The sequence below is a fragment of the Streptomyces krungchingensis genome (assembly GCF_054729265.1).
In genome coordinates this window covers 2,856,212-2,913,882 of sequence record NZ_JBPUKY010000001.1, presented here as the reverse complement: position 1 = coordinate 2,913,882, position 57,671 = coordinate 2,856,212, and the positions used below count along the sequence as shown (strand labels likewise).

Sequence of the window (57,671 nt, the reverse complement as noted above, 5' to 3'; positions counted from 1 at the left end):
AACGTAGTGAATGTCGAAAGGCCGCGGGGCGAAAGCCCTCCAAGGCCCGAAGACAAACCCCCGTCGACAGGGAATCGGACACGAAAGAGTCTGATAGAGTCGGAACCGCCGGAAAGGGAAACGCGAAAGCGGGAACCTGGAAAGCGCCGAGGAAATCGGATCGGAAAGATCTGATAGAGTCGGAAACGCAAGACCGAAGGGAAACTGCCCGGAGGAAAGCCTGAGAGAGTCTCTCGGGTGAGTACAAAGGAAGCGTCCGTTCCTTGAGAACTCAACAGCGTGCCAAAAATCAACGCCAGATATGTTGATACCCCGTCTCCAGCTCATTCGGCTGGGGCGAGGTTCCTTTGAAAAAGTCCTGCCGGGCACTGCCTGGCAGGCGCACAGCGAGGACGCTGTGAACCGAGGGGATCATTCCTCTCCTTGGTTCCGCTCTCGTGGTGTTCGACCGGATTACCGGTAAACATTCACGGAGAGTTTGATCCTGGCTCAGGACGAACGCTGGCGGCGTGCTTAACACATGCAAGTCGAACGATGAAGCCCTTCGGGGTGGATTAGTGGCGAACGGGTGAGTAACACGTGGGCAATCTGCCCTTCACTCTGGGACAAGCCCTGGAAACGGGGTCTAATACCGGATACGACCTGCCGAGGCATCTCGGCGGGTGGAAAGCTCCGGCGGTGAAGGATGAGCCCGCGGCCTATCAGCTTGTTGGTGAGGTAGTGGCTCACCAAGGCGACGACGGGTAGCCGGCCTGAGAGGGCGACCGGCCACACTGGGACTGAGACACGGCCCAGACTCCTACGGGAGGCAGCAGTGGGGAATATTGCACAATGGGCGAAAGCCTGATGCAGCGACGCCGCGTGAGGGATGACGGCCTTCGGGTTGTAAACCTCTTTCAGCAGGGAAGAAGCGAAAGTGACGGTACCTGCAGAAGAAGCGCCGGCTAACTACGTGCCAGCAGCCGCGGTAATACGTAGGGCGCAAGCGTTGTCCGGAATTATTGGGCGTAAAGAGCTCGTAGGCGGCTTGTCGCGTCGGTTGTGAAAGCCCGGGGCTTAACCCCGGGTCTGCAGTCGATACGGGCAGGCTAGAGTGTGGTAGGGGAGATCGGAATTCCTGGTGTAGCGGTGAAATGCGCAGATATCAGGAGGAACACCGGTGGCGAAGGCGGATCTCTGGGCCATTACTGACGCTGAGGAGCGAAAGCGTGGGGAGCGAACAGGATTAGATACCCTGGTAGTCCACGCCGTAAACGGTGGGCACTAGGTGTTGGCGACATTCCACGTCGTCGGTGCCGCAGCTAACGCATTAAGTGCCCCGCCTGGGGAGTACGGCCGCAAGGCTAAAACTCAAAGGAATTGACGGGGGCCCGCACAAGCAGCGGAGCATGTGGCTTAATTCGACGCAACGCGAAGAACCTTACCAAGGCTTGACATACGCCGGAAAACCCTGGAGACAGGGTCCCCCTTGTGGTCGGTGTACAGGTGGTGCATGGCTGTCGTCAGCTCGTGTCGTGAGATGTTGGGTTAAGTCCCGCAACGAGCGCAACCCTTGTTCTGTGTTGCCAGCATGCCCTTCGGGGTGATGGGGACTCACAGGAGACTGCCGGGGTCAACTCGGAGGAAGGTGGGGACGACGTCAAGTCATCATGCCCCTTATGTCTTGGGCTGCACACGTGCTACAATGGCAGGTACAAAGAGCTGCGAAGCCGCGAGGCGGAGCGAATCTCAAAAAGCCTGTCTCAGTTCGGATTGGGGTCTGCAACTCGACCCCATGAAGTCGGAGTTGCTAGTAATCGCAGATCAGCATTGCTGCGGTGAATACGTTCCCGGGCCTTGTACACACCGCCCGTCACGTCACGAAAGTCGGTAACACCCGAAGCCGGTGGCCCAACCCCTTGTGGGAGGGAGCTGTCGAAGGTGGGACTGGCGATTGGGACGAAGTCGTAACAAGGTAGCCGTACCGGAAGGTGCGGCTGGATCACCTCCTTTCTAAGGAGCACTTCTTACCGAGTCCTTCGGGACGAGGTCAGAGGCCAGTACATCGGCGAACGTCCGATGCTGGTTGCTCATGGGTGGAACGTTGATTATTCGGCCGGTTTCTCGGGTCGGAGGCTTGCAAGTACTGCTCTTAGGAGCGTGGAAAGCATGATCTCCGGACGGTTCCGGCCGGGCACGTTGTTGGGTGTCTGAGGGTACGGCCGTATGGCTACCTTCAGTGCCGGCCCCAGTGCACTCACTGGTTTCCAGTGGGGTGATGGGTGGTTGGTCGTTGTTTGAGAACTGCACAGTGGACGCGAGCATCTGTGGCCAAGTTTTTAAGGGCGCACGGTGGATGCCTTGGCACCAGGAACCGATGAAGGACGTGGGAGGCCACGATAGTCCCCGGGGAGTCGTCAACCAGGCTTTGATCCGGGGGTTTCCGAATGGGGAAACCCGGCAGTCGTCATGGGCTGTCACCCGCTGCTGAACACATAGGCAGTGTGGAGGGAACGCGGGGAAGTGAAACATCTCAGTACCCGCAGGAAGAGAAAACAACCGTGATTCCGGGAGTAGTGGCGAGCGAAACCGGATGAGGCCAAACCTCAAGCGTGTGAGACCCGGCAGGGGTTGCGCTTGGGGGGTTGTGGGATCTCTCTTCTGTCGTCTGCCGGCGACAGGACGAGTCAGAAACCGTTGATGTAGGCGAAGGACATGCGAAAGGTCCGGCGTAGAGGGTAAGACCCCCGTAGTCGAAACGTCAGCGGCTCGTTTGAGAGACACCCAAGTAGCACGGGGCCCGAGAAATCCCGTGTGAATCTGGCGGGACCACCCGCTAAGCCTAAATATTCCCTGGTGACCGATAGCGGATAGTACCGTGAGGGAATGGTGAAAAGTACCGCGGGAGCGGAGTGAAATAGTACCTGAAACCGTGTGCCTACAAGCCGTGGGAGCGTCGGATGGAAGCTTGCTTCCATCTCGTGACTGCGTGCCTTTTGAAGAATGAGCCTGCGAGTTTGCGGTGTGTTGCGAGGTTAACCCGTGTGGGGAAGCCGTAGCGAAAGCGAGTCCGAATAGGGCGATTTAGTAGCGCGCTCAAGACCCGAAGCGGAGTGATCTAGCCATGGGCAGGTTGAAGCGGCTGTAAGAGGTCGTGGAGGACCGAACCCACCAGGGTTGAAAACCTGGGGGATGACCTGTGGTTAGGGGTGAAAGGCCAATCAAACTCCGTGATAGCTGGTTCTCCCCGAAATGCATTTAGGTGCAGCGTCGTGTGTTTCTTGCCGGAGGTAGAGCACTGGATAGGCGATGGGCCCTACCGGGTTACTGACCTTAGCCAAACTCCGAATGCCGGTAAGTGAGAGCGCGGCAGTGAGACTGTGGGGGATAAGCTCCATGGTCGAGAGGGAAACAGCCCAGAGCATCGACTAAGGCCCCTAAGCGTACGCTAAGTGGGAAAGGATGTGGAGTCGCACAGACAACCAGGAGGTTGGCTTAGAAGCAGCCACCCTTGAAAGAGTGCGTAATAGCTCACTGGTCTAGTGATTCCGCGCCGACAATGTAGCGGGGCTCAAGCGTACCGCCGAAGTCGTGTCATTGCAGCAAGAGGGCCAACGCCCGCTGTGATGGGTAGGGGAGCGTCGTGTGCCGGGTGAAGCCGCGCCGGAAGGCAGTGGTGGACGGTTCACGAGTGAGAATGCAGGCATGAGTAGCGATACACACGTGAGAAACGTGTGCGCCGATTGACTAAGGGTTCCTGGGTCAAGCTGATCTGCCCAGGGTAAGTCGGGACCTAAGGCGAGGCCGACAGGCGTAGTCGATGGATAACCGGTTGATATTCCGGTACCCGCTGTGAAGCGTCAAACATCGAACCAGGCGATGCTAAGTCCGTGAAGCCGCCCCGGAGCCTTCGGGCAAAGGGGAGTGGTGGAGCCGACGGACCAGATCTGTAGTAGGTGAGTGATGGGGTGACGCAGGAAGGTAGTCCATCCCGGGCGGTGGTTGTCCCGGGGTAAGGGTGTAGGCCGTGCGATAGGTAAATCCGTCGCACTTGTGGCTGAGACCTGATGCCGAGCCGATTGTGGTGAAGTGGATGATCCTATGCTGTCGAGAAAAGCCTCTAGCGAGTTTCATGGCGGCCCGTACCCTAAACCGACTCAGGTGGTCAGGTAGAGAATACCGAGGCGTTCGGGTGAACTATGGTTAAGGAACTCGGCAAAATGCCCCCGTAACTTCGGGAGAAGGGGGGCCATGTCTGGTGATGAGTCTTGCACTCTGAGCTGGGTGTGGCCGCAGAGACCAGCGAGAAGCGACTGTTTACTAAAAACACAGGTCCGTGCGAAGCCGTAAGGCGATGTATACGGACTGACGCCTGCCCGGTGCTGGAACGTTAAGGGGACCGGTTAGTCACTCTTCGGGGTGGCGAAGCTGAGAACTTAAGCGCCAGTAAACGGCGGTGGTAACTATAACCATCCTAAGGTAGCGAAATTCCTTGTCGGGTAAGTTCCGACCTGCACGAATGGCGTAACGACTTCTCGACTGTCTCAACCATAGGCCCGGTGAAATTGCACTACGAGTAAAGATGCTCGTTTCGCGCAGCAGGACGGAAAGACCCCGGGACCTTTACTACAGTTTGATATTGGTGTTCGGTTCGGCTTGTGTAGGATAGGTGGGAGACTTTGAAGCGGCAGCGCCAGCTGTTGTGGAGTCGTCGTTGAAATACCACTCTGGTCGTGCTGGATGTCTAACCTGGGTCCGTGATCCGGATCAGGGACAGTGTCTGATGGGTAGTTTAACTGGGGCGGTTGCCTCCCAAAGGGTAACGGAGGCGCCCAAAGGTTCCCTCAGCCTGGTTGGCAATCAGGTGTTGAGTGTAAGTGCACAAGGGAGCTTGACTGTGAGACCGACGGGTCGAGCAGGGACGAAAGTCGGGACTAGTGATCCGGCGGTGGCTTGTGGAAGCGCCGTCGCTCAACGGATAAAAGGTACCCCGGGGATAACAGGCTGATCTTCCCCAAGAGTCCATATCGACGGGATGGTTTGGCACCTCGATGTCGGCTCGTCGCATCCTGGGGCTGGAGTCGGTCCCAAGGGTTGGGCTGTTCGCCCATTAAAGCGGTACGCGAGCTGGGTTTAGAACGTCGTGAGACAGTTCGGTCCCTATCCGCTGTGCGCGTAGGAGTCTTGAGAAGGGCTGTCCCTAGTACGAGAGGACCGGGACGGACGAACCTCTGGTGTGCCAGTTGTCCTGCCAAGGGCATGGCTGGTTGGCTACGTTCGGGAGGGATAACCGCTGAAAGCATCTAAGCGGGAAGCCTGCTTCGAGATGAGGACTCCCACCCACTTGATGGGGTAAGGCTCCCAGTAGACGACTGGGTTGATAGGCCAGATCTGGAAGCGCCGTAAGGCGTGGAGGTGACTGGTACTAATAGGCCGAGGGCTTGTCCTCAGTTGCTCGCGTCCACTGTGTTGTTCCCAGACAACGAACGGTTGTGCTGGCTGAACAGTTCCACTTGATCAATTGAAAAGTGTGCTAGTTCGCTGCCCGTTCAAGACCCTGTTTTTCGCAGGGTGTCTGAAAGGGTTTCGGTGGTCATAGCGTGAGGGAAACGCCCGGTTACATTCCGAACCCGGAAGCTAAGCCTTTCAGCGCCGATGGTACTGCAGGGGGGACCCTGTGGGAGAGTAGGACGCCGCCGAACAATTTTTGGAGGACCTCTGGTCCCAGCGACTCGCTGGGACCAGAGGTCCTTTTTTGTTTTTCCGAAGCGCGCCGGGTACCCGACTGCGCGAGAATGACTTGCGGTACCGAAGACAGGAGTCACCATGTCCCCCAACTCTCCCGATGAGCGTCCGGAGCGCGACCAGCGCCGCCGGGACAGTGGTGACCGCGGCGGCTACCGTGGCGGCCCGCGCCGCGACAACGACCGTGGCGGCTACGGCCGGCGCGATGACCGACGCGATGACCGTCGAGGCGACGACCGCGGCGGATACCGTCGCGAGGACAGCCGTGACAGCGGTGGCTTCCGTCGCGACGACCGGCGTGACGACCGTCGCGACGGCGACCGCGGCGGACGCCCGCCGTACCGTCGTGACGACCGGCCCGGTGCGCCTCGCCGCGACGACCGGGACCGTGACCGTGGTTTCCGCAGGGACGGGGACCGTCCGGCGTACCGCCGTGACGACCGGCCCGGTGGTCCGCGCCGCGACGACGACCGTGGCGGCTACGGCCGCCGTGACGACCGCCGGGACAGCGGTGACCGCGGTGACCGCGGTGGCTTCCGTCGCGACGACAGCCGTGGTGGCGACTTCCGTCGCGACGACCGGCGTGACGAGCGCCCGGCCCACCGCCGCGACGACCGGCGCGACGACCGCAGGGACGACCGCCGCGGCGACGACCGCGGTGGCTTCCGTCGCGACGACCGTCGTGACAGCGGAGACCGCGGAGATCGCGGTGGCTTCCGTCGGGACGACCGTGACCGTGGTTTCCGCAGGGACGGGGACCGTCCGGCGTACCGCCGTGACGACCGGCCCGGTGGCCCGCGCCGCGACGACGACCGTGGCGGCTACGGCCGCCGTGACGACCGCCGGGACAGCGGTGACCGCGGTGACCGCGGTGGCTTCCGTCGCGACGACAGCCGTGGTGGCGACTTCCGTCGCGACGACCGGCGTGACGAGCGCCCGGCCTACCGCCGCGACGACCGTCGTGACAGCGGTGACCGCGGTGGCTTCCGCCGTGACGACAGCCGTGGTGGCGACTTCCGTCGCGACGACCGGCGTGACGAGCGCCCGGCCTACCGCCGCGACGACCGCAGGGACGACCGGCGTGACGACCGGCGTGACGACCGCCGCGGCGACGACCGCGGTGGCTTCCGTCGCGACGACCGTGGCCGAGACGACCGTGGACGCGGTGGCCCGCGCCGGGACGACCGGGGCGGACGCCCCGGAGGCTTCCGCGGTCGCGACGACCGCAGGGGCGGCGACGACCGGCGCGGCGGTGGCGGCCGCTACCGCGAGGAGCGGGACCGCGACCGCGAGCCGATCAAGCGGCTCCCGATCCCTGACGACGTCACGGGCCACGAGATCGACAAGGACGTGCAGCAGGAGCTCCAGAGCCTGCCGAAGGGCCTTGCCGAGGACGTCTCGCGCAACCTGGTGATGGTCGCCCGGCTCATCGACGAGGACCCCGAGGGCGCGTACGCGTACTCGAGGATCGCGCTGCGGCTGGCCTCGCGCGTCGCCGCCGTCCGTGAGGCGGCCGGCTTCGCGGCGTACGCCAACCAGAAGTTCAGCGAGGCGCTCGCCGAGTTCCGCGCCGCGCGGCGGATGACCGGCAGCGTGGAGCTGTGGCCCGTCATGGCGGACTGCGAGCGCGGCCTCGGACGGCCCGAGAAGGCGCTGGACATGGCCGGCGCCCCCGAGGTGCAGAAGCTGGACAAGGCCGGTCAGGTCGAGATGCGGCTCGTTGCGGCCGGTGCGCGCCGCGACATGGACCAGCTGGACGCCGCGATCGTGACCCTCCAGAGCCCGGAACTGGCTTCGAACTCCGTGCAACCGTGGACGGCGCGCCTGCGCTACGCGTACGCCGACGCGCTCCTCGCCGCCGGCCGCGAGGACGAGGCCCGTGAGTGGTTCGCGAAGGCCGTCGAGTCCGACAAGGACGGCAGCACCGACGCCTCCGACCGGCTCGCCGAGCTCGACGGTGTCGAGTTCGTCGACGTGCTCGTCGAGGACGAGGACGAGGACGCGGACGTGGCCGAGACGGTCGCGCCGCAGCCGGAGGCCGAGGCCGAGGAGACGGCCGGGACCGTTGCCGAAGCCGACGCCGACCTCGACGCCGACTTCGAGGACGAGGACCAGCTCGACGAGGACGAGGACGAGGACGAGGACGACGCCGACGACGAGGCCGAGTCCGCCCTCGACGCGCAGCCGGAGGCCGGCAGCGACGCGGCGGACCGCGACGCTGCGGACTCCGACGGCGGCGAGGCCCCGCGCGGCTGACACCCTGCCCCGCCCCGCGAGAGCGGGGCGGACGGCGCACGACACGCACGGGCGGCGGGACTCCGGAAGGAGTCCCGCCGCCCGTCGGCGTTTCCGCGTGGGTTCAGCGGGCCAGTGCCCGCAGCACCAGCCCCGAGGCCGGTTTCGGCCCGAACGACGTCGACTTGCGGGGCATCTTGACCCCCTGGCGCGCGAGGTCGCGTACGACCTCCTCGCGGACCGGATGCATCAGCACGGCCGTCCCGCCGTCGCGTTCCGCCTTCTCGACCGTGGCGGTCGTGTCGTGGATGTATGCGATGTGCGCGGGCGAGTCCTCCGGGATGGCCCAGATGTGGTCGAGGAGCGTGGCGTGCAGGACGGTCGCGTCGAGGGTGCGCCACGCCTCGGGGCGGTCGGCCGGGATCGTCCGGGCGAGGAGGGCCGGGTCCGGGCGGTCGAGCAGGTGGAAGGCGCCGTCGCCCGCCAGGAGGAAGGCGTTCCCGTCGCCGGCGGCCACCGCCAGGGCCTTCAGCGCCTCGGGGAGGGGCGCGTCGAGGCGGCGTACGCGGAAGGAGTCCCCGAGCGCGGCCAGGGCGTCGGGCACGGGCAGCTGGTGCAGCAGACGGTGAATGGCGCGGACGCGCAGCGGATAGCGCGCCGTGTCCACCAGCAGGACGAGGCCGAAGTCCCAGGGGCTGGGCGAGGGGTGCTCGGCGCGCAGCCGCAGGTAGGTGGCCCAGCGGTGGTGGCCGTCGGCGATGAGCGCCTGGTGGTGGCCGAGATCCGTCTGGATCTCGGCCAGTTCGGCCGGGTCGGTGACCGCCCACAGCCGGTGGCCGATGCCGTCCTCGGTGACGGTCGCGAGGAGCGGCGGGAGTTCGGCCGTCCGCTCGATGACCGCGGCCGTGCCCACGCGGGAACCGTTGCCCCGGTAGGTCAGGAGCAGCGGTTCGAGATTGGCGGAGGTGGCGCGCATCAGGTCCGCGCGGTCCGCGACGACGTGCGGCATGACGTCCTCGTGCGGGAGGACGACCCCCTCCGAGGGCTCGGAGAGGCGCAGGGCGCCGATGACACCGCGTTGCAGATGGTCGCCGTCGCGCTGTTCGTAGACGTACAGGCCCGGATCGGAGTCGGTCGTCAGTACGCCCTCGGACAGCCAGCGGCCGAGGGTCTCGGCCGCCTGCCGGTTGCGGGCTTCGGGGGTGACGTCCTGGGGGAGGATCAGCCGGACGATGTTGTGGGGGTCGGCGGACTCGAGTTCGATCAGCCCGTCGGGCCGCACGATGACGTCGTACGGCGGGGACGTCACGGCGGCCAGGCTGCCGACCCGGTCGGGGTCGTAGCGCAGGCCCCGGAACGGGGTCAGTTCGAGGCCGCTGCGCGCCGGTGTTTCCTCCGCGGGACCTGCATAGTTCATTGGGGCATCGTAAGTGCGTCGGTGGCATGAGCGATGATCGGGGGAAAGTGGTCGAACGAGGAGCGATACGCAATGAGCCAGACCGTCCGGACCCGTCCCAAGGGCAGTGACCAGGCATTGAGCGAGGCGTACGACACCGCTCTGCTCGATTTGGACGGAGTGGTCTATGCGGGTGGCGGCGCGATCGCTCACGCCGTGGAATCGCTCGGTACGGCCCGCTCCGGAGGCATGCATCTCGCGTACGTCACGAACAACGCGCTCAGGACGCCGGACGCGGTGGCCGCGCATCTGACCGAGCTCGGGACGCGGACCGACGCCGCCGACGTGATCACCTCGGCGCAAGCCGTGGCACGGCTCATCAGCGAGCAGGTGCCCGCCGGTGCGCGCGTGCTGGTCATCGGCGGTGACGGCCTGCGGGTCGCGCTGCGCGAACGCGGGCTGGAGCCGGTGGAGTCCGCCGACGACGACCCGGCGGCGGTCGTCCAGGGATACGGCGGGCCGGACCTGCCCTGGGGCCGCTTCGCGGAGGCGTGCTACGCCATCGCGCGCGGTGTGCCGTGGTTCGCGTCCAACACCGATCTGACGATCCCGAGCGCGCGAGGCATCGCCCCCGGTAACGGCGCGGCGGTCGAGGTGGTCCGTATCGCCACCGGTGCCGAGCCGCAGGTGGCGGGCAAGCCGCTGCCCCCGATGCACCGCGAGACGATCCTGCGGACCGGGGCGGAGCGCCCGCTGGTGGTCGGGGACCGGCTGGACACGGACATCGAGGGCGCGTTCAACGGCGAGGTGGACTCGCTGCTCGTCCTGACCGGCGTGACGGACGGCGCACAGCTCCTCGCGGCGCCGCCGCAGCACCGGCCGACGTACGTGGACGCGGATCTGCGCGGTCTGCTCACCGGCCAGCCCGAGGTCGTCGAGGCGGGCGAGGGCTTCCGCTGCGGCGGCTGGACGGCGACGGCCCGCCGGTCGAGCGGCTCCCCGGGGCAGGCGCAGCCGGGCGACGCGGGGAGGCTGGAGCTGGAGGGCGACGGCGAGCCCATCGACGGGCTGCGGGCGCTGTGCGCCGCGGCGTGGACGGCGGCCGGCGAGGGCACCTGCGCGCTGGACGGCGGGAAGGCGCTGGCCCGACTGGGGCTCTGAGCAGCCGGCCCGGCCGGGGCTCTGAGCAGGCGTCGCCCCGACGGGTGCTGACGGGGGATCGAGACGCAATGGGAGGGTAGGCTAACCTAACCTCGTGTTGGTCGACAGTCCTCCCGAACAGCGCGCGGAGCCCGCCCCCGCGCCCCCAACCCGCCGGACGATACGTGCCTTTGGGCTCCTCGCCTCCGCCGGGATCCTGGTGCTCGTCGCCCTGGCGAGCATCGCGGTCGGTGCAAAAGCGCTGCCGCTGGACCAGGTCTGGCACGGCCTGTTCCACGACTCGGGGACGTACGCCGACGTCGTGGTGCGTGACCGGATGTCCCGTACCGTGCTCGGCCTGCTCGTCGGTGCCGCGCTGGGGCTGTCGGGTGCCGTCCTCCAGGCGCTCACCCGCAACCCCCTGGCGGACCCCGGACTGCTGGGCATCAACGCGGGCGCGTCCGCGGCGGTGGTCACCGCGATCACGTACTTCGGGGTCACGAGCCTGAGTGGCTACGTCTGGTTCGCCTTCTTCGGCGCGGCGGCCGTCGGAGCGCTGGTCTGGTTCCTCGGCGGCAGCCGCGGCGCGACCCCGGTGCGGCTCGCGCTCGCGGGCACGGCCATCAGCGCCGCGCTCTACGGCTATCTCCAGGCCGTGATGATCATGGATGACGCCGCGCTCGGCAAGATGCGCTTCTGGACGGTGGGATCGCTCGCCTCGGCCACCGATTCGACCATCAAGCAGGTGCTGCCGTTCCTGGTGGTCGGCACGGTCGTCGCGCTGGCCCTCGCCCGGCCGCTGAACGCGGTCGCGATGGGGGACGACACGGCCCGCGCGCTCGGCGCCGACCTGAACCGGACCCGTGCCCTGTCCATGGCCGCCGCCACCGTGCTGTGCGGCGCCGCGACCGCCGCCTGCGGGCCGATCGTGTTCGTCGGGCTGATGGTCCCGCACGTCGTACGGTCCTTCACCGGCCCCGACCTGCGCTGGATCCTGCCGTACGCCACCGTCCTTTCGCCCGTGCTGCTGCTCGGCGCCGACGTCGTCGGACGGCTGGTCGCCCGGCCGGCGGAGCTCCAGGTCGGCATCGTCACCGCCGTCCTGGGCGGCCCGGTCTTCATCTTTCTCGTACGGCGACGGAGGACGGCACAGCTGTGAAGAACACCGGCAACCCGGCCTGCGTGCAGAACACCGCGAACGACACCGGCACTCCGGCCCCCGCGGACGAGAGCGGCGCCGCGGCACCGGGCATCCGGGGTGTCCGCGCCGTCCGCGCACGCGGCGGCCTCTCCGTCCGGTTCGACGTCCGGGCGTTCACCGTCGTCGTCCTGCTGCTGGTGGCCGCACTCGGTGCGAGCGTGGTGCTGATCGGCACCGGCGACTTCCCGATCCCGGCCGCGGACGTGCTCAGGACGCTGTTCGGCGACGGAGACCCCGGCCAGGAGTTCATCGTCAACGACCTGCGCCTGCCGCGCGTGATCGTCGGCCTGCTCGTCGGAGCCTCCCTCGGCCTCGGCGGAGCGCTCTTCCAGTCCATCTCCCGCAACCCGCTGGGCAGCCCGGACGTGCTCGGCCTCGGCCAGGGCTCGACGGCCGGCGCCCTCATCATGATCGTGCTCTTCTCGGGGAGCGCGGACCAGGTCGCGGTCGGGGCGCTCGTCGGCGGACTCGTCACCGGCCTCGCCATCTACCTGCTCGCCTGGAAGCGGGGCGTGCACGGCTACCGGCTGGTCCTGGTCGGCATCGGCGTCTCCGCGATCGTCACCGCCGTCAACGGCTATCTGCTGACCAAGGCGGACATCGTCGACGCGGCCCGCGCGGTCGTCTGGATGACGGGTTCCCTCAACGGCCGTGACTGGGAGCAGGTGTGGCCCCTGCTCGTCCTGTGCGCGGTCCTCGTCCCGCTCGTCCTGGCCAACGCCCGCGGGCTGCGCATGATGGAGATGGGCGACGACGTCTCGAACGCGCTCGGAGTGCGCGTCGAGCGGACACGGCTGCTGCTGATGCTCGCCGCCGTGCTGCTCACCGCCGGCGCGACCGCCGCCGCCGGCCCCGTCGGCTTCGTGGCACTCACCGCGCCGCAGCTCGCGCGGCGGCTGACCCGCTCGCCCGGACCCAACCTGGTGCCGTCGATGTGCATGGGCGCGACGCTGCTGATCATCGCGGACTGGGCCTCGCAGCGGGCCTTCGGCGCGGACCAGCTGCCCGTCGGCGTGGTCACCGGCGTACTCGGCGGCGTGTACCTGCTGTGGCTCCTGGTCACCGAGCGCAAGGCGGGACGCATATGAGCACCAGCGGACCGGACATGAACAACCAGAGGAGCACTGTGAACCGCCTGTCCGCCGACGACGTCACCCTCGGCTACGACCAGCGCGTCATCGCGGAGAAGCTGTCGGTGGAGATCCCCGACAACTCCTTCACCGTCATCGTCGGCCCGAACGCCTGCGGGAAGTCGACGCTCCTGCGCGCCCTGTCGCGGATGCTGAAGCCCACCCGCGGCCGGGTGCTCCTCGACGGCCAGGTCATCCAGTCGATGCCCGCCAAGAAGGTGGCCCGCACGCTCGGGCTGCTGCCGCAGTCGTCGATCGCCCCCGACGGGATCACGGTCGGCGACCTGGTCGGCCGGGGCCGTTACCCGCACCAGGGACTGCTGCGGCAGTGGTCGGCGGAGGACGAGCGGGTGGTTCAGGAGTCCATGGCGTCGACCGGTGTCGCCGAACTCGCGGACCGCTACGTCGACGAGCTCTCCGGCGGCCAGCGCCAGCGCGTGTGGATCGCGATGGCGCTCGCCCAGCAGACCCCTCTGCTGCTCCTGGACGAGCCGACGACGTACCTCGACATCCAGCACCAGATCGACGTGCTCGACCTGTGCGCGCAGCTCCACGAGGAGCAGGGCCGCACCCTCGTCGCGGTCCTGCACGACCTCAATCACGCGGCCCGGTACGCCACCCACCTCATCGCCTTGCGCGGCGGCGAGGTCATCGCCGAGGGCGCGCCGAACGACATCGTGACGGCCGAGCTGGTCGAGCAGGTCTTCGGACTGCGCTGCCAGATCATCGACGACCCGGAGACGGGGACTCCGCTGGTGGTGCCGGCGGCCCGCAGGGCACGGCGGGCGACCGTGGCCGCCGCGGCCGCCGAAGGGGCCTGAGAGAAGGGGTTCCGGGCGCGTACGGGCCGCGACGGCCACGGACGGGACGGGCCGCGACGACCATGGGCCCGCACGCGCCGCGGCGGCTAGAGGAGGGAGCGGAGCCGGAACAGGTCCCGCAGGCCGGCTTCCAGCCGTACCCGGCCCGAACCCCAGGCCTTCGCGAAGTTCAGCTCGCCGTTCACCATCGACACCAGGTCGTCGCCGCTCATCGTGAGCCTTATCTGGGCTCGCTCGCGCGGCGCGCCGGGCAGCGTGTCCAGGACCTCGATCCGGCCGTCCTTGAGGCGGCCCACGAAGGTGATGTCGAGGTCGGTGATACGGCAGCTGAGCGAGCGGTTCAGGGCCGCCGCGCTGCGTACGTCCCCCTCGGCACCCGCCAGGTTGTCAGAGAGCTTGTCGAGTGCGGTGCGGCACTCCTCAATCGTCGCCATCGCGATCGACGTTACCGCAGCGCTTCGCGGTAGCGTCGGGGCATGAGCGAGTCAGTTCCCGAGGCCGGGGCCCCGGCGCAGCCGGCGGCCGTGGAGCCCGCGCCGCAGGTGACGGCGCCCGAGAGCGGGCCGTCCGGCGTGCCCTCCCGGACGGCCGGACCCGAGGGCGAGGAGGCGCGGGACACCGTCCCCGACGTCGAACCCGCGTACGATCCCGCCGCCCCGGCCCCGCTGGACGTCCCGCGCACCCCGACCGGCAACGCCGACGTGGACGCCCAGCTGGACCGGCTGACCGACGCCGACCACCTCGCCACGGACGGACATGTCGAGGTGTACGAGGATGTACACCGGGGGCTGCGCGACGCGCTCACCGCGCTCGACGCCCGCCCGGGACCTCCGGCGCCCCCGACGACGTATGGCACTAGGAGCTGAACCGAACGTGGCAGGAGTGGCACGCCGCCGCCTCGACGCCGAGCTGGTCCGCCGGAAGCTCGCACGCTCGCGCGAGCACGCCGGCCAGCTGATCGCCGCGGGAAGGGTCACCGTCGGCAAGACACTCGCGACCAAGCCCGCCACTCAGGTGGAGACGGCGGCCGCGATCGTGGTCACCCAGGACGACAGCGACCCCGACTACGTCTCGCGCGGCGGGCACAAGCTCGCCGGCGCCCTGGAGGCGTTCGTACCGCAGGGGCTGAAGGTCGGGGGACGGCGGGCGCTGGACGCCGGCGCGTCCACCGGAGGCTTCACCGACGTCCTGCTGCGCGCGGGCGCCGCCCATGTCGTCGCCGTGGACGTGGGATACGGACAACTCGCCTGGTCGCTGCAGAGCGATGAACGCGTCACCGTCAAGGACCGTACGAACGTACGCGAGTTGACGTTGGAGGCGATCGATGGGGAGCCCGTGGACCTTGTTGTCGGGGATCTGTCCTTCATCCCGCTCGGACTGGTGCTGCCCGCCCTGGTGCGGTGCGCGGCGCCGGACGCCGACCTGGTGATGATGGTCAAGCCGCAGTTCGAGGTGGGGAAGGAACGGCTGGGGAGCGGCGGTGTCGTCCGCAGCCCCGAGCTGCGCGCCGAGGCCGTGCGCGGGGTGGCCGGACGAGCCCGGGAGCTGGGGCTCGGAGTGAAGGGTGTGACCGCCAGCCCACTGCCCGGACCCTCGGGCAATGTCGAGTACTTTCTGTGGCTGCGTGCCGGGGCACCCGAACTCGACCCGGCCGACGTTGACCGTGCAGTGGCGGAGGGGCCGCGTTGACACAGACCCGAGCTCGTACTGTTTTCCTGCTGGCCCACACGGGGAGGCCGGCGGCCATCCGCAGCGCCGAGCTGGTCGTCCAGGGGCTGCTGCGCTCCGGAATCGGCGTACGGGTCCTGGAGGCGGAGGCGGCCGACCTGCCGCTGCCCGACGAGGTGGAGCTGATCGGGGAGGCGACGCCGCAGTGTCTCGACGGCTGCGAGCTGCTCATCGTCCTCGGGGGTGACGGCACGCTGCTGCGCGGCGCGGAGTTCGCCCGGGCCTCCGGAGTGCCCATGCTCGGGGTCAACCTCGGCCGCGTCGGCTTCCTCGCGGAGGCCGAGCGGGACGACCTCGACAAGGTCGTCGACCGTGTCGTCACCAAGGCGTACGAGGTCGAGGAGCGCATGACCGTCGACGTCGTCGTGCACCGCAACGGCGACATCGTGCACACGGACTGGGCGCTCAACGAGGCCGCCGTGCAGAAGGTGTCCGCCGAGAAGCTCCTCGAAGTCGTCCTGGAGATCGACGGGCGGCCCGTGACCGGCTTCGGCTGCGACGGCATCGTCTGCGCGACCCCGACCGGCTCCACGGCCTACGCCTTCTCCGCGGGCGGGCCCGTCGTGTGGCCGGAGGTGGAGGCGCTGCTCATGGTGCCCATCAGCGCGCACGCGCTGTTCGCCAAGCCCCTCGTCACCTCGCCGGACTCCGTGCTGGCCGTGGAGGTGCTGCCGCACGTCCCGCCGGGTGTCCTGTGGTGCGACGGCCGGCGGACCGTGGAGCTGCCGCCCGGGGCCCGTGTGGAGGTCCGGCGGGGCGCCGTGCCGGTACGGCTCGCACGGCTGCACCACGCGTCCTTCACCGACCGGCTCGTGGCGAAGTTCGCGCTGCCGGTCTCGGGGTGGCGCGGAGCCCCGCACTAGGCGCGCGGAGGGCCTGCCTGACGCGTGCGGCAGGCCCTCCGTCCGTGCGACGGGCCGCTCGGAAACCCACTCCCGCGGGTGACAAGGGCGTCTTTGCGGTCCCTTGTCACCTGCGTCTTCGCTCCGGCGGGGCGGGGCCCGTCGCACACACGGGCTCCGACCTCGTAAGGTCGTGTCCGTGTTGGAGGAGATGCGGATACGGTCGCTCGGAGTCATCGACGACGCCGTCGTCGAGCTGTCGCCCGGCTTCACCGCCGTGACCGGTGAGACCGGTGCGGGCAAGACGATGGTGGTCACCAGCCTCGGGCTGCTGCTGGGCGGGCGCGCGGACCCTGCCCTCGTACGGATCGGCGCGAAGAACGCGGTCGTGGAGGGGCGGATCGCCGTACCCGCCGGCGGGACCGCCCTCGTACGGGCCGAGGAGGCCGGGGCGGAGCTCGACGACGGAGCCCTGCTCATCAGCCGTACCGTTTCCGCGGAGGGACGTTCACGGGCGCACCTCGGCGGACGCTCGGTACCGGTGGGCGTCCTCGCGGAGCTCGCCGACGAGCTCGTGGCCGTGCACGGCCAGACCGACCAGCAGGGGCTGCTCAAGCTGTCCCGGCAGCGGCAGGCGCTCGACCGGTACGCCGGGGACGCCGTCGCGGTGCCGCTCGCCAAGTACGCGGGCGCCTACCGGCGGCTGCGGGCCGTCTCGGTGGAACTGGAAGAGATCACCACGCGAGCGCGCGAGCGGGCCCAGGAGGCCGACATGCTCCGCTTCGGACTCGACGAGATCGCGGGTGTCGAGCCGCGGGCCGGCGAGGACGTCGAGCTGGCCGCCGAGGCCGAGCGGCTCGGCCACGCCGAGGCGCTGGCCTCGGCCGCCACCGCCGCGCACGCCGCGCTGGCGGGCAATCCCGAGGACCCCGAGGGAATCGACGCCACCACGCTCGTCGCGGGCGCCCACCGGGCGCTGGAGGCCGTGCGGTCCCACGACTCCGCGCTCGCCGCCCTCTCCGGGCGCATCGGCGAGATCGGGATCCTGCTCGGCGACGTCGCGGGCGAACTGGCCGGATACGCCGACGACCTCGACGCCGACCCGCTGCGGCTCGCCGCGGTCGAGGAGCGCCGCGCCGCGCTCACCCAGCTGACCCGGAAGTACGGCGAGGACATCGCCGCCGTACTCGCCTGGGCCGAACAGGGCGCCGCGCGGCTCACCGAACTCGACGGCGACGACGAGCGGATCGACGAACTGACCGCCGAACGGGACGCGTTGCGCACCGAACTGGGCGGACTCGCACAGGCCTTGACCGACGCCCGTACGGAGGCGGCCGCACGGTTCGCCGCCGCCGTCACCGCCGAACTGGCCTCGCTCGCCATGCCGCACGCGCGCGTGTCCTTCGACATCCGGCAGACGGACGACCCGGACGGAGTGGAGCTCGGCGGGCGCACCGTCGCGTACGGGCCCGCGGGCGTCGACGAGGTCGAGCTGCTGCTCGCCCCCCACCCCGGTGCGCCACCGAGGCCCATCGCCAAGGGTGCGTCGGGCGGTGAGCTCTCGCGCGTCATGCTCGCCGTCGAGGTGGTCTTCGCGGGCACGGACCCGGTCCCGACCTATCTGTTCGACGAGGTCGACGCCGGCGTCGGCGGCAAGGCCGCCGTGGAGATCGGGCGACGGCTCGCCAAGCTCGCCAGGACCGCCCAGGTCGTGGTCGTGACGCACTTGCCGCAGGTCGCGGCGTTCGCCGACCGGCAGCTGCTCGTCGAGAAGACCAACGACGGGTCGGTCACCCGGTCCGGGGTGAAGGTCCTGGAGGGCGAGGAGCGGATCCGTGAACTGTCCCGGATGCTCGCCGGTCAGGAGGACTCGGAGACGGCGCGGGCCCACGCGGAGGAGCTGCTCGCGACGGCACGCGCCGACGGCTGAGGGCTTCGTCCGGATCGGCCCGGGTCCGCGACGCCCGGCACGGCACCTCGCCGTGCCGCAGCCCGCGGGCGTACGCCGTCGGACCTTTCGCCGCCGCGGGTCTCCCCGCGGCGGGCCCGCCCGCCCGTGCCGCCGTCGGTTCGGCCGGGCCGTACGCGGGACTTCGGGCGCGTTGGGGGGTGCGGCGGCGTGAACATGTTGTCGCGCGCCTCACGGAGGGGTCGGCGCACCCCGCCAACCCCTCCCACATGCAGGGGACTTCTCACCCGTGTGAGTGATCGGCCTCGGCGAGTCGCCCCGTCCGCCGCGCCCCGTACCGGCGACGGTCCCGGAACACCCGTACGGCCTGGCATCCTTGGCGGAGTACGCGACGTCCGCGAAGCACGCGGAGCACGCTGTGCGTCACACTCCCGCACGAACCTTCTGTACGTTTCTTCGTGTCCGTCCGACGCCGAACCAGGAGCCCCGGCCGCGTGACCCACGTGAGCAGCCACCCGCCGCACGGCCCGTCCGCCCTGCGCACCGTGCAGGTGCTCGGCGGCGGGAGCGCGGGCAGCAGCGCGCACGTGCGGTCGCTCGCCGCGGGCCTGGTGGCCCGAGGGGTGCGCGTCACGGTGTGCGCTCCCGCCGAGGCCGACCAGGCGTACGGCTTCACGCACGTGGGCGCTCAGCACGTGCCCGTGCCGCGCAGCGGCGACCCCGCCTCCGTGGCCGCGCTGCGGGCGGCGTGCGCGGACGCCGACCTGGTCCACGCGCACGGACTGCACGCCGCGCTGCGGGCGACGCTGGCCCTCAGCGGACTGCGTGTACCGCTCGTCGTCACCTGGCACACGCGCGCGCACGCCGAGGGAGCCCGGGCCCATCTGCTGCGGCTGCTGGAGCGGAGGGTCGCCCGGGCGGCCGCAGTGGTGCTGGGCACCTCCTCCGATCTGGTGGACCGGGCGCGCAGAAGGGGCGCGCGCGACGCACGGCTCGCCGCCGTCGCCCTGCCCGCACCCCGCACCTCAGCGGAGCCGCAGGACCCCGACCTCTCGCCGCTCAAGGTGCGGGCCGAACTCGGCGCCACCGAACGCCCGTTGCTCATGGCCGTCGGCTCGCTCGACCGGCATCGCGGCTACGACGTCCTGCTGGACGCGGCACGCTCCTGGCGGCGCCTCGATCCCGTGCCGCTCCTCGTCATCGCCGGCGAGGGACCGCTGCGGACGGTGCTCCAGCGGCGGATCGAGGACGAAGAACTGCCCGCCCGCCTGATCGGACGGCGTGGTGACGTCGCGGACCTCCTGTCGGCCGCCGATCTCGCACTGCTGCCCAGCAGTTGGGAGGCGCGCTCGGTGCTCGCGCAGGAGGCCCTGCACGCGGGCGTACCGCTCGTCGCCACCGCGGTCGGCGGCATCCCCGAACTCGTGGGCGACGCCGCCGAACTCGTCCCGTACGGCGACGCGGACGCGCTCGCCGACGCCGTGGTGCGCCTGCTCGGCGACCCCGCACACCGCCAACTCATGAAGGAACGAGGCACCCGGCAGGCCGCCGGCTGGCCGACCGAGGACGAGACGGTGGCCCAAGTGCTCAGCGTCTACGACGAATTGACGCAGGCTCAGCCTCTCGCCTGAGTCCCCGCGCCCAGGCCCTGCTACGGGACGTGGCGGCGGGCCCGCAGCGCCAGGCTCAACGCCATGACCGTCTGCGGGTCGTCCAGGTCCGTGCCGAGCAACTCGCCGATCCTGGCGAGGCGGTTGTAGAGGGTCTGCCGGTTCAGATGCAGCTCGCGGGCGGTCTCCGCCTTGCGGCCCGCGTGCGCCAAGTAGGTCTCCAGAGTGGGCAGCAGAGGCGGCTTGGAGCGATTGTCGTGGTCGCGCAGCGGGCCGATCGCGCGGTCCACGAAGGCCGCCAGGTCCGGATGGTCGCGCAGCCGCCACAGCAGCAGGTCGATGTCCAGACGGCGCGCGTCGTACCAGGGGCGGTCCGACAGGCCCTGCGCCGCCGTCGCCGTCTCCGCGGCGTGCCGCAGACCGGCCGAGGCGGCGGCCCAGCCGCCCGCGACGCCGACGACCACCACCGGCGGCTGTGCACCGGGCCGTTGCATGCCCGCGCGTTCCACACCGGCCCGCAGCGCCGCGGCGACCCGGTCCGCCACCGCCGGACGCTCGGACTCCGAGCGCAGGCCCACGAGCAGCGGCACGCGGCCCTCGACGGGGCGCACGCCGAGCAGCAGGGGGACTCCGACCGAGGCCAGCTCCTCGGCGACCGCGCGCGCCAGGACCGCCCAACCGCCGCCGGGGGAGGGGCCGTCGGCGAGACGCATCACGACCGGAAGGAGCGGTCCGGCACCGGGCTTGAAGCCGAGCACCCTGGCCTGCGCGGGCGCGTCCTCGGCCGCGATACGGCCCTCGGCGAGATCGGTGAGGAAGTCGCCGCGCCCGCGCGCCGCGAGCTCCTCCTCCTGGCGGGCCTGCATCAGTACGACGGCCAGGATGCCGGCGGCCCGCTCCGCCGCGATCCGGTGCACCGGAGCGACGGGGTTGCTGACCGGCAGCAGGACGAGACGTGCCCGCACCGAGCCCGAGCCGGGGCCGCCCCCGGGCACGTCCACGAGAGTCGTACCGGCGGGCGGCTCCTCCTTGTGCTGGCCGCGCAGACCCTCCCACACCTGGAGCGGGTCGGCGCCGGCGGACCTCGCCCCGGCGGCGTAGAGCAGCTGTCCGTCCGCCGTCTCCAGGAACACCGGGTCGCCGCTGAAGTCCGCCAGGATGTCCAGGACTTGGGGCACACCGCCGCCGCCGAGGAGCGCCTCCGTGCAGCGCCGGTGCACCTCCTCGGCCTGCTGGAGCAGCGCGTAGTGACCGTTGACGATCTCGGTGTGCACCTCCTCCGTGACCGTCACGAACGGCACTTCGCGGTGCAGCTGCACCAGCGGGAGACCGGCGGCCCGTGCCGTGTCGACGAGTGCGGAGGGCAGCCGGGTGAAGCGTGGCCCCAGCTCCACGACGAGCGCGGCGATACCGCGCTCGGCGAGGGTGCGGACGAAGGCGCGCTGGTCCGCGGGGCGGGTGCCGAGCCCGTATCCCGTCGTCAGGAGCAGCTCGCCGCCCTTGAGCAGCGAGGCGATGTTCGGGACCTCGCCCGCGTGCACCCAGCGCACGGTGCGCTGCAGGCGGTCGGCTCCGGCGAGGATCTCCGGCAGCCCGCTGCGCAGTCCGGGCAGCTCGAGGGCCCGCTGCACGGTGATTCCGGCGCCCTGGGTGTCGTAACGGCTGTCCATACGGCGGACGCTACCCGTGGATGCGTTCCGGGGGCATCTTCCGGGGTTCCGGGAAAGCTCCCGGGACCGGCCTCGGCAGGCGCCGCGGGACCGGTCGGAGAGTGCCGGGCCCGGTGCCGGCCGCCGCGCTCACTCCGGCACGGGCCTGATGTTGTGGTTGAAACGGAAGACGTTGTCGGGGTCCCACGAGGCCTTCACCGCGGCCAGACGTCTGAGGTTCTCGGCGCCCAGACCGGCCACGATCCGGTCCGCGCCCTCGTCGCCGATGAAGTTGAGGTAGACGGCGCCGGTGCTCCAGCGCCGTACGCTCTCCCGCACCTCCCTGACCCAGTCGATGCACCGTTCGTCGTCGGCGGGGTCCTCCCAGACGCCGAAGGGATGCACCACCCAGGGCGCGTCCCGGTACGGCACCGGGTAGTCGGCGGGCCCGGTGGTGATCGCGCCGCCCTGCGGGAACAGCACGTGCTGGGTTCCCGTGGGCACGGGCACCCTCTCGCCGAGGGAGTGGAAGACGTCGAGCATGGCGTCGGGGGCCGCCGCCATGTACTCCGCGGACCAGTAGTTGCGCATGTCGGGAGGGTCGTCGAACATCGTCTGGAACTCCGCGTACGGCATGGCCGTCACGATCTCCGCCTCGTGCGGCAGCGCCAGCAGCGGCTGGGCGACCTTGCGCAGATCCTCCTCGCCGCCCGTGTAGGTCACCACGGCGGCGAGCAGCCGCGTGCCCACCAGGTGGGCGGGGATGAAGTCCTCCGGGGGACCGGTCAGGTAGAGGATGCCGCCGCCGGCCTCCTGCGGGCCGGTCGTGATGAGCTCGCGGTAGGTGCGCAGCACGTCGGGCCCGTGCTCGGGGAGGAAGATCACCAGGGCGAAGGAGAACTCGGGCAGCTCGTGCAGGTGCAGGGTGATCGCGGTGGCGACACCGAAGTTCCCGCCGCCGCCGTGCAGCGCCCAGAACAGTTCCGGGTTCTCTTCGTGGCTCGCGCGGACGGCCGTACCGTCCGCGGTGACGAGCTCGACGCCGAGCAGATTGTCGATGGCGAGGCCGAACGCCCGGTCCAGCCAGCCGGTGCCGCCGCCCAGCACGAAGCCGCCGACACCGGTCGTGGAGGCGCGGCCCCCGGTGGTCGCCATGTGGTGGGGCTGGGTGGCGGTGTCCATGTGCCTCATCGTGGCGCCGCCCTGGATGCGTACGCTCGCCGATCCGGGGTGCACCGTGACCTCGTGCATCCGCCGCAGGTCGATCACCAGGGCGGCGTCGCCGAGGGCCATCCCCGCCACGCTGTGCCCGCCGCCGCGGACCGCGACCGCCAGGTCCAGGTCCCGTGCGAAGCGGACCGAGCGGATCACATCGGCCTCGTTCTCGCACTGGGCGATCACGGCGGGCCGCCGGTCGATCATCGCGTTGAAGACGACCCGGGCTTCGTCGTAGCCCAGGTCGTCCGGGGCGAGGACCTCGCCGCTCAGATCCGTGCGGAGCGCGGCGAGCGCCGCGCCCGCCTTCGAAAGGGGAGCCATCGCAGCCGCCCCCTTTCCGGCAGGGGACAGGACTGCTTCAAGCCTAGGCGGGCACGGCGGATCCCTCCTGTTCGGCGGGGTGCGCCGGGTCAGCCGCCGTACGCTCCCGAAGCCGTCAGACGCAGTGCCGTGTCGATCAGGGGGACGTGGCTGAACGCCTGCGGGAAGTTCCCCACCTGGCGCTGCAGGTTCGGGTCCCACTCCTCGGCGAGCAGCCCGAGGTCGTTGCGCAGGGCCAGCAGGCGCTCGAACAGCTTGCGGGCCTCGTCGACCCGGCCGATCATCGCGAGGTCGTCGGCCATCCAGAACGAGCAGGCGAGGAAGGCTCCCTCGTCGCCCTCCAGACCGTCCACGCCCGCGTCCTCACCGGCGGTCGGGTAGCGCAGGATGAACCCGTCCGCGGTGGACAGCTCGCGCTGGATCGCCTCGATCGTGCCGATCACCCGCTTGTCGTCCGGCGGCAGGAAGCCCATCTGCGGAATCAGCAGCAGCGAGGCGTCCAGTTCCTTGGAGCCGTACGACTGCGTGAACGTGTTGCGCTCCTTGTCGTAGCCCTTCTCGCACACGTCCCGGTGGATGTCGTCGCGCAGTTCGCGCCACTTCTCCAGCGGACCGTCCGCGTCACCGGACTCGATGAGCTTGATGGTGCGGTCGACGGCGACCCAGGCCATCACCTTGGAGTGCACGAAGTGCCGGCGCGGACCCCGCACCTCCCAGATGCCCTCGTCGGGCTGGTCCCAGTGGTCCTCCAGGTAGCGGATCAGCTTCAACTGGAGCAGCGAGGCGTAGTCGTTGCGGGACAGGCCCGTCATGTGGGCCAGGTGCAGGGCCTCGGTGACCTCGCCGTACACGTCGAGCTGGAGCTGGTGCGCGGCGCCGTTGCCCACGCGGACCGGCATCGAGTTCTCGTACCCGGGGAGCCAGTCGAGCTCCGCCTCACCCAACTCCCGCTCGCCCGCGATGCCGTACATGATCTGCAGGTTCTCCGGGTCGCCCGCGACGGCGCGCAGCAGCCATTCGCGCCAGGCGCGCGCCTCCTCGCGGTAGCCGGTGCGCAGCAGCGAGGAGAGGGTGATCGCCGCGTCGCGCAGCCACGTGTACCGGTAGTCCCAGTTGCGTACGCCGCCGATCTCCTCCGGGAGCGAGGTCGTCGGGGCGGCGACGATTCCGCCCGTCGGCGCGTACGTCAGGGCCTTCAGCGTGATCAGCGAGCGGACCACGGCCTCGCGGTAGGGCCCGTGGTACGTGCACTGCTCGACCCAGTCGCGCCAGAACTCCTCGGTGGCCACCAGGGACTGCTCCGGCTCGGGCAGCGCGGGCGGCTCCTTGTGCGAGGGCTCCCACGAGATGGTGAACGCGATCCGGTCGCCCGGCGCCACGGTGAAGTCGGCGTACGTGGTCAGCGCCTTGCCGTAGGTCTCGCAGGCCGTGTCGAACCACACGGAGTCGGGTCCTGCGACGGCGACGGTGCGTCCCTCGTGCTTGTGCACCCAGGGGACCACTCGCCCGTACGAGAAACGCATCCGCAGCGCGGAACGCATCGGCACCCGGCCGGTGACGCCCTCGACGATCCGGATCAGCTGCGGCGCGCCGTCACGCGGGGGCATGAAATCGGTCACCCGGACCGTGCCCCGCGGGGTGTCCCACTCGGATTCGAGGATCAGCGAGTCGCCGCGGTACCTGCGCCGTGCCGCCGTCGGCGGTTCGGCGTCGGACGCGTGCGCCGGGCCGAGCCGCCAGAACCCGTGTTCCTCCGTGCCGAGCAGCCCCGCGAAGATGGCATGCGAGTCGAAGCGGGGCAGGCACAGCCAGTCGACTGTGCCGTCCCGGCAGACCAGCGCGGCTGTCTGCATGTCTCCGATGAGTGCGTAGTCCTCGATGCGCCCGGCCACGTGCATCTCCAGTCGAACGGCCACGTCGCCCCCCGTCAGGGGCGGTCGCTCTTGCGGTCAGGGGAACGTATGTAACGGTCAGAGGGAACGTTTGCAATGCGAAGCGTCTGTTGTTGCGGAACGTCGGTGTTGCGCCGCTGCGGAACGTCAATTGTCGGTGCGATTGTCGTTGCGAAACGAACTGACGAGCTCTCTTTGTTCCGGGATACGGGCGGGGATGGTGCCGTGTGCCGGCCGGGCTCGGCAGCGAGTGTCCGAGCAGGATACGACGCACCTGGAAGATCCGCGTGCCGCTCACGGCAACCCGGGTGGGCCGATCGAGTGAGGGCTGTGCGGGCTCTGTGCCCAGGTGTGCGCGGAGCGTGGCCGGAAGCGGTCCTGTTCTGTCGCTGATACCCTGGTAGCCCGTGGACCGGTGGGCAAGAAACCCCCGAACCGCAGCGACGGCACCTCCGGAAATCTCCGGACCCCACGCCGGCACGCACCCCAGACCGCGACCACGGGAGCCCCCCTTTGGCCATGCCGCCCAAATCCACGACGACCAAGCACATCTTCGTCACCGGGGGTGTCGCCTCCTCCCTCGGCAAGGGCCTCACCGCCTCCAGCCTGGGCGCGCTGCTCAAGGCGCGGGGCCTTCGGGTCACCATGCAGAAGCTCGACCCGTACCTGAACGTCGACCCCGGCACCATGAACCCGTTCCAGCACGGCGAGGTGTTCGTCACCAACGACGGCGCCGAGACCGACCTGGACATCGGTCACTACGAGCGCTTCCTCGACGTGGACCTGGACGGCTCGGCCAACGTCACCACCGGTCAGGTGTACTCGACGGTGATCGCCAAGGAGCGACGCGGCGAGTACTTGGGCGACACCGTGCAGGTCATCCCGCACATCACCAACGAGATCAAGCACCGCATCCGGCGCATGGCGACCGACGACGTCGACGTCGTCATCACCGAGGTCGGCGGCACGGTCGGCGACATCGAGTCCCTGCCGTTCCTGGAGACGGTCCGCCAGGTCCGTCACGAGGTCGGCCGCGACAACGTCTTCGTCGTGCACATCTCGCTCCTTCCCTACATCGGCCCGTCCGGGGAGCTGAAGACGAAGCCGACGCAGCACTCGGTTGCGGCGCTGCGCAACATCGGTATCCAGCCGGACGCGATCGTGCTGCGCGCCGACCGCGAGGTGCCCACCGCGATCAAGCGCAAGATCTCGCTGATGTGCGACGTCGACGAGGCGGCCGTGGTCGCGGCCATCGACGCCAAGTCGATCTACGACATCCCGAAGGTCCTGCACACCGAGGGCCTGGACGCGTACGTCGTGCGCAAGCTGGACCTGCCCTTCCGCGACGTGGACTGGACGACCTGGGACGACCTGCTCGACCGCGTCCACAGCCCGCTCCACGAGATCAACCTGGCCCTGGTCGGCAAGTACATCGACCTGCCCGACGCCTACCTCTCGGTCACCGAGGCGCTGCGCGCCGGCGGCTTCGCCAACAAGGCCCGCGTGAAGATCAAGTGGGTCACCTCCGACGACTGCAAGACCCCGGCGGGCGCCGCGAAGCAGCTCGGCGACGTCGACGCGATCTGCATCCCCGGCGGCTTCGGCGACCGCGGTGTCTCCGGCAAGGTGGGCGCCATCCAGTACGCCCGCGAGAACAAGATCCCGCTGCTGGGCCTCTGCCTCGGCCTCCAGTGCATCGTGATCGAGGCCGCGCGCAACCTGGCCGACATCCCGGACGCCAACTCCACCGAGTTCGACTCCGGCACCGCGCACCCGGTCATCTCCACCATGGCCGAGCAGCTCGACATCGTCGCCGGCGAGGGCGACATGGGCGGCACCATGCGCCTGGGCATGTATCCGGCCAAGCTCGCCGAGGGGTCCATCGTGCGCGAGGTGTACGACGGCAAGGAGTACGTCGAGGAGCGCCACCGTCACCGCTACGAGGTGAACAACTCCTACCGCGCCGAGCTGGAGAAGAAGGCCGGTCTGCAGTTCTCCGGCACCTCCCCGGACGGCAAGCTGGTCGAGTACGTCGAGTACCCGCGCGACGTCCACCCGTACCTGGTCGCCACCCAGGCCCACCCCGAGCTGCGCTCCCGCCCGACCCGCCCGCACCCGCTGTTCGCGGGGCTGGTCAAGGCGGCCGTGGCACGCAAGACGGGCAAGTAACACAAGGGTTGTACGGTGGCCGGGGTGCGCGTCTTGCGAGGTGTGCGCCCCGGTGCCGTCACAGGACCGGATCTTTCGCACGTGTGGGAGGACAGGCCATGACGATCAAGGACACCGCCGAGGAGTGGGAGGTCCGGGCGACCGAGACCCCCTTCAAGGGCAACAAGACCTCGGTGCGCACCGACGACGTGGTCATGCCCGACGGCTCGGTGGTCCGCCGCGACTACCAGGTCCACCCCGGGTCCGTGGCCGTCCTCGCCCTCGACGAGGAGGACCGCGTCCTGGTCATCCGCCAGTACCGCCACCCCGTGCGCCACAAGCTCTGGGAGATCCCCGCGGGCCTGCTCGACATCCCCGGCGAGAACCCGCTGCACGCCGCGCAGCGCGAGCTCTACGAAGAGGCGCACGTCAAGGCGGAGGACTGGCGCGTGCTGACCGACGTCTACACCACGCCCGGCGGCTGCGACGAGGCCGTGCGGATCTTCCTCGCCCGCGACCTCTCCGAGGCGGAGGGCGAGCGTTTCGAGGTCGAGGACGAAGAGGCCGACATGGAGCTGGCCCGGGTGCCCGTCGCGGACCTGGTCCGCGGTGTGCTCGGCGGTGACCTGCACAACAACTGTCTGGTCGTCGGCGTCCTCTCGCTGATCGCCGCACGGCAGGGCGACGGCCTCGACGCGCTGCGCCCGGCCGAGGCGCCCTGGCCCGCGCGCCCCTTCGAGGTCTGACGCCCGCCCACGGGTTCCTGCCGCCGCGCGCGGCACACCACCAGTCCTACGATCGCCTGATCCGATCGGGGGATGTGTCCGCCGCGCTCCGCACGGTTCGTCGCAGAGCGTGAACTAGGCTCTGGAAACGCCCGAACCGGAGTCCCGGCGGGCTTGCGCGTGCAGTGGGACGGGAGTGTGGCCCGTGACGGAACCGGCCGTGGATGACGACGGCACGAACGTGTCGGCGAAAGGGCAGCCGCCGGCTGTCGAGTCAGTTTCCACGCAGGGTCAGTTCCTCGGCCGTACAAGAGAGTTGAAGGAACTCAGGGCCGACATCGAGCGTGCGGGCCTGGACACCCTCTCCGGGCGGAAGGCGCCTCGCGCGCGCGTGCTGCTCATCGCGGGCAAGCCCGGATCCGGCCGGACCGCGCTCGCCGAGGAGCTCTCCCGGCAGGTTGCCGAGCGTTACCCCGACGGTGTGCTGCGCGCGCGGCTCACCGAACCCGACGGCACCCGGGTGCCCACCGAGCGCACCGCGCGGGAGCTGCTCGTCTCCCTGGGTCTGACGACACCTCCCGGAGCCGACGCCGACGACCTCGGCGAGGCCCTGCGCGAGGCCTTCGCCGTGCGCCGGGTGGTGCTGCTGCTCGACGACGCGGCCGACGCCGAGCAGGTCGACGCCCTGCTCCCGGACGCCCCCGAGTGCCTGGCCGTCGCCGTCTCCGGAGGGCCTCTCACCGGCATCGCGGACGTCCGCCCCTGCACGCTGGGCGGCATGGACACCAAGTCCGCCCTCGAACTCATCGGCCGGTACACCGGCTCGGTCCGCATCACCGTCGACCCGCTGGCCGCCGAGGGCCTGGTCGAGCTGTGCGCGGGCCAGCCCGCGGCGCTGGCGCTCGCCGGCGGCTGGCTCGCCGCCCGGCCCGCGTCGGCCGTCGCCGACCTCACCAAGCACCTGCGCACCGACGGCGAGGAGGGCACACCCCTCGACCGCGTCTTCCGCCTCTCGTACGGCTCGCTCCAGGCCGCCACGGCGCGGACGCTGCGTCTGCTGTCCCTGGCCCCCGCGGGCCTCGTGGACCCGCACACCGCCTCCGCGCTGGCCGGCTGTTCGGTCGGCGCCGCCCGCTCCGCCCTGGAGGAATTCGTCACGCTCGGTCTGCTGCGCGCCGTCGAGTCGCCGCTGCCGCAGTACGAGGTGCCCGGCTGTCTGCTGCCCCTGCTGCGGGCGATGACGGAGATCCACGACCGCCCGTCCGAGCTCCAGCTGGCCCGCGCCCGCATGCTGGAGCGGACCGTGCGGCTGCTGGTGTCCTGCCGCGCCATCACGGAGACCGACAGCTCGCCGGCCCGCGAGAAGCTCGCCGGGATGCCCCGCGCGCTGCGCTTCCCCACCCCCCGGGCCGCCGCCGAGTGGCTGGAGATCCGGCAGCCCGCGCTGCTGGCCTCGGCCCGGCTCGCGGTCGCCGACGGGGAGCTGGACACGCTGGCCCGCCGCCTCATGGCCGCGCTGGTCAGGGCGATGGTCGCGCACGTCGGGACGCGGGCCGCCGCCCCCGAGCTGTACGGCATCCACCGGCTCGTCCTGGACGTCGCCGAGCGGCGCGGCCTGCCGCGCGAGAAGGCCGCTGCGCTGCTGAACCTGGCCGACCTGGACGCGCAGACCGGCCGGACCGCCGACGCCCTGGTCCGCTACCGGGCGGCGCTGGACGCCGGACGCGAGGCGAACGACCCGTATGCGACCGGCCGCGCGATGGAATCCGTAGGCGGTGCCCACCAGGAGCTCGGGGACTTCGACCGGGCCGCCGACTGGTACGGCAGGGCGCTCGCCCAGCGGCTGGCCCGCGGGGAGCGGGTGGACGCCGCCCGGCTGTACGGCCGCATCGCCACCGCGCACACCTACGCGGGCCGCTACGGCGAGGCCCTGCGCAATTGGCGCGCCGCCGTCACCGGACACCGGCGCAACGCCGACGTGGCCGCGCAGGCACGGGCGTTGAGCGAGATGGCCCGGGTGCAGGAGTACGCGGGGCGGCCCGAGGAGTCGCTGCGCACCTGCCAGGAGGCCGTCGAGTGGGCGCGGCACGCGGACGACGTGCGCCTGCAGGCGGCGCTCCAGCTCAGGCTGGCCGACACGCTGGACCGGCTCGGCGACCCGGCGGCCGCCCGGCTGCACCGCGGCGCGGCGGAGCGCATGCTGGGAGACGAGCTCCCCGAGGGCACATCCAGCCGGGAACACGACGCTAACGCCTACGAAATCCGCAGTGCATCCACTGAAGATTGATGTATTGAAAGGCTAGACAGAGAGAATCCCTTCATTAGACTGGCTCCGCCGCGTTCTTTCGTGGTGTCTCCCGATGTGCTCCGGTGCGTCAGGTATGACATGCATTGCCTGGCTTGCATCGCCTCGGCATGCATAGCCCCAGAACCCTCTGAGCCAAGGACCGTGATCGACGTGAAGGTCGGCATCCCCCGCGAGGTCAAGAACAACGAGTTCCGGGTGGCCATCACCCCGGCCGGCGTGCATGAGCTGGTGCGCCACGGCCACCAGGTCGTCATCGAGCGCGGCGCCGGTGTCGGCTCGTCGATCCCGGACGAGGAGTACACCGCCGCAGGCGGGCAGATCCTGGAGACGGCCGACGAGGTGTGGGCCGCCGCCGACCTGCTGCTCAAGGTCAAGGAGCCGATCGCGGAGGAGTACCACCGCCTCCGCAAGGACCAGACGCTCTTCACCTACCTGCACCTGGCCGCCTCCAAGGAGTGCACGGACGCGCTCCTGGAGTCCGGCACCACGGCGATCGCGTACGAGACGGTCGAGCTCCCCAGCCGCGCGCTGCCGCTGCTGGCCCCCATGTCCGAGGTCGCGGGCCGTCTCGCCCCGCAGGTCGGCGCCTACCACCTGATGCGCGCGGCCGGCGGCCGTGGCGTGCTGCCCGGCGGTGTCCCGGGCGTGCTGCCCGCCAAGGCCGTCGTGATCGGCGGTGGCGTCTCCGGCTGGAACGCCGCGCAGATCGCCATCGGCATGGGCTTCGAGGTGACGCTGCTCGACCGCGACATCAACAAGCTGCGCGAGGCCGACAAGATCTTCGGCACGAAGGTCAAGGCCGTCATGTCCAACTCCTTCGAGCTGGAGAAGGCCTGCCTGGAGGCCGACCTCGTGATCGGCGCCGTGCTCATCCCGGGCGCCAAGGCCCCGAAGCTGGTCACCAACGAGCTGGTGTCCCGGATGAAGCCGGGAAGTGTCCTTGTCGACATCGCGATCGACCAGGGCGGCTGCTTCGAGGACTCGCGTCCCACCACCCACGCCGAGCCGACCTTCCCGGTCCACAACTCGGTCTTCTACTGCGTCGCCAACATGCCCGGCGCGGTGCCCAACACCTCCACGTACGCGCTGACCAACGCCACGCTGCCGTACATCGTCGAGCTCGCGAACCGCGGCTGGGTCGAGGCGCTGCGCCGTGACCCCGCGCTGGCCAAGGGTCTCAACACCCATGACGGCAAGGTCGTTTACCGCGAGGTCGCCGAGGCGCACGGCCTCGAGCACGTCGAGCTGGAGACGCTGCTCGGCTGAGTCATCGACCGGTAAAAAGTCGATACTTCCCGGTCCGCACTTCGCTCGATCGGGGGGAAAACGTCACAGGTCGTCAACACCGCGCACCCGGCCGGACCTTGCCCGACAAGGTCCGGCCGGGTGTGTGTCGGGTCACTTTGCGACACTCGTTCAACTCGCCGCGAACGTAACCCTTCGACCGATTCGCACACCGGTGAAACCTGCCGTGCGACGGCCTTACGCCCTTGACAGAGGGGTGTTCGGTTGCCGACACATCGGGTCGGGTCCGGCGGATTGTGTTGCTGCGGACCGGTGACACGCCATAGAGTCGCCAACCGTCGGCATGGTGCCACGCTGACCTATCTAGAAGTTTCCTGGTCACCAAGGAGGTAAGACGACTTGTGAATGAGTCGACATTTACTCCCGGGGGTGGTCAACCAGGAATGCCGGCGCGGGGCCAGGGCCCCACGGAGCTCAAGGCTGTCGGCTCCGTCGCTGTCCGAACCTTCGCAGCCCACCAGAGTCCCCGGATGACTCAGACAGCACACCAGAGCATGGATGGCCATCACGTGAACGCCATGGCCGGCAACGGAAGTGGCGAGAACCACACCCACTTCGCCGACTACGACGAACTGCCCGAGGGGCACTTCTACGACCCCGACGCCGAGTACGAGCCCGATCCGGAGTACGCGGCCACGCTCGCGCCCGACGCTGCCCGCCAGCGCCGCGAGCGCATCGGCCCGACCGGCCGCCCGCTGCCGTACTTCCCGATCCCGGGCCCGCTGACCGACCACGGCCCCGCGAAGATCATCGCGATGTGCAACCAGAAGGGCGGCGTCGGCAAGACCACGTCGACCATCAACCTGGGCGCCGCGCTCGCGGAGTACGGCCGACGGGTCCTGCTCGTCGACTTCGACCCGCAGGGCGCGCTCTCGGTCGGTCTCGGCGTCAACCCCATGGAGCTCGACCTCACCGTCTACAACCTGCTCATGGAGCGGGGCATGGCGGCCGACGAGGTGCTCCTGAAGACAGCGGTCCCGAACATGGACCTGCTGCCCAGCAACATCGACCTGTCCGCCGCCGAAGTGCAGTTGGTGAGCGAGGTCGCCCGTGAGTCCACGCTGCAGCGCGCCCTGAAGCCGCTGATGGCCGACTACGACTACATCGTGATCGACTGTCAGCCCTCGCTCGGCCTGCTCACCGTCAACGCCCTGACGGCGGCTCACAAGGTGATCGTGCCGCTCGAGTGCGAGTTCTTCGCCCTCCGCGGTGTCGCGCTGCTCACCGAGACCATCGAGAAGGTCCAGGAGCGGCTCAACCCCGAGCTGGAGCTCGACGGCATCCTCGCCACGATGTACGACTCCCGCACGGTGCACAGCCGTGAGGTGCTCGCGCGCGTGGTCGAGGCCTTCGACGATCACGTCTACCACACGGTGATCGGCCGCACGGTCCGCTTCCCGGAGACCACGGTCGCCGGTGAACCGATCACCACGTACGCCTCCAACTCCGTCGGTGCCGCCGCCTATCGCCAGCTCGCCAGGGAGGTGCTCGCCCGGTGTCACGCCGAGTGAGTCTGCCGGGGGCCGACGAACTGTTCCGTACCACCGGGGGAATGGCGCTCCAGGCGTCCACGCCCTCACGCCGGGCCAATGGCGAGGCGCGGGTTCCGGCGCCCGCGGGTGACAGCGACGCGGCCGCCGCGGGGGAGGACGCGCCTCAGTCGGTGCCCGTCCAGGGCGGCGACGGCGAGGGCGACGAACACGTCGCGGCCGACGCCGAACCCGCCGACGCGGGCGAGTCCCGCAGCCGGGGTGCCGCCGCGGAGCGCACGGGAGGGCGTCAGGCGCCGCAGGAGGGCTCCGCCGCCGCCCAGCCGTCCCGCAAGCGGGGGCGGGCCGCCAACCGCCGGCCCAGCGGCCGGGAGCGGCACGACGAGAAGATCACGGTGTACGTGTCCGCCGAGGAGCTCATGGACCTCGAGCACGCCCGGCTGGTGCTCCGCGGCGAGCACGGTCTCGCGGTCGACCGCGGGCGGATCGTCCGCGAGGCGGTGGCCGTGGTGCTGGCCGACCTGGAGTCCCGGGGGGACGCGAGCATCCTCGTACGACGGCTGCGTGGGCGGTAGCGGTAGCCTGCCACGGCTATGACCTCGAACGACGCCCCTGTCCCCGCCGCCGGTTCCGGCGGGCGTCGGCGTGTCCTGGGGCGGGGCCCCGGAGCGACGCCACCGCCCGAGACGCCGGCCGCGGCCCCTCCGCCGCAGCCTCCGGGCGAAGCGTCCGCGCTTCAGGTGGAAGCCGAGGCGGCCGTGTCCGCGCAGGTGGACGAGGCGAGCGAGCCGGTCGAGCCGGCCGCGTCGACCGAGGTGGTCGGACCGGCCGTGCGGGGCCGCGCGGATGAGTCGCCCGCCGGGGGCGAGCAGCCTGCCGCGGGCGTGGCGACCGAAGTGGTCGTGGAGACCGAGGCGGCCGTGGAGACCGAGGCGGGCGTGGAATCCGTCGAGGTCGTGCGGTCCGAGGCGGGCGTGGCGACCGAAGCGGCCGTGGAGACCGAGGCGGGCGTGGAATCCGTCGGGCTCGTGCGGTCCGAGACTGCCGTGGGTTCCGTCGAGGTCCTGGAGCCCTTCGCCGTCGAGGGTCCTGCCGGAGCCGTGCCCGGGGACGTCGGTGCGGATGCCGTACCTGCACCTTCCGGGGGCTCCGACGACGCCGGTGACGGGGTCTTCAAGGTGCGGCTCTCGAACTTCGAGGGCCCCTTCGACCTGCTGCTCCAGCTGATCTCGAAGCACAAGCTGGACGTCACGGAAGTGGCGCTGTCCCGCGTGACCGACGAGTTCATGGCGCACATCAGGGCGATGGGACCGGACTGGGACCTCGACCAGACGACCGAGTTCCTGGTCGTCGCGGCGACCCTGCTCGACCTCAAGGCGGCCCGGCTGCTGCCCGCCGCCGAGGTCGAGGACGAGGCGGACCTGGCGCTGCTGGAGGCCCGGGACCTGCTCTTCGCGCGGCTCCTCCAGTACCGCGCGTACAAGCAGATCGCGGACATCTTCAACGCGCGGCTGGAGGAGGAGGCTCGCCGGTACCCCCGTACGGTCGGCCTCGAGGCCCACCACGCGGAACTGCTGCCCGAGGTCGTCATCAGCATCGGGCCGGAGGGCTTCGCGAAGCTCGCCGTCAAGGCGATGCAGCCGAAGCCCAAGCCGCAGGTCTACGTCGACCACATCCACGCGCCGCTGGTCAGCGTGCAGGAACAGGCCGGGATCGTGGTGGCGCGGCTGCGCGAACTCGGCGAGGCGAGCTTCCGCGCGCTGGTCGAGGACACCGACGACACCCTCACCGTCGTGGCCCGCTTCCTGGCCCTGCTGGAGCTCTACCGGGAGAAGGCCGTCGCCCTCGACCAGGAGGAGGCCCTCGGGGACCTGCTGGTGCGCTGGACGGGCGGCGAGGGCGACGAGCAGCCCCGGGTCACCGACGAGTTCGACCGGCCCCCCGAGGAACCGACGGGCAAGGACGACGCCAAGGGGACCGGCACGGGCAAGGAGGAGAAGGCGTGAGCGAGGACATCAGCGAGATCCCGGCGGGGCTGCGCACCGTCGCCGACCTCGATCTCAAGCCGGCCCTGGAGGCCGTCCTCATGGTCGTCGACGAGCCGGCCACCGAGGAGCACCTCGCCAAGATCCTGGAGCGGCCGAAGCGGCAGATCGCCGACGCGTTGCGGGAGCTGGCCGACGAGTACACGGTTCAGGGCCGCGGCTTCGAGCTGCGGCTCATCGCGGGCGGCTGGCGGTTCTACACCCGGCCCGCGTTCGCCACGGCCGTGGAACGCTTCGTCCTGGACGGGCAGCAGGCCCGGCTCACCCAGGCGGCGCTGGAGACGCTGGCGGTCGTCGCGTACCGCCAGCCGGTCAGCCGATCCCGGGTCTCGGCGGTCCGCGGGGTGAACTGTGACGGTGTGATGCGCACCCTCCTCCAGCGCGGTCTGGTCGAGGAGGCGGGCACGGAACCCGAAACAGGTGCGATCCTGTACACGACGACGAACTACTTCCTGGAGCGAATGGGCCTGCGCGGCCTGGACGAGCTCCCGGAGCTCGCGCCCTTCCTCCCCGAGGCGGACGCGATCGAGGCCGAGACGCAGGAAGGTGTTCCGTCGTTCGACCCGGACGCACCTGACGCTCCGGGGACAGACGACGCAGACGACCAGACGGAATTTTGATGCGAAGCAGCGGCAGCGGCAGCGGTAGCGGCAAGAGCGGTGGGCGCGGTAACTACCGCGGTGCCGGCAACAGCAGGGACCAGAAGCAGGGGCAGGGCCGCCCCAGCAAGCCCCGCCCCGAGGAGCGCCGCTACGACGTGGGCCCCGGCGCCTCCAAGGACGGCCCGAAGTCCGGGCGCGGCAGCGCTGCCCGCGGCGGCGCCAAGGGTGGACCCAAGCAGGGCCAGCAGCGTGGCGGCCGTACGGAGCCCGCGCGCTCCCGCGAGTACGAGACGCGGGCCGAGGAGCGCAACCGGGAGCGGTACGCGGGCAAGAAGGACATCAAGCTGCCCAAGACCTTCCCCGGCGCCGAGCAGGAGGGCGAGCGCCTGCAGAAGGTGCTCGCGCGCGCGGGCTACGGTTCCCGCCGTGCCTGCGAGGAGCTGGTCGAGCAGGCCCGCGTCGAGGTCAACGGCGAGATCGTGCTGGAGCAGGGCCTGCGGGTCGACCCGGAGAAGGACGAGATCAAGGTCGACGGGCTGACGGTCGCGACGCAGTCGTACCAGTTCTTCTCGCTGAACAAGCCTGCCGGTGTCGTCTCGACCATGGAGGACAACGAGGGCCGTCAGTGCCTCGGCGACTACGTGACGAACCGTGAGACGCGGCTCTTCCACGTCGGTCGGCTCGACACCGAGACCGAGGGCGTCATCCTGCTCACCAACCACGGTGAGCTGGCCCACCGCCTGACCCACCCCAAGTACGGCGTGAAGAAGGTCTACCTCGCGCACATCGTGGGCCCGATCCCGCGCGACCTGGGCAAGCAGCTCAAGGACGGCATCCAGCTGGAGGACGGCTACGCGCGCGCGGACCACTTCCGTGTCGTCGAGCAGACCGGCAAGAACTACCTCGTCGAGGTGACCCTCCACGAGGGCCGCAAGCACATCGTGCGCCGCATGCTCGCCGAGGCCGGGTTCCCCGTCGACAAGCTGGTGCGGGTGGCCTTCGGTCCGATCACCCTGGGCGACCAGAAGTCGGGCTGGCTGCGCCGCCTGTCGAACACCGAGGTCGGCATGCTGATGAACGAGGTCGGCCTCTAGGACTCTCGCGACCCACGACGGCCGGTTCCGGAACTTCTCCGGGGCCGGCCGATTCGTTTTCGCCGCCCCGCCGGTCTGTACCGGTGAACGATCCGCCGGTCTGCGCCGGCGGGGAACGCGCCGGTATGCGCCGGTGTGCCCTCCGCCGGATCCGGTTCGGCGCGGGAGCCGCCGGTCCGTACCGGCGCGGGAGCCGCCGGGTGTGGGCCGGCGGGAAGGGAGCGGGCATGGCTGCGACGACCGACCGCGAGGAGTTCGTACGGCTCACGGACCCGTACCGGCGGGAGCTGCTCGCGCACTGCTACCGCATGCTCGGCTCGGTGGACGACGCCGAGGACCTCGTCCAGGAGACCTATCTGCGGGCCTGGCGGGCGTACGGCGGGTTCGAGGGCCGGGCGTCCCTGCGGACCTGGCTGCACCGGATCGCCACGAACACGTGCCTGACGGCCCTGGAGGGCCGTGTGCGCCGTCCGCTGCCCGCCGGCCTCGGCGGGCCCTCGGACGCCCCCGAGGAGCCGCTGAGGGCCCCCGCGACGGACGTCGAGTGGCTCCAGCCGCTGCCCGACGCCCTCGTCGACCCGGCGACCGTGGTGGCGGCCCGGGGGAGCCTGCGGCTCGCGCTCGTCGCCACGCTCCAGAACCTGCCCGCCCGGCAGCGGGCCGTGCTCATCCTGCGGGACGTGCTGGCGTGGCGCGCGCCCGAGGTCGCCGCGCTGCTCGGGACCTCGACCGCGGCCGTCAAGAGCACCCTCCAGCGCGCGCGTGCCCGGCTCGACGAGGTGGCGCCCGAGGAGGACCTGGTGACCGAACCGGACGTCGCCCGGGACCGCGAGCTGATCGACCGCTACATGGCGGCCTTCGAGCACGCCGACATGGACGCCCTGCTGGAGCTCCTCCAGGACGGCGTCGAACTGGAGATGCCTCCTCACCTGGACTGGTTCCGCGGCACCAAGGACGTGCTGCGCTTCCTGGGGGTGCGGGTCGGCGAGCCGGGACGGGTCCGGATGCTGCCGACGGGGGCCAACGGACAGCCCGCGGTGGGGTCGTACGAGAGGGGCGCGGACGGCGCGTACCGGGCGCACTCCTTGCAGGTGCTCGATGTGACCGGCGCACATGTCCCAGACCTGCGCGACGCGCACGCAGCGCCTGCGCTCGGCGTACGCGGAGCGCGCATCGCGCGGATCACCGCCTTCCTCGACCCGGACCTCTTCGCGCGCTTCGGCCTGCCCAAGGTGCTGCCGCAGGTGCTCCGGTGAACTCCGGCGAGCTCCTGGAGCGTTCACTCGCCTATGCGCTCGGAAGCGTCGCGGTGGTGGCGCCCGGCACGCTGGGACGGGCCACGCCCTGCGTGCGCTGGGACCTGGGGGAGCTGCTGCGGCACCTCGACGACTCGGTGGACGCGCTGTACGAGGGCGTCACCGACGGGCAGGTGGGGCTGTGTCCCACCGCGGGCGCCGCCGATCCGGTGTGCGCCTTCCGGGAGCGTGCCCGCGCGCTGCTCGGCGCCTGGGCGGTGGCCTTCGGCGACCTGCCGCACGCGGGCGACCCGCCCGGCACGGACGGGCCTTCGGCCGGGGGCGCCGCGAGCCGCGGCGGGGCCTTCGCGCGCAGCCTCCCGGGCACGGGCGCGCCCCTCGTGGGCGTGGGCGACCGGTCACTCGGGCTGGGCGTGCTCGCGGCGGTCGGCGCCGTCGAGATCGCGGTGCACGGCTGGGACGTGGCGCAGGCGTGCGGGACGTCCCGGCCGATCCCGCCGGCGCTCGCCGCCGAACTGCTGCCCGTGGCGCGGTGCGTCGTGGACGACGCCGACCGCGGGGTGCGCTTCGCCGAACCGGTCGGAGCGCCGGCGTCGTGGCTCCGGCCCGGCGACCGTCTGGTGGCCTTCCTCGGGCGGCGCCCCGGCCCGCCGCGATTCCTTTCCGGACGGGGCCCGGTCTGCCTTCCGTGAGTGATCCCTCGACCTCACGGAAGGAACCGACATGGCTGACACCCTGCGCGCCCCGGTCCGCGAACCCGCTTCCGGTGCCGCACCGCCACGACGCGCGTGGACCGTCGTACTGTCCGGACTCGGGGCGCTGCTCTGCTCCCTGGACGTGGTCGTCGTCTCCACCGCGCTGCCCGCCCTGCGGGCGGACTTCGGGGCGAGCCTGTCCGACCTGGAGTGGACGATCAACGCCTACAACCTCGTCTTCGCCTGTCTCACCCTGACCGGTGCCGCCCTCGGCGACCGGTTCGGACGGCGCCGCATGTACGTCGCGGGACTCGCCGTCTTCACCGCGGCCTCGGCCATGGCGGCGCTCGCGGGAAGTCCCGGACAGCTGATCGCCGCGCGCGTGGTCCAGGGCGCCGGCGCCGCCGTCCTGTTGCCGCTCACGCTCACCCTCATCAGCGACGCGTTCCCGGCGGAGAAGCGGGGCGTCGCCATCGGCCTGTGGGGCGGGGTGACCGGGCTCGGCGTGGCGGCCGGACCGGTGCTCGGCGGCGCGGTCACCGAGGGCCTGTCCTGGCAGTGGATCTTCTGGCTGAACGTGCCGATCGGGCTCGCGATGCTGCCGGCGGCCGCCCGCAGGCTGCGGGAGAGCCACGGTCCCCGTCCACAACTCGACGTCGTGGGCCTGCTGTTGGCGGCGGTCGGGCTGACCGGACTCTCATGGGCGCCGGTGCGGGCCCCGGAGGCGGGCTGGGGGAGTGTCGAAGTGCTGGGCGCGCTGGCCGTCGGCGTGGTCTTCGTGGCGGCCTTCCTCGGCTGGGAGCACACACGGGCCCGCTACCCGATGCTGCCGCTCACCCACTTCCGCCGGCGCGGCTTCTCCACCGCCAACGGCGCCGCGTTCCTGACGTTCATGTCCCTGCTCGGCTCGCTCTTCATGATCTCGCAGCTCTTCCAGCTCGGCCTCGGCAACTCCCCGCTGGAGGCGGGCGTCCGCATCCTGGTGTGGACGGGGATGCCGCTGCTCGTCGCGCCACTCGCGGGCGCGCTCGCCGACCGGTTCGGCAACCGGCCCTTCATGCTCGCGGGACTCGTCCTGCAGGCCGTCGGGATCGGCCTGCTGGCCCGGCAGGTCGAGCCGGGCGTCTCCTACGGCAGTCTGGTCCTGCCGCTGGTCGTCGCGGGTGTCGGCATCTCCATGGTCTTCCCCACCGTGGCGAACGCGGTGACCTCGTCGGTACCGCCCGAGGAGGCGGGCGTCGCGGCCGGGGTCAACAACGCGTTGCGCGAGCTGGGCGGGGTCTTCGGAGTCGCCGTGGCCGCGGCCGTGTTCACGCGGTACGGCGGCTACGGCTCGGCGCGGTCCTTCGTCGACGGCTGCGGACCCGCGCTCTGGGTCTCGGCGGGGGCCGCCGCGGCGGGCGCGGTGGTGGCCGCGTTCGCGCCGTCGCGCGCCGGAGACTGACACCGGGGCCGGGCGGACGGAGCCGGGGCACCGCGCACCCCGGCTCCGTCCGCCCGGCGTCACATTCGGGCGCTCAGGGGCTTGTTGGCACCCACTCACCCCTTTATAGTCGTACTGACCATAGTCAGAGTGACCATAAAAGTGGCGGTGAGCAGGAGGTGGGGGCGTGCGCGGGAAGGAGAGCCGTGCGCCGGGCGGCACAGCACCGGAGGGCTACGACAAGTACGCGTTCGAACCCTTCGCCGTCACCGTCGACCTGGCCGTCCTGACGGTTCGCGCCGGCGCACTCCAGGTGCTGCTCGTCGAGCGCGGTCAGGAACCGTACGCGGGCCGCTGGGCACTGCCCGGCGGCTTCGTGCTGCCGCACGAGTCGGCGGAGGCGGCGGCCCGCCGTGAACTTGCCGAGGAGACCGGGCTGTCGGACCTCTCCGGACTCCACCTGGAGCAGCTGCGTACCTACAGCGAGCCCGACCGCGACCCCAGGATGCGCGTCGTCTCCGTCGCCTTCGCCGCGCTGCTCCCGGACCCTCCCGAGCCGCGCGGCGGCGGTGACGCCGCACAGGCCCAGTGGCTGCGGTTCAACGCGCTGGGCCCGCTCGCCTTCGACCACGACCGGATCCTCGCGGACGCCCACGAACGTGTCGGCGCCAAGCTCGAGTACACCTGTCTCGCGACGTCCTTCTGCCCGCCCCGCTTCACCCTCGGCGAGCTGCAGCAGGTCTACGAGACCGTGTGGGGCACCGCCCTCGACCGGCCCAACTTCCGGCGCAAGGTCCTCGCCACGCCCGGATTCGTCGAGCAGGTCCCCGGCGCCGCGCGCCTCACCGGCGGCCGCGGCAAGCCCGCCGCGCTCTACCGCGCGGGCGGCGCCAAAGCCCTGCACCCGCCCCTGCTGCGTCCCAGTTCGGAAGGACGGCCCTGATGACCGCCACGACTCTCGCCAAGCGCGCCGCCACCGGATCTCTCATCGGCCTCGCCCTCGGCGACGCGCTCGGGTACCCGACCGAGTTCAACTCCGTCCCCGCGATCCTCGACAAGTGCGGACCCTGGCGGCAGATGGCACTGCCCACGCCCGCGAAGGTCACCGACGACACCCAGATGACGCTGGCGCTGGCGCGGGGGCTGCGCACGGCCATGGACCGCGGACTGCTCGGCCCGCTGCGCATGGAACGGCCGGTGCGCGAGGAGTTCGTGGACTGGTACCAGTCGCCCGACAACAATCGCGCGCCCGGCCGCACCTGCCTCGTCGCCTGCAACCTCCTGAAGAACGAGAAGCGCCGGTGGCAGGAGGCCAGCCAGATCGGCTCCAAGGGCTGCGGCGCCAACATGCGCGTGGCTCCCGTCGGACTGGTCCGCGGACTCAGCGACGAACAGCGCGCCGGTGCCGCGCAGCTCCAGGCCGCGCTCACCCACGGACACCCCACCGCCCTCGCCGCCGCGGACCTCACCGCGCACGCGATATGGCTCCTCACCCAGGGCGTCGAGCCGATGGGCCTCGTCGGCCGGCTGCGGTCGTACGCGTACGAGAACCGCCACCGCTACCACTCCCGCTGGCTCGGCGACCTGTGGACCTACAGCGAGGACCCCACGCCCGAGGCGTACATCACCCGCGGGTGGGACGAGTGCCTCGCCGCCCTGGACCAGCTGCGGCACGCCGTGCGGACCGTCTCGCCCGAGAGCGACCCCTGCATGGCCACCGGCGGCGGCTGGATCGCCGAGGAGGCCCTCGCCACCGGCCTGCTGTGCTTCCTGCTCTTCGTCGACGAGCCCCTCACCGCGCTGCGCCGGGCCGCCTGCACCTCGGGCGACTCCGACTCCATCGCCTGCCTGACGGGTGCCTTCGCCGGCGCCTACCACGGCTCGGACGCCTGGCCGACCTCCTGGGCCGACCGGATCGAGTACCAGGGCGACCTCATGTCGCTGGGGGCGCTCTGGGACGCTTGACGGATGACGGACGTCCTCGACATCGACCTCAAGGCCGTGGTGGCGCAGCAGCCCGACCCGGTGCTCTTCGCCACGGTCTCCGGAGCCCACCTCTACGGCTTCCCCTCGCGCGACTCCGACGTCGACCTGCGGGGCGTCCACCTGCTCCCCACCGCCGAACTCGTCGGGCTGCGCGAACCGGAGGAGACCCGGTCGCGCATGTGGTTCGAGGACGGTGTCGAGATGGACCTCGTCACCCACGACCTGCGCAAGTTCGTCCGGCTGATGCTGCGGCGCAACGGCTATGTGCTGGAACAGCTCCTGTCCCCCCTGGTCGTGCACACCACGGCGGCGCACCGCGAGCTGGTCGCGCTCGCCCCCGCCGTGCTCACCCGCCATCACGCCCACCACTACCGGGGCTTCGCCGCGACGCAGTGGCGGCTGTTCGAGCGGACCGGCGAACTCAAGCCGCTGCTCTACACGTTCCGTGTGCTGCTCACCGGCGTCCATCTGATGCGCAGCGGTGAGGTGCAGGCCCATCTGCCCACGCTGCTCGGGTGCGTGGCCGAGGCCCCCGCCCGGCTGCCCGATCTGATCGCCGTGAAGGCGGAGCGGGAGCACGGCGCGGCCGACGTCGACCACGCGCGGGTGCGGGACGACGTGGAGCGGTTGCACACCCTGCTGGACGAGGCCCAGGACGCCTCGGCGCTGCCCGACGCCTCAACCGCCCACGACGCCCTGCACGATTTCGTCGTCCGGGTACGCCTGGAGGGCTGAGGCGCGGCGCACCCGGAACAGGAAGTCCTCCACACGGGCCCGGTCCGGCTCGTACGGGAGAGGACTGCCCGCGGCCGCCTCGTCCGTCTCGGCCGCCAGCCGGGTCATCCAGGCCTCCACCCGCTCCCACGGGACCTCGCCCCGCTTCACCGCGAGGAGCGGCTCACGCTCCTCACCGACGTCGATCCGGAGCTCGCCGGTGCGCAGGAGATCGCGGCACGTGGTGAGGAGGCGCAGCAGGTGCATGGCGTGCTTCCAGCGCGGGGCGCCGTGCCTGCGGACGTCGGCGTCGAGCTTCTTGCGCTGCCCCATGGCGTAGCGCGCGAACGTCTCGTGCGCCTGGCGGGACAGGAAGGCCTCGCGCAGGGAGAGCAGTTCGCGGCCGGTGGTGTCGGCGTACTCGACGAGCGGGGAGTGCAGGCACTCCAGGACGTTCGGGTTGGCGCGCAGCGCCAGGGTGCAGAACCGCTCCAGCTCCCAGCTGAACTGTTCCTCGGCCGGGCCCTCCACGTGCGTCGGCGGCTTCTCGAAGCGCCAGAAGAGCGGGGTGGGGACGAGGAACACGCCCCGGCGGTCGGTGTCGCTGGTGTCGGTGGCCAGCCCGAAGGCGCGTGAACCCATCACGCAGGAGTAGATCGTGTGGTCACGCACCAGGGCCGCGGCATCCATTCCCGGAGCGTACGTGCTGCCTCAGGTCAGCCGGATCGAATTTCCTTCGACGGTGATCTTCTTGGCCGGCAGCGGACGCGGGGCCGGGCCGGCCTTCACCGCGCCGTCCACGACACTGAACTTGCTCCCGTGGCAGGGGCAGTCGATCAGGCCGTCGACCACGGTGTTCACCGTGCAGCCCTGGTGGGTGCAGATCGCCGAGAAGGCCTTGAACTCGCCCTTCTTCGGCTGGGTGACGACGACCTTCTGCTCCTTGAAGATCTTGCCGCCGCCCACCGGGACGGCGGCCTTCGTGGTCAGCTCCTTGCCACCGGACGCCGCCGCGGACGGCGCGGCCGAGGGGGCCTTCGACGTGTCGGCCAGCGGGGCCTCGGAGGGAGACGACTCCGACTCGCTGCTGCTGTTGTCGCCGTATTTGCTGCACCCCGCGAGCAGTGCGGCCGTCCCTGTCGCGAGAACCGTGCGCCGCGTCGAGCGGTTGGTCATGTCGTCACTCCGAACGTACGGAAGAACCAGAGGGCAGAGGTCAGCCAGATGGCCGTGAGCACGGCGAAGACGAGGCCGCCGATGATCGGCAGCAGCCAGCCGGGCAGTCGCTCCGAGCGGAGCAGCAGCATCTTGGCACTGAAGACGCCGAAGAAGAAGCAACCCAGGAGGGAGTGCCACAAGACGCGCGATTCGTACGTCTGATAGCCCAATGCGTACAGACAGTGCACGGCGACCGGAACGGCCACGAGGAAGGCGATCCGGCCCGACCAGCGGTGCAGCGCCGGCGCCCAGCCCGGGCCCGGCAGCTTGCCGTAGACCATGAACGCCGAGACGACCTGGACGAGCGCGAAGAAGAACGCGGTCGTCGCGAGCCACGACTTCACGGCGCCCGTGCTGCTGAAGCCGGCGATGTTGAAGGCGGTCCCGGCCGGGTCGTGCACCTTGGCGTAGGCGCCCAGCCCGACGGCGACCGCCGCGGCGGCCAGGGCCGGGACGAGGTAGCGGGCCGGGTGCGAGCGGCGTCGGACGGGTCCCGGCGAGGGGAAGCCCTGGGTGGCGGCGTTCGGGTCCACGGTCATATCGGTTCCCTGGTCAGGAAGGACGGGGGTCCGGTGGAGGACGGGGCGGGTACCGGCACCGGTCGGGGTGTGGGTGCCTCTGCCGCCGTGGGGCGGCGGACGGAGCCCGGTGCGGGTCAGGGAGTGACTGGCTTCGCCGTGATCGTCCGGCCGTCGACCGTCACGGCGCCGGTCTCCGGGTCGATCCTGGGCGCGGCGGACGGCCTGCCGTCGCGGTCGAGGACGCCGACCTGCCGGCCGCCGGGCAGCACGATCCAGCCGCCGTCGATCTTCGCGCCGCGCACCGTGGCGGTCGCCCGGTACAGACCGGACGGCTTGACCGCCTTGTCGGCGGTGAATCCGTAGCGCCGCCCGCCCAGGTCGACGGTCCCGCGGATCCGCCTGCCGTCCTGGAGGGTGCCGTCGAGCTCCGCGCCGTTCTTCCCGGTGAGCTTCATGGTGCCGTCGTCCTCGACGTCGCCCTTCAGCCAGGACTCCTTGTCCCGTCCGTCGCAGAAGTAGGCGATCGCCCTGCCGTCGCGCAGTGAGACGGCGACCGCCGACGAGTCGTCGTCGGTACGGCCCGCGTAGTCGGCGTCGGCCGCGACGCCCCGGGACGGGCTCGCGGACGCCGTCGACGGCGCGGCCGGGGACGCGGGCGCGGATTCGCCCGGGCCGGCCGTCGCCCCGGGCGACACGGTCGCGGCGGGTTCCTCCTGCGTCGAGGACGCGTTCCTCGTCCCCGTCGTCGCGTTGAGCGACAGCATGAACACCCCGAGCAGCAGTCCCGCCAGCAGGGTGAGAAGGGGTCCTGGACGCTTCATGCGGGTCATACGGGCCTCCCCCGAGGCGAGCCTCCTGCCATGACAGCGGACGCGCGCCCCCGCGTCCAGAGGCGCACAGAGGCGTTCTCACCACAAGTGGCGGAATACGGCGATTCGCGTGAGATTGGCAGAGTCTGAGGCCGGGAGGCGACCTGCCCCCGGCCCTCCTCTGGAAAGGCGTGACCATGGCGGGTAACGATCTCGGCAGCCTGCTCGGCGGCCTCCTCGGCGGCTCCGGCCGGAGCGGCGCCGCGGGTGCCCCCGGCGCGGGCGACATCCTCGGCGCCCTGCTCGGAGCCCTGAGCGGCGGCGGCTCGGGTGCCGCGGGCGGCAATCCGCTGGGCGGCCTGCTGGACATGCTCACCAAGGCGGGCCTGGCGGAGCAGAAGGACTCCTGGGTCGGCACGGGCGAGAACCAGTCCGTGACCGGCGCGCAGATTCAGCACGCGCTGCCCGACGACGCCCTCAAACAGGTCGCCGACGAGGCCGGGATCACCACCGACCAGGCCGCGACCCAGATCGCCGAGAACCTGCCCACGGCCGTCGACAAGCTGACGCCGCAGGGACAGATGCCCGCGGGGTCCCTGGAGGACATCATCAGGGCGCAGAACCTCTGAGAACCACCGGTCCGCGGGGGGCCTTTGCCCGTCTCGGCAGGCGGGCGCCCCGCACCCGCGTGTCGCGGGCTGACTACGCTGGTGCGTTCAGACACGTACGTACATCAGCGAGGAGCATCACCGTGGCGGTACGAGCGGTCCGGGGCGCCGTCCAACTGGAACGGGACGAGGCCGGGCACATGGACGAGCAGGTCAGCGAGCTGCTCACCGCCATCCTGGAGCGCAACGCGCTCACCGCGGACGACCTGATCAGCATCTGGTTCACGGCCACGCCCGACCTGCACAGCGACTTCCCGGCGGCCGCGGCCCGGGGACTCGGCATCGTCGACGTCCCGCTGATCTGCGCGCAGGAACTGGACATCGAGGGCGCGATGCCCCGGGTCGTACGGGTCCTCGCGCACATCGAGTCCGACAAGCCGCGCGCCGACGTGGTGCACGTCTACCTCGGCGCCGCCGGCGCACTGCGCAAGGACATCGCCCAGTGAGGACCGCGCTCGTCATCGGGACCGGGCTGATCGGCACGTCGGCGGCGCTCGCGCTGGCTGCCCGCGGAGTCGTCGTCCACCTCGCCGACCACGACCCGGAGCAGGCCCGTACGGCGGCGGCGCTCGGCGCCGGCACGGACGAGCCGCCGCAGGGGCCCGTCGACCTGGCGATCGTGGCGGCCCCGCCCGCGCACGTCGCGGCCACGCTCGCGGACGCCATGCGCCGCGGGGTCGCGCGCGGCTACCTCGACGTCGCCAGCGTCAAGGGCGGACCGCGCCGTGAGCTGGAGGCGCTCGGCCTCGACCTGTCCTCGTACATCGGTACGCACCCCATGTCGGGCCGTGAGAAGTCGGGCCCGCTGGCGGCGACCGGCGACCTCTTCGAGGGCCGGCCCTGGGTGCTCACCCCCACCCGCGACACGGACACCGAGGTCCTGAACCTCGCCCTGGAGCTGGTGTCGCACTGCCGTGCCGTGCCGGTCGTCATGGACGCCGACGCCCACGACCGGGCCGTCGCCCTCGTCTCGCACATGCCGCACCTGGTCTCCAGCATGGTCGCCGCGCGCCTGGAGCACGCGGAGGAGGCGGCGGTACGGCTCTGCGGGCAGGGCATCCGTGACGTGACCCGCATCGCCGCCTCGGACCCGCGGATGTGGATCGACATCCTCTCCGCGAACCCGGGGCCGGTCGCCGACCTCCTCGCGGACGTCTCCTCCGACCTCGACGAGACCGTCCAGGCACTGCGCTCCCTGCAGTCCTCCGACGAGGAAAAGCGCCGCGAGGGCGTCGACGGCATCCAGGACGTGCTGCGCCGGGGCAACGCGGGCCAGGTCCGGGTCCCCGGCAAGCACGGTTCGGCTCCGCGCGTGTACGAGACCGTGGCCGTCCTCATCGACGACCAGCCCGGTCAGCTGGCCCACATCTTCGCCGACGCCGGGATGGCCGGGGTCAACATCGAGGACGTACGCATCGAGCACGCCACCGGCCAGCAGGCCGGACTCGTCCAGCTGATGGTGGAGCCCAAGGCGGTGCCGGTGCTGAGCGCGGCGCTGCGCGAGCGGGGCTGGGCACTGCGGCAATGACGGCCCCCCGGCCGGCCGTGGCCGTCCCGCGCTCCGCGGCGGTGACCCCGGCGGCCGAGCGCGCTCCCGGGGGCGCGCTGAGGCGTCCGCGGGCGGGCACGGCGGCCGGTCGCGGCGCGCGCCGGTGGTCCGGCCGCGGGAAGGGCCAGTGATAAGGGGTCCGCGGAGCCAGTAACCTTGGGCGGGGCGCGATCGTGCCCCCACACCCATCACCCCGTACCAGGAAGGTGTCCGTCACCGTGGAAAAGGCCGCCCGGACCGCTCCGGCTGTGATTGTCGCCATCGACGGCCCCTCCGGCACGGGCAAGTCGAGCACCTCGAAGGCCGTCGCCGCGCAGCTCGGCCTGAGCTACCTGGACACGGGCGCCCAGTACCGGGCGATCACATGGTGGATGGTGAGCAACGGCATCGACGTCGCCGACCCCTCCGCGATCGCCGCCGCGGCGGAGAAGCCGGAGATCATCTCCGGCACCGACCCGTCCGCGCCGACCATCACGGTCGACGGGACCGACGTCGCCGGCCCGATCCGCACGCAGGAGGTCACCTCCAAGGTCAGCGCGGTCAGCGCGGTGCCCGAGGTACGCGCCCGCATCACCGAGCTGCAGCGCTCGCTCGCCGCTACCGCCGCGTACGGGATCGTCGTCGAGGGCCGCGACATCGGCACCACCGTGCTGCCGGACGCCGACCTGAAGATCTTCCTCACGGCCTCCCCGGAGGCCCGTGCCGCCCGCCGCAGCGGTGAGCTGAAGGGCGCGGACGTCAACGCCACCCGCGAGGCGCTCATCAAGCGGGACGCGGCCGACTCCAGCCGCAAGACGTCCCCGCTGGCCAAGGCGGACGACGCGGTCGAGGTGGACACCTCGGACCTCACGCTCCAGCAGGTCATCGAGTGTGTGGTCACCCTCGTCGAGGAGAAGCGGGCCGCCAAGTGACCGCACCCTCCGAGAGGGGCGCCGAGGTCGGGCGCCGCATCGGCGTCGGCCTGATGTACGGGCTGTGGAAGCCGCGTGTCCTGGGCGCCTGGAAGGTACCCGCGACGGGCCCGGCGATCCTGGCCGTGAACCACTCGCACAACATCGACGGACCGATGGTCATGGGTGTCGCGCCCCGGCCCACGCACTTCCTGATCAAGAAGGAAGCGTTCATCGGGCCGCTCGACCCCTTCCTGCTGGGCATCGGCCAGCTGAAGGTGGACCGCGAGACCACCGACCGCACGGCCATCACCCAGGCGCTCGGCGTCCTGGAGAACGGCGGCGTCCTCGGGATCTTCCCGGAGGGCACGCGCGGCGAGGGCGACTTCGCCTCGCTGCGGGCCGGCCTCGCGTACTTCGCGGTACGCAGCGGAGCCCCGATCGTGCCGGTGGCGGTGCTGGGAAGTTCCGACAGGCGGGGCCGGTTGATAAAGGGGCTGCCCCCGCTGCGCAGCCGGGTCGACGTCGTCTTCGGCGACCCGTTCGACGCGGGCGACGGCACCGGACGGCGTACGCGCAAGGCGCTGGACGAGGCCACCACCCGCATCCAGAAGCAGCTGAGCGCCCATCTGGACGAGGCCCGGCGTCTGACCGGACGCCGGGAAAACGCCGGGCGCCCCACCGGGCACTAGGCGACACTTGAGTAGTGGATCTCCCGGAGGCGGGCGGTCCACCGATCACCACGAATGAACGACGAGGTACGGACTTCATGAACGACCACATCCAGCCCGAGGGCTCGGCAGAGCACGACCACGGGGCACTCGGCGACGTCGAGTACGCGGAGTTCATGGAGCTCGCCGCGGAAGAGGGCTTCGACATCGAGGACGTCGAGGGCGCGATCGAGGAGGCGGGCCACGGCCCGCTGCCCGTCCTCGCCGTCGTCGGCCGTCCCAATGTCGGCAAGTCAACTCTGGTGAACCGGATCATCGGCCGCCGTGAGGCGGTCGTCGAGGACAAGCCGGGCGTCACCCGTGACCGCGTGACCTACGAGGCCGAGTGGGCGGGCCGTCGCTTCAAGGTCGTCGACACCGGCGGCTGGGAGCAGGACGTCCTCGGCATCGACGCGTCGGTGGCCGCGCAGGCCGAGTACGCGATCGAGGCCGCCGACGCGGTCGTCTTCGTCGTCGACGCCAAGGTCGGCGCCACCGACACCGACGAGGCGGTCGTGCGCCTGCTGCGCAAGGCGGGCAAGCCCGTCGTCCTGTGCGCCAACAAGGTGGACGGCCCGAGCGGCGAGGCCGACGCCTCGTACCTGTGGTCCCTCGGTCTCGGCGAGCCGCACCCCGTCTCCGCGCTGCACGGCCGCGGCACCGGCGACATGCTCGACGCGGTCCTGGAGGCGCTGCCCGAGGCCCCGGCGCAGACCTTCGGCTCCGCGGTCGGCGGCCCGCGCCGCATCGCCCTCATCGGCCGCCCGAACGTCGGCAAGTCCTCGCTGCTCAACAAGGTGGCGAACGAGGAACGCGTCGTCGTCAACGAACTCGCGGGCACCACTCGCGACCCGGTCGACGAGCTCATCGAACTCGGCGGTGTCACCTGGAAGTTCGTGGACACGGCGGGCATCCGCAAGCGTGTCCACCTCCAGCAGGGCGCCGACTACTACGCCTCGCTGCGCACGGCCGCCGCCGTCGAGAAGGCCGAGCTCGCCGTCATCCTGATCGACGCGTCCGAGGCGATCTCCGTGCAGGACCAGCGCATCGTCACCATGGCGGTCGAGGCGGGCCGTGCGATCGTCCTCGCCTTCAACAAGTGGGACACCCTCGACGAGGAGCGCCGCTACTACCTGGAGCGCGAGATCGAGACCGAGCTCGGCCAGGTGGCGTGGGCGCCGCGCGTCAACGTCTCGGCGCGCACGGGCCGTCACATGGAGAAGCTCGTCCCGGCGATCGAGACGGCCCTGGCCGGCTGGGAGACCCGCGTCCCGACCGGCAGGCTGAACGCCTTCCTCGGTGAGCTGGTCGCCGCCCACCCGCACCCGATCCGGGGCGGCAAGCAGCCCCGCATCCTGTTCGGCACGCAGGCGGGCACCAAGCCCCCGCGGTTCGTGCTCTTCGCCTCCGGCTTCATCGAGCACGGCTACCGTCGCTTCATCGAGCGTCGGCTGCGTGAGGAGTTCGGCTTCGAGGGCACGCCGCTGCACATCTCGGTGCGGGTGCGCGAGAAGCGCGGCGCGAAGAAGAAGTAGCAGGACATGAGGAAGGGCCGGCTCCCCCGGGGGAGCCGGCCCTTCCTCATGGGCGGGGTCAGAGACCCCGACGCGGTGCGGGCGGCAGCGCGGCCGGGATGTGGTGCATCCCGGTGCTGTGCTGCCGCCCGCTCGGCTGCCAGATGGCCGTCGCCGTCGTGGTGTGACCCTGCTGCACGGCACTGTGCCGCGCGGAGTGCGCCCCCGCGCTGTAGGAGTTGTACGCGCCGTACGAGGTCGCACCGCGCGGCATGCTCCCGAAGGCCGTGAAGCCCAGATCCTCTTCGCCGTGCCGGTCACCGGGCAGGGCCTTGAAGGCCCTGACCCACTCGGCGCACAGCGCGTCGTAGATCGGTGTGGCCGATGGACCGCCCGAGGTGTCCTGCGCCGAACGCGCGGGCGGATCCGGCTGGAAGGGCCGGCGGCGGGGGGCTTCGTAGGTGTGCACGTATGTGCCAACGACCCCGCCGCCCAACGGATGCGGCCACCACGTCGCTTTCGCAGGTCAACCGGAGTGTGCCCGGCGCACTTTCGCGCCCGGGCTCCCCGGGGCCGGCTCAGGTGCCCGCGAGCGGCATGGTGGCGGCGACGAGCTTTCCGTTCGCCGCCGCCTTGTCCAGCGCGTCGCGCAGCAGGTCCTCGCGGGGCTGGCGGCCGATCGAGCCGACCGGGGCCGCGAACAGGAGCACCTGCTGGTGCTTGTTGGCGGCCGACCGCCAGCTCTCGGCGACCTGGAGCGCCTGGTGGGCCTGCCACCAGGCGACGGGGGAGCCACCGCCGGTGCCCGGCTGGAGCACGGCGTGCAGCTGGCCCATGGCGAGCAGCACGGACCAGCCGTGCAGGACCGGGGGCACCCCGTTCACCGCGGTCACCGGCATGAAGCCCTGCTCGATGAGGAGGGGGAGGAAGTCGTCGCCGATGTCGGTCGAGCCGGGGCGCACGATGGGGCCGGTCGGCTCGACGACGAGCGCCGGGTGCAACTCGCCGTTGATCAGGACGAGTCCGCTGGTGACGCCCAGCACGGCCTGCTCGGGAACGAACTCGGTGGGGATGCCGTCGGGGTGGATCGAGCGGACGGCGCCCTGCAGCTGCTCCTCGGTGACCTGCACGACCTGTGAGGGCAGGCAGGTGGCGTGGGCGAAGGCGAGGACTGCGGTCTCGTCGCCGATGAACAGGACGGTGCTGGTCCGCTCCTGTTCCGAGTCGCCCGGGGTGCGGCAGGACGTGCAGTCGTAACTGCCGGGGGCGTTCTCTCCGGCGAGCAGCCGGTCGGCTTCATCGTCGCCGATCTCGGCGCGTACGTCGTCGCTGACGTCGAGCATGCGCGGCACGGTGGCTCCTCGGGAAGGCGGTGCGCGGTGATGCCGGGTGGCTCCCGGCCCATGAACCCGGGGGATCCCGGCTCATGAAGATGACAACGGCCGATCTGTGGCCGGAGTCACGCCCGAGCACGAACGGAATCGAACCATCCGAAGCCCAGCGTGAGATCGCCCGCGGAATCGGTCACTCCCAGTCAACTTGTCGGAATGCCAAGGAAGTTGAGTCGGTGAAGTGGGTCACAGATCGCGAAGATGGCAGGTCGATAAATCCTGAAATCACCCAATGAAGTGGGTGGCCGAAAATCGACGATACTCGCGGTAACGGCGAACTGGCCTCGAATGACAAGGAGTTGGTTGATATCGGGGCGGTCGGCTCCCTAGATTCCTCGGCCGTGTGCAACGAGCACCGCTCGGGCAGGTCCGCCGGCCGAACCAACCAGCTCTCAGTACAGCCTCCGGCGGACGGGGCGGAGCGCGCCGACCGCGTCCCATGCGCGGGCCGTCGCGCCCCGCCCTGGGGGACCCCGGGTGTTTCGAGAGGGAATTACATGTCCGAATGTGCCGAGAACACCCATCAGGCTCGTACGGCCGGCAAGGCCCGTACGACGGCGGTCCTCGCCGGGGCGGTACTCCTCGCCCCGCTCGGACTGCTCGCCGCGAGCGGTGACGCCGCCGCGGCCGACAGTGGGGTGTGGGACCGCATCGCGCAGTGCGAGAGCGGCGGCAACTGGCACATCAACACCGGCAACGGCTACTACGGAGGGCTCCAGTTCTCCGCGGGCACCTGGCGCGCGTACGGCGGCACCGCCTACGCGTCGAGGGCCGACCAGGCCTCCAGGAGCGCGCAGATCGCCGTCGCCACCAAGGTCCAGCGGGCGCAGGGGTGGGGCGCGTGGCCCACCTGCGCGGCGCGCGCCGGAGCCTACGGAAACGCGCCCGCGTCCTCGGGCGCCGGATCGGCCGCGGGGACGGCCGCCACCAAGTCGACACCCAAGTCGGCCCCGTCGAAGCCGAAGCCGTCGAAGACGCCGGCACGCCCGACGGGCCACACCAACCGTGACGCGTCGCGCGGTGACTACACCGTCCGCAGCGGCGACACCCTGAGCGGTATCGCCGGACGGCACGGCACCACCTGGCGGAAGGTCTACGGCGCCAACCGGGCCGTCATCGGCGACGACCCCAACTTGATCGTGCCCGGGCTGCGGCTCGACCTCTGAGTCGCGCTCCCCCTCGTCCCGGGCACGCGGCCCCACCCGGTCCTCCGACCGGGTGGGGCCGCGCCCGCACCGGGCGCGGCTCGACCGGCCGGGCCGAGGGGCCGCCTAGCGTGGGCGCGATGTTCCTCATGCCGACCCGGCCGGTCACGCCGCCCCCGTCGATCAACCGCCTCCGGCAGGCGGCCGAGCACGCCGGACACGCGGCCGGGCGCCTCGGGCACGCGGTCGCGGCCGCCACCGTCGTCGCCGTCACCGCGCTGGCCGTCCTCGTGCCCTCGGACGCGGTCGCCGCGCCCCCGCCGCCGCTTCCCGGCCCCGACATGACACGGGTGTCGTACGACTGCGCGAAGGACCAGTGGCCCTGGGGCTGCGTCGCCGAGTGCGAGAGCGGCGGCCGCTGGGACGCGAACACGGGGAACGGCTTCTACGGCGGGCTGCAGTTCTGGCAGCCCACCTGGGAGGCGTTCGGCGGACTCAAGTACGCCCGGCGTGCCGACCTCGCCACCCGCGCGGAGCAGATCAAGATCGCCGAGAAGGTGGTGGCCTCCCAGGGGTGGGGGGCCTGGCCCGTCTGCTCCCGGAGATACGCGCTCCAGGGCCGCATGCACGTGGTCAAGCACGGCGAGACGCTCGCCTCGATCGCCCGCAAGTACAAGGTCAAGGGCGGCTGGCAGGCGCTGTACAAGGCCAACAAGCAGATCGTCGGAAGCTCGCCGGACAAGCTGAACGAGGGCACCCTGCTGGTCATCCCGGAGGGTTCGGCCGGCTCCCGCCACCTGGGCCTCGTCCTGTTCGGTCCGCCGCTGCACCCGTCGCTCCTCGCGCAGGCTCCGCCGCCTCTCCGCTGAACACGACCGCGCCCCTGCTCAGTTCGTACACGAACGTCGTCCGGTCGGTCCGTCCGCGCAGCCCCGGCGGCAGCCGCTGTTCCGCGACCACCACGCACGCGTCGAGACCGGCCAGCAGGTCGTACGTCCGTGCCGCGACCGCCGGGGACATGCCCTGCGCGGGTTCGTCGACGAGCACCACGCGCGCGCGGGCGAGCAGGGCGCGGGAGACGGCGAGCATCCGCTGCTCACCGCCCGAGAGCGTGCCCGCGCGACGGGAGAGCAGGGGCTCCAGCCGCGGGTAGGCGTCGAGGGCGGGGGAGAAGTCGGCCGCGGCGAGCTCCAGGTTCGCGCGCACGGTGAGCGAACCGAAGACGGCCCGGCGCTCGGGGACGAGACACAGGCCGAGCCGGGCGCGTTCGTGCGCGGTCCGGCGGGTGACGTCGACGCCGTCCCACACGATCGCCCCGCCGGACAGCGGCACGGTTCCGGCCAGCGCGCGCAGCGCCGTCGTACGGCCGGACCCGTTGCGGCCGAGCAGCACGGTGAGACCCGGGCCCGGGGCGGCCAGGGTCACGCCGTGCAGGGCCTCCAGCGGGCCGTAGCGCACGCGCGCGTGGCGCAGGGCGATGCTCAACCGCCGTACCCCCTCTCCAGTACGTGGTCGGCGGGGCCGGAGGTGACGATCCGTCCCGCCACCATGACGTGGACGGTGTGCGCCAGGTCGGCGACGAGGTCGAGGTCGTGCTCGACGACGAGGAGGGCGGTGCCGTCCGCGGCGAGCGCCCGCAGCACCCGTGCCAGCGCGGTCACTTCGGGGGCGTCGAGTCCTGCCGCGGGCTCGTCCAGCAGCAGCACCCGCGGACTCCCCGCGAGCGCCCGGGCCAGCTCGACGCGCCGGAGCGTGCCGGTGGGCAGCCCCGCCGCGGGGAACGCCCGCACCGGCCCGTCGAGGCCGAGGAGCCGCAACGCCCGTTCCGCGGCTTCCGGATCGGCGGTCCGGCCCTGCTCGGCACCGACCCGGACGTTCTCGGCCACCGTCAGGGAGGGGAAGACGGCGAGCTGCTGGAAGGTCCGCGCGACCCCCAGCCGGGTGCGCGCGTGCGCGGGGAGCCGGGTGATGTCCCGCCCGCCGAGCAGCACCCGCCCGTCCGACGGGCGCAGCGTGCCGGCGAGGCAGTGGAAGAGCGTGCTTTTCCCGGCTCCGTTGGGCCCGACGACGGCCGTGACGCGTCCGGGCCGGACGTCCAGGTCGACCCCGTCGAGGGCGGTGAACCCGCCGTACCCGACGCGCAGGCCGCGGGCGCGCAGGGAGACGGAGAGCGGAGCCCGCGGCTCGGCGCCCGCGGAGGGAGCGGAGACGGCCCCCGGCCCGCTGCGGTGCCCCGCCGGGACAGCCGCTCCGGTCAGGCCGCGGGGCGACGAGGGTGCCGCTGCCTCCCGCCGGGTGTGCGGGGACGGCGGGGGAGTGGCTCCCGGCCGCGTGTGTGGGCCGGGTGGGGTGGTGTGGCTCCGGCCGCTGCGGGGTGCGGGTACGACGGCGGGGCCCGGCGTGCCGGAGAGGGGCGCGGGGTGGTCCGCCCGCCGGGGCGCCGCGGACAGCAGACGTCGGCGTACCCGCGACCCCAGCGGGGTCAAGGACACCTCGCGGCGCAGCCGGAGGCGGGAGGCCGCCGTGCGCAGCGCCTCGTAGGGACCGCCGGGGAAGCGGCCGACGAGGACCGCCAGGACGCCGACCAGGGCCGCCGCGACGCCGCCGCGGGCCCCCGCGTCGAGGCCCACCAGCAGCGCCGCCGCGGCGAGTGCGCCGAGGACGCTGTCCGCGCCGAGGACCACGACCGCCGCGAACCACAGCAGCCCGCGGACCGGGTCGTACGCCGTGGCGTCGAAGGCGCGCAGCCCCATGCCGAGCATCCCGCCGCCCAGCGCGGCCAGCGCGGCACCCGTGACGAACGCGGTCAGCTTCAGGGCCGGGACGCGGACACCCGCGGCCGAGGCGCCCGGCTCGTGGTCGCGCAGGGCGGCGAGGGCGCGGCCCGTACGTCCCCGGCGCAGAGCGTTCGCCGCCAGCAACGCGGCCGTCAGCAGCCCCAGTTCGAGCACGTAGTACGCCCGGTCGCCGCCGAATCCGGCCGGGCGGCCGAGGGAGAGCCCCGACGTGGCGTACGGCTGGGCGAAGACGAACCGGCTGACCCCCACCCCCACGGCGAACGTCGCCAGCGCGAGCGCCAGGCCGTGCCGCCGGATGGCCGGCCACCCGGTCAGCACACCGAGCGGCGCGACCAGGAGCACGGCCACCGCGAGCGCGGCCAGTTCGGGAAGGCGCGGCAGGCCGGGGAAGCGGCCCGCGGCGAGCAGGGCGGTGAACAGGGCACCCAGCCCCGCGTACGCGGCCTGTCCCAGCGAGATCTGGCCGCCGCGGCCGGTGACGACGACCAGCGACAGCAGGACCACGCCCAACGCCGGCACCTGGACCGACGTGTGCAGATCCGAGCCCGCGAACCCGAGGGGCAGCAGGAAGAGGACGACCGCGACGATCCAGGCCCCCGGCGGCGTCGCCACGCGGGCCGTCGCGGTGCGCGGCAGCGCGTCACGGGTGCCGACGCCGGGCAGGACGAGCGCCGAGACGAGCAGCGCCACCACGAACAGGTTCGCGCCGACCGCCTGGAGCAGCGGTTCGGCCCGGCCCGCGGGGTGCAGCCGGGTCAACTGGCTCTGCCCGACCGCCACACCGAGGGCCACCACGACGGCGACGGGGAGACTGCGCATCCGCGCGGCCACCGCCACCGCCATCACCTCCATGACCAGCAGCGGCATCCCGTACGGGTCCAGGCGCACGTACGGGGCGAGGAGCACGCCGGTCAGACCGGCCGTGAAGGAGCCGAAGGCCCAGCCGGCCGCCGCCACCCGGTCGGCGTCGATGCCGCCGAGCACGGCGAGCGGGCGGTCGTCGACGACGGCGCGCAGTTCGGTGGCGAAGCGGGTCCGCCGTCGCGAGCCCGGCGGGCGTCCCTTCGGCGAACGCAGTACGGCGCCCACGCCCGCGGCGAGCGCGAGGGCCACCGCCAACTGCCCCCAGGGGTCGGCCGACACCACGGTCGGCGCGTCCGCCCGTGCCCCGGTGCCCCACACCAGTGCCGCCCCGCCGACCAGCAGGACGAAGACGCCGATCGACGCGACCAGTGTCTGCGTCGGGTCGCCGCCGAGCACGGCCAGCGGCCGGAACACGAAGCGCTCCAGCGCCACACCGATGGCCGGGGCCACCAGGAGCAGGGTCACGGCGGTGCCGAGCGCGAGCGGCCAGCCCCACTCGACCGTGAACTGGCGCAGCAGGAAGGCGCACACCATGGCGACGGCGCCGTGCGCGAAGTTGAGCACCCCGGTGGCGCGGTGAGTGACGATCAGACCGGTCCCGGTGAGCGCGGCGGCACTTCCCACCGAGAGACCGGCGAGGGTGAGGTCGTACGTCAGCGAGGCCACGGGAGGGCCGTCAGTCGTCCGGACCGGCTGCGGACGGCTCGCAGATCGGGCACGGCCCGAGCTCCCCGCTCGCCAGGACCCGCGAGTCCACCGGCACCGCCTCCGCCTTCCCGGCGACCAGTGGACAGTCGGCGCGATGCCACAGCGTGCCGCCCGGCACCATCGACAGGTCGCCGCTGGAGGCCAGGGGCATGCTCACGGCGGGCCCGGACTCCGCCGCCCCGGCGGGCTCGGCCGCCACCAGCAGTCCGTACAACTCCTCGACGCGCGCCGATGCCAGTGCGTTCCTGCCGTGCGTGAGCAGCACCGCGCCCGCGACGA

General features: G+C 71.3%; 47 protein-coding genes and 3 rRNA genes (1 of these 50 cut by a window edge). 36 read left to right on the top strand and 14 right to left on the bottom strand.

Annotation, left to right across the window (positions count from 1 at the left end; all coding sequences use genetic code 11):
* Positions 1-466 precede the first annotated feature (466 nt).
* The 4 genes from ACSYGO_RS12985 to ACSYGO_RS12970 all read left to right on the top strand — a co-directional run bounded on the left by ACSYGO_RS12985 (position 467) and on the right by ACSYGO_RS12970 (position 7,980).
* Positions 467-1,992, top strand: a 16S ribosomal RNA gene (locus ACSYGO_RS12985).
* 316 nt (positions 1,993-2,308) lie between these two features.
* Positions 2,309-5,428 (top strand): 23S ribosomal RNA (locus tag ACSYGO_RS12980).
* Between the two features lie 136 nt (positions 5,429-5,564).
* Positions 5,565-5,681 (top strand): 5S ribosomal RNA (gene rrf, locus ACSYGO_RS12975).
* The 16S, 23S and 5S rRNA genes sit together here, the layout of an rRNA operon.
* A gap of 1,393 nt (positions 5,682-7,074) precedes the next feature.
* Complete coding sequence (locus ACSYGO_RS12970) at positions 7,075-7,980, top strand: hypothetical protein (RefSeq protein WP_460389708.1); 906 nt, start codon at positions 7,075-7,077, stop codon at positions 7,978-7,980.
* 103 nt (positions 7,981-8,083) lie between these two features.
* On the opposite strand, the gene ACSYGO_RS12965 is transcribed toward ACSYGO_RS12970, so the two are convergent.
* Positions 8,084-9,376 (bottom strand): DUF1015 domain-containing protein, encoded by a 1,293-nt coding sequence (locus ACSYGO_RS12965; RefSeq protein ID WP_460386723.1) that lies wholly within the window; start codon positions 9,374-9,376, stop codon positions 8,084-8,086.
* A 72-nt stretch (positions 9,377-9,448) separates the two neighbouring features.
* Between ACSYGO_RS12965 and ACSYGO_RS12960 the strand changes: the two genes are divergently transcribed.
* From ACSYGO_RS12960 to ACSYGO_RS12945, 4 genes are all read left to right on the top strand, one after another.
* Positions 9,449-10,516 (top strand): HAD hydrolase-like protein, encoded by a 1,068-nt coding sequence (locus tag ACSYGO_RS12960; protein WP_432176725.1) that lies wholly within the window; start codon positions 9,449-9,451, stop codon positions 10,514-10,516.
* Positions 10,517-10,610: 94 nt separating this feature from the next.
* Entirely contained in the window at positions 10,611-11,654 is a 1,044-nt protein-coding gene (locus tag ACSYGO_RS12955) for a FecCD family ABC transporter permease (RefSeq protein ID WP_426682340.1), read from the top strand.
* A 92-nt stretch (positions 11,655-11,746) separates the two neighbouring features.
* Complete coding sequence (locus tag ACSYGO_RS12950) at positions 11,747-12,784, top strand: FecCD family ABC transporter permease (RefSeq protein ID WP_460389707.1); 1,038 nt, start codon at positions 11,747-11,749, stop codon at positions 12,782-12,784.
* The gene (locus ACSYGO_RS12945; RefSeq protein WP_426682341.1) at positions 12,781-13,647 is read left to right on the top strand and encodes an ABC transporter ATP-binding protein; all 867 of its coding nucleotides are present in this window, start codon (positions 12,781-12,783) and stop codon (positions 13,645-13,647) included. The genes ACSYGO_RS12950 and ACSYGO_RS12945 overlap by 4 nt, the downstream gene beginning before the upstream one ends.
* Before the next feature lie 86 nt (positions 13,648-13,733).
* On the opposite strand, the gene ACSYGO_RS12940 is transcribed toward ACSYGO_RS12945, so the two are convergent.
* Entirely contained in the window at positions 13,734-14,081 is a 348-nt protein-coding gene (locus ACSYGO_RS12940; RefSeq protein WP_426682342.1) for an SCP2 sterol-binding domain-containing protein, read from the bottom strand.
* Between the two features lie 42 nt (positions 14,082-14,123).
* Between ACSYGO_RS12940 and ACSYGO_RS12935 the strand changes: the two genes are divergently transcribed.
* The 5 genes from ACSYGO_RS12935 to ACSYGO_RS12915 all read left to right on the top strand — a co-directional run bounded on the left by ACSYGO_RS12935 (position 14,124) and on the right by ACSYGO_RS12915 (position 19,757).
* Positions 14,124-14,513, top strand: coding sequence for a hypothetical protein (locus ACSYGO_RS12935; protein WP_432188151.1), 390 nt, complete (start codon positions 14,124-14,126; stop codon positions 14,511-14,513).
* 7 nt (positions 14,514-14,520) lie between these two features.
* Positions 14,521-15,336 (top strand): TlyA family RNA methyltransferase, encoded by an 816-nt coding sequence (locus ACSYGO_RS12930; protein ID WP_426682344.1) that lies wholly within the window; start codon positions 14,521-14,523, stop codon positions 15,334-15,336.
* Positions 15,333-16,238, top strand: coding sequence for an NAD kinase (locus ACSYGO_RS12925; protein ID WP_095933346.1), 906 nt, complete (start codon positions 15,333-15,335; stop codon positions 16,236-16,238). The genes ACSYGO_RS12930 and ACSYGO_RS12925 overlap by 4 nt, the downstream gene beginning before the upstream one ends.
* A 178-nt stretch (positions 16,239-16,416) precedes the next feature.
* A complete protein-coding gene (gene recN / locus ACSYGO_RS12920; RefSeq protein ID WP_426682345.1) occupies positions 16,417-18,147 on the top strand; it encodes a DNA repair protein RecN in 1,731 nt (576 codons plus the stop codon).
* A gap of 473 nt (positions 18,148-18,620) precedes the next feature.
* The gene (locus ACSYGO_RS12915; protein WP_460386721.1) at positions 18,621-19,757 is read left to right on the top strand and encodes a glycosyltransferase family 4 protein; all 1,137 of its coding nucleotides are present in this window, start codon (positions 18,621-18,623) and stop codon (positions 19,755-19,757) included.
* A gap of 20 nt (positions 19,758-19,777) precedes the next feature.
* Here the strand turns inward: ACSYGO_RS12915 and ACSYGO_RS12910 are convergent, their stop codons facing one another.
* The 3 genes from ACSYGO_RS12910 to ACSYGO_RS12900 form a co-directional block, all read right to left on the bottom strand.
* Positions 19,778-21,406: a PucR family transcriptional regulator gene (locus ACSYGO_RS12910; protein WP_426682347.1), complete on the bottom strand. Its 1,629-nt coding sequence runs from the start codon at positions 21,404-21,406 to the stop codon at positions 19,778-19,780.
* Positions 21,407-21,535: 129 nt separating this feature from the next.
* Complete coding sequence (locus tag ACSYGO_RS12905; RefSeq protein ID WP_460386720.1) at positions 21,536-22,924, bottom strand: FAD-binding oxidoreductase; 1,389 nt, start codon at positions 22,922-22,924, stop codon at positions 21,536-21,538.
* Between the two features lie 89 nt (positions 22,925-23,013).
* Positions 23,014-24,822, bottom strand: coding sequence for a glycoside hydrolase family 15 protein (locus ACSYGO_RS12900; RefSeq protein ID WP_426682371.1), 1,809 nt, complete (start codon positions 24,820-24,822; stop codon positions 23,014-23,016).
* A 513-nt stretch (positions 24,823-25,335) separates the two neighbouring features.
* Here ACSYGO_RS12900 and ACSYGO_RS12895 point away from each other — a divergent pair.
* The 15 genes from ACSYGO_RS12895 to ACSYGO_RS12825 all read left to right on the top strand — a co-directional run bounded on the left by ACSYGO_RS12895 (position 25,336) and on the right by ACSYGO_RS12825 (position 42,628).
* Positions 25,336-26,985 (top strand): CTP synthase, encoded by a 1,650-nt coding sequence (locus tag ACSYGO_RS12895; protein ID WP_460386718.1) that lies wholly within the window; start codon positions 25,336-25,338, stop codon positions 26,983-26,985.
* A 98-nt stretch (positions 26,986-27,083) separates the two neighbouring features.
* Complete coding sequence (locus ACSYGO_RS12890) at positions 27,084-27,710, top strand: NUDIX domain-containing protein (RefSeq protein ID WP_095933339.1); 627 nt, start codon at positions 27,084-27,086, stop codon at positions 27,708-27,710.
* Between the two features lie 184 nt (positions 27,711-27,894).
* Complete coding sequence (locus ACSYGO_RS12885; RefSeq protein WP_460386717.1) at positions 27,895-29,976, top strand: tetratricopeptide repeat protein; 2,082 nt, start codon at positions 27,895-27,897, stop codon at positions 29,974-29,976.
* 162 nt (positions 29,977-30,138) lie between these two features.
* Positions 30,139-31,263, top strand: coding sequence for an alanine dehydrogenase (ald, locus tag ACSYGO_RS12880; protein ID WP_426682351.1), 1,125 nt, complete (start codon positions 30,139-30,141; stop codon positions 31,261-31,263).
* Between the two features lie 422 nt (positions 31,264-31,685).
* Positions 31,686-32,813 carry a ParA family protein gene (locus tag ACSYGO_RS12875; protein ID WP_345648230.1) on the top strand — a complete coding sequence of 376 codons (1,128 nt, stop codon included), beginning with the start codon at positions 31,686-31,688 and terminating at the stop codon, positions 32,811-32,813.
* Positions 32,798-33,367: a hypothetical protein gene (locus ACSYGO_RS12870; protein ID WP_426682352.1), complete on the top strand. Its 570-nt coding sequence runs from the start codon at positions 32,798-32,800 to the stop codon at positions 33,365-33,367. Before ACSYGO_RS12875 ends, ACSYGO_RS12870 begins: the two co-directional genes overlap by 16 nt.
* Positions 33,368-33,550: 183 nt before the next feature.
* Positions 33,551-34,798 carry a segregation and condensation protein A gene (locus tag ACSYGO_RS12865; protein WP_426682353.1) on the top strand — a complete coding sequence of 416 codons (1,248 nt, stop codon included), beginning with the start codon at positions 33,551-33,553 and terminating at the stop codon, positions 34,796-34,798.
* Entirely contained in the window at positions 34,795-35,457 is a 663-nt protein-coding gene (gene scpB / locus ACSYGO_RS12860; RefSeq protein WP_426682354.1) for an SMC-Scp complex subunit ScpB, read from the top strand. Before ACSYGO_RS12865 ends, scpB begins: the two co-directional genes overlap by 4 nt.
* Positions 35,457-36,533, top strand: a complete 1,077-nt coding sequence (locus ACSYGO_RS12855) for a pseudouridine synthase (protein WP_460386716.1) — start codon at positions 35,457-35,459, stop codon at positions 36,531-36,533. The genes scpB and ACSYGO_RS12855 overlap by 1 nt, the downstream gene beginning before the upstream one ends.
* Positions 36,534-36,760: 227 nt before the next feature.
* On the top strand, positions 36,761-37,789 hold the full coding sequence (locus ACSYGO_RS12850; protein ID WP_432176716.1) for a sigma-70 family RNA polymerase sigma factor: 1,029 nt from the start codon (positions 36,761-36,763) through the stop codon (positions 37,787-37,789).
* Positions 37,786-38,481: a DinB family protein gene (locus ACSYGO_RS12845; RefSeq protein WP_460386715.1), complete on the top strand. Its 696-nt coding sequence runs from the start codon at positions 37,786-37,788 to the stop codon at positions 38,479-38,481. The genes ACSYGO_RS12850 and ACSYGO_RS12845 overlap by 4 nt, the downstream gene beginning before the upstream one ends.
* 31 nt (positions 38,482-38,512) lie before the next feature.
* Positions 38,513-39,928 (top strand): MFS transporter, encoded by a 1,416-nt coding sequence (locus ACSYGO_RS12840; RefSeq protein ID WP_460386714.1) that lies wholly within the window; start codon positions 38,513-38,515, stop codon positions 39,926-39,928.
* 166 nt (positions 39,929-40,094) lie between these two features.
* Positions 40,095-40,850 (top strand): NUDIX hydrolase, encoded by a 756-nt coding sequence (locus tag ACSYGO_RS12835; RefSeq protein WP_345648200.1) that lies wholly within the window; start codon positions 40,095-40,097, stop codon positions 40,848-40,850.
* Entirely contained in the window at positions 40,850-41,872 is a 1,023-nt protein-coding gene (locus ACSYGO_RS12830) for an ADP-ribosylglycohydrolase family protein (RefSeq protein WP_426682359.1), read from the top strand. Before ACSYGO_RS12835 ends, ACSYGO_RS12830 begins: the two co-directional genes overlap by 1 nt.
* A gap of 3 nt (positions 41,873-41,875) precedes the next feature.
* Positions 41,876-42,628: a nucleotidyltransferase domain-containing protein gene (locus ACSYGO_RS12825; protein WP_460386713.1), complete on the top strand. Its 753-nt coding sequence runs from the start codon at positions 41,876-41,878 to the stop codon at positions 42,626-42,628.
* Here ACSYGO_RS12825 and ACSYGO_RS12820 read toward each other — a convergent pair.
* The 4 genes from ACSYGO_RS12820 to ACSYGO_RS12805 form a co-directional block, all read right to left on the bottom strand.
* Positions 42,572-43,297, bottom strand: coding sequence for a nucleotidyltransferase domain-containing protein (locus ACSYGO_RS12820; RefSeq protein WP_426682361.1), 726 nt, complete (start codon positions 43,295-43,297; stop codon positions 42,572-42,574). The genes ACSYGO_RS12825 and ACSYGO_RS12820 overlap by 57 nt on opposite strands.
* A gap of 21 nt (positions 43,298-43,318) precedes the next feature.
* Entirely contained in the window at positions 43,319-43,783 is a 465-nt protein-coding gene (locus tag ACSYGO_RS12815) for a Rieske (2Fe-2S) protein (protein ID WP_460386712.1), read from the bottom strand.
* The gene (locus ACSYGO_RS12810) at positions 43,780-44,364 is read right to left on the bottom strand and encodes a DUF6529 family protein (protein WP_460386711.1); all 585 of its coding nucleotides are present in this window, start codon (positions 44,362-44,364) and stop codon (positions 43,780-43,782) included. Before ACSYGO_RS12810 ends, ACSYGO_RS12815 begins: the two co-directional genes overlap by 4 nt.
* Before the next feature lie 116 nt (positions 44,365-44,480).
* On the bottom strand, positions 44,481-45,167 hold the full coding sequence (locus ACSYGO_RS12805) for a hypothetical protein (protein ID WP_460389706.1): 687 nt from the start codon (positions 45,165-45,167) through the stop codon (positions 44,481-44,483).
* A 185-nt stretch (positions 45,168-45,352) separates the two neighbouring features.
* Between ACSYGO_RS12805 and ACSYGO_RS12800 the strand changes: the two genes are divergently transcribed.
* The 6 genes from ACSYGO_RS12800 to der all read left to right on the top strand — a co-directional run bounded on the left by ACSYGO_RS12800 (position 45,353) and on the right by der (position 50,507).
* Positions 45,353-45,784, top strand: a complete 432-nt coding sequence (locus ACSYGO_RS12800; RefSeq protein ID WP_460386710.1) for a YidB family protein — start codon at positions 45,353-45,355, stop codon at positions 45,782-45,784.
* 122 nt (positions 45,785-45,906) lie between these two features.
* Positions 45,907-46,269: a chorismate mutase gene (aroH, locus tag ACSYGO_RS12795; protein WP_028805244.1), complete on the top strand. Its 363-nt coding sequence runs from the start codon at positions 45,907-45,909 to the stop codon at positions 46,267-46,269.
* Positions 46,266-47,351: a prephenate dehydrogenase gene (locus ACSYGO_RS12790; protein WP_460386709.1), complete on the top strand. Its 1,086-nt coding sequence runs from the start codon at positions 46,266-46,268 to the stop codon at positions 47,349-47,351. Before aroH ends, ACSYGO_RS12790 begins: the two co-directional genes overlap by 4 nt.
* Before the next feature lie 239 nt (positions 47,352-47,590).
* Positions 47,591-48,283: a (d)CMP kinase gene (gene cmk, locus ACSYGO_RS12785; RefSeq protein ID WP_460386708.1), complete on the top strand. Its 693-nt coding sequence runs from the start codon at positions 47,591-47,593 to the stop codon at positions 48,281-48,283.
* A 53-nt stretch (positions 48,284-48,336) separates the two neighbouring features.
* Complete coding sequence (locus ACSYGO_RS12780) at positions 48,337-48,954, top strand: lysophospholipid acyltransferase family protein (protein WP_426682373.1); 618 nt, start codon at positions 48,337-48,339, stop codon at positions 48,952-48,954.
* 77 nt (positions 48,955-49,031) lie between these two features.
* Positions 49,032-50,507: a ribosome biogenesis GTPase Der gene (der, locus tag ACSYGO_RS12775; protein WP_432188159.1), complete on the top strand. Its 1,476-nt coding sequence runs from the start codon at positions 49,032-49,034 to the stop codon at positions 50,505-50,507.
* Positions 50,508-50,565: 58 nt separating this feature from the next.
* Here the strand turns inward: der and ACSYGO_RS12770 are convergent, their stop codons facing one another.
* Positions 50,566-50,955 (bottom strand): hypothetical protein, encoded by a 390-nt coding sequence (locus ACSYGO_RS12770; RefSeq protein WP_426680328.1) that lies wholly within the window; start codon positions 50,953-50,955, stop codon positions 50,566-50,568.
* 109 nt (positions 50,956-51,064) lie between these two features.
* Positions 51,065-51,838: a hypothetical protein gene (locus ACSYGO_RS12765; RefSeq protein WP_426680327.1), complete on the bottom strand. Its 774-nt coding sequence runs from the start codon at positions 51,836-51,838 to the stop codon at positions 51,065-51,067.
* A gap of 536 nt (positions 51,839-52,374) precedes the next feature.
* Between ACSYGO_RS12765 and ACSYGO_RS12760 the strand changes: the two genes are divergently transcribed.
* Complete coding sequence (locus ACSYGO_RS12760) at positions 52,375-53,043, top strand: transglycosylase family protein (RefSeq protein WP_460386707.1); 669 nt, start codon at positions 52,375-52,377, stop codon at positions 53,041-53,043.
* 119 nt (positions 53,044-53,162) lie between these two features.
* The gene (locus tag ACSYGO_RS12755) at positions 53,163-53,891 is read left to right on the top strand and encodes a LysM peptidoglycan-binding domain-containing protein (protein ID WP_426680325.1); all 729 of its coding nucleotides are present in this window, start codon (positions 53,163-53,165) and stop codon (positions 53,889-53,891) included.
* On the opposite strand, the gene ACSYGO_RS12750 is transcribed toward ACSYGO_RS12755, so the two are convergent.
* The 3 genes in view from ACSYGO_RS12750 to ACSYGO_RS12740 are tightly spaced (at most 10 nt apart) and all read right to left on the bottom strand, a layout consistent with a single transcriptional unit that may run on beyond the window.
* Positions 53,788-54,507 carry an ATP-binding cassette domain-containing protein gene (locus ACSYGO_RS12750; protein WP_460386706.1) on the bottom strand — a complete coding sequence of 240 codons (720 nt, stop codon included), beginning with the start codon at positions 54,505-54,507 and terminating at the stop codon, positions 53,788-53,790. The two genes, ACSYGO_RS12755 and ACSYGO_RS12750, sit on opposite strands and share 104 nt — an antisense overlap.
* Positions 54,504-57,350, bottom strand: coding sequence for an ATP-binding cassette domain-containing protein (locus ACSYGO_RS12745; RefSeq protein ID WP_460386705.1), 2,847 nt, complete (start codon positions 57,348-57,350; stop codon positions 54,504-54,506). The genes ACSYGO_RS12750 and ACSYGO_RS12745 overlap by 4 nt, the downstream gene beginning before the upstream one ends.
* A 10-nt stretch (positions 57,351-57,360) precedes the next feature.
* Positions 57,361-57,671, bottom strand: the 3' portion of a protein-coding gene (locus ACSYGO_RS12740; RefSeq protein ID WP_460386704.1) for a hypothetical protein. 172 nt of this gene lie beyond the right edge of the window; the window shows 311 of its 483 coding nt (coding positions 173-483); the start codon falls outside the window, past its right edge; the stop codon is at positions 57,361-57,363.

Bases quoted from the DNA above. Each gene is read 5' to 3' on its own strand.
- ACSYGO_RS12890 (WP_095933339.1), top strand. From the start codon at position 27,084: ATGACGATCAAGGACACCGCCGAGGAGTGGGAGGTCCGGGCGACCGAG.
- ACSYGO_RS12810 (WP_460386711.1), bottom strand. From the start codon at position 44,364: ATGACCGTGGACCCGAACGCCGCCACCCAGGGCTTCCCCTCGCCGGGA.
- ACSYGO_RS12960 (WP_432176725.1), top strand. From the start codon at position 9,449: ATGAGCCAGACCGTCCGGACCCGTCCCAAGGGCAGTGACCAGGCATTG.
- ACSYGO_RS12875 (WP_345648230.1), top strand. From the start codon at position 31,686: ATGCCGGCGCGGGGCCAGGGCCCCACGGAGCTCAAGGCTGTCGGCTCC.
- ACSYGO_RS12935 (WP_432188151.1), top strand. From the start codon at position 14,124: ATGAGCGAGTCAGTTCCCGAGGCCGGGGCCCCGGCGCAGCCGGCGGCC.
- ACSYGO_RS12855 (WP_460386716.1), top strand. From the start codon at position 35,457: ATGCGAAGCAGCGGCAGCGGCAGCGGTAGCGGCAAGAGCGGTGGGCGC.
- ACSYGO_RS12905 (WP_460386720.1), bottom strand. From the start codon at position 22,924: ATGGCTCCCCTTTCGAAGGCGGGCGCGGCGCTCGCCGCGCTCCGCACG.
- ACSYGO_RS12780 (WP_426682373.1), top strand. From the start codon at position 48,337: ATGTACGGGCTGTGGAAGCCGCGTGTCCTGGGCGCCTGGAAGGTACCC.
- ACSYGO_RS12945 (WP_426682341.1), top strand. From the start codon at position 12,781: ATGAGCACCAGCGGACCGGACATGAACAACCAGAGGAGCACTGTGAAC.
- ACSYGO_RS12910 (WP_426682347.1), bottom strand. From the start codon at position 21,406: ATGGACAGCCGTTACGACACCCAGGGCGCCGGAATCACCGTGCAGCGG.
- ACSYGO_RS12900 (WP_426682371.1), bottom strand. From the start codon at position 24,822: ATGCACGTGGCCGGGCGCATCGAGGACTACGCACTCATCGGAGACATG.
- ACSYGO_RS12965 (WP_460386723.1), bottom strand. From the start codon at position 9,376: ATGAACTATGCAGGTCCCGCGGAGGAAACACCGGCGCGCAGCGGCCTC.
- ACSYGO_RS12940 (WP_426682342.1), bottom strand. From the start codon at position 14,081: ATGGCGACGATTGAGGAGTGCCGCACCGCACTCGACAAGCTCTCTGAC.
- ACSYGO_RS12755 (WP_426680325.1), top strand. From the start codon at position 53,163: ATGTTCCTCATGCCGACCCGGCCGGTCACGCCGCCCCCGTCGATCAAC.
- ACSYGO_RS12815 (WP_460386712.1), bottom strand. From the start codon at position 43,783: ATGACCAACCGCTCGACGCGGCGCACGGTTCTCGCGACAGGGACGGCC.
- ACSYGO_RS12800 (WP_460386710.1), top strand. From the start codon at position 45,353: ATGGCGGGTAACGATCTCGGCAGCCTGCTCGGCGGCCTCCTCGGCGGC.
- ACSYGO_RS12840 (WP_460386714.1), top strand. From the start codon at position 38,513: ATGGCTGACACCCTGCGCGCCCCGGTCCGCGAACCCGCTTCCGGTGCC.
- ACSYGO_RS12895 (WP_460386718.1), top strand. From the start codon at position 25,336: ATGCCGCCCAAATCCACGACGACCAAGCACATCTTCGTCACCGGGGGT.
- ACSYGO_RS12850 (WP_432176716.1), top strand. From the start codon at position 36,761: ATGGCTGCGACGACCGACCGCGAGGAGTTCGTACGGCTCACGGACCCG.
- ACSYGO_RS12760 (WP_460386707.1), top strand. From the start codon at position 52,375: ATGTCCGAATGTGCCGAGAACACCCATCAGGCTCGTACGGCCGGCAAG.
- der (WP_432188159.1), top strand. From the start codon at position 49,032: ATGAACGACCACATCCAGCCCGAGGGCTCGGCAGAGCACGACCACGGG.
- ACSYGO_RS12830 (WP_426682359.1), top strand. From the start codon at position 40,850: ATGACCGCCACGACTCTCGCCAAGCGCGCCGCCACCGGATCTCTCATC.
- ACSYGO_RS12825 (WP_460386713.1), top strand. From the start codon at position 41,876: ATGACGGACGTCCTCGACATCGACCTCAAGGCCGTGGTGGCGCAGCAG.
- ACSYGO_RS12805 (WP_460389706.1), bottom strand. From the start codon at position 45,167: ATGAAGCGTCCAGGACCCCTTCTCACCCTGCTGGCGGGACTGCTGCTC.
- ACSYGO_RS12820 (WP_426682361.1), bottom strand. From the start codon at position 43,297: ATGGATGCCGCGGCCCTGGTGCGTGACCACACGATCTACTCCTGCGTG.